General features: G+C 40.7%; 51 protein-coding genes, 1 tRNA gene and 2 riboswitches (2 of these 54 cut by a window edge). Of the genes, 12 read left to right on the forward strand and 40 right to left on the reverse strand.

Going from position 1 to position 57,671, the window contains the following annotated elements; genetic code table 11:
• The 5 genes in view from dapA to lysA are tightly spaced (at most 43 nt apart) and all read right to left on the reverse strand, a layout consistent with a single transcriptional unit that may run on beyond the window.
• On the reverse strand, nucleotides 1-540 hold the 5' portion of the coding sequence (gene dapA, locus QMG11_RS08880) for a 4-hydroxy-tetrahydrodipicolinate synthase (RefSeq protein WP_281835277.1). It extends 348 nt beyond the left edge of the window; only the first 540 of its 888 coding nucleotides appear in the window; it begins with the start codon at nucleotides 538-540; its stop codon lies beyond the left edge, outside the window.
• Between the two features lie 41 nt (nucleotides 541-581).
• Complete coding sequence (locus QMG11_RS08885; RefSeq protein ID WP_281835281.1) at nucleotides 582-1,577, reverse strand: aspartate-semialdehyde dehydrogenase; 996 nt, start codon at nucleotides 1,575-1,577, stop codon at nucleotides 582-584.
• A 43-nt stretch (nucleotides 1,578-1,620) separates the two neighbouring features.
• The gene (gene dapF, locus QMG11_RS08890; protein WP_281835283.1) at nucleotides 1,621-2,436 is read right to left on the reverse strand and encodes a diaminopimelate epimerase; all 816 of its coding nucleotides are present in this window, start codon (nucleotides 2,434-2,436) and stop codon (nucleotides 1,621-1,623) included.
• A gap of 10 nt (nucleotides 2,437-2,446) precedes the next feature.
• Nucleotides 2,447-3,649 (reverse strand): aspartate kinase, encoded by a 1,203-nt coding sequence (locus tag QMG11_RS08895; RefSeq protein ID WP_281835285.1) that lies wholly within the window; start codon nucleotides 3,647-3,649, stop codon nucleotides 2,447-2,449.
• A 35-nt stretch (nucleotides 3,650-3,684) separates the two neighbouring features.
• A complete protein-coding gene (gene lysA / locus QMG11_RS08900; RefSeq protein WP_281835288.1) occupies nucleotides 3,685-4,986 on the reverse strand; it encodes a diaminopimelate decarboxylase in 1,302 nt (433 codons plus the stop codon).
• Between the two features lie 120 nt (nucleotides 4,987-5,106).
• Nucleotides 5,107-5,289: riboswitch (Lysine riboswitch) on the reverse strand.
• A 258-nt stretch (nucleotides 5,290-5,547) separates the two neighbouring features.
• Between lysA and QMG11_RS08905 the strand changes: the two genes are divergently transcribed.
• Nucleotides 5,548-6,678: a M20 metallopeptidase family protein gene (locus QMG11_RS08905; RefSeq protein ID WP_281835290.1), complete on the forward strand. Its 1,131-nt coding sequence runs from the start codon at nucleotides 5,548-5,550 to the stop codon at nucleotides 6,676-6,678.
• 477 nt (nucleotides 6,679-7,155) lie between these two features.
• Here QMG11_RS08905 and argF read toward each other — a convergent pair whose 3' ends face one another.
• From argF to QMG11_RS08965, 12 genes are all read right to left on the reverse strand, one after another.
• Nucleotides 7,156-8,148, reverse strand: coding sequence for an ornithine carbamoyltransferase (argF, locus tag QMG11_RS08910; RefSeq protein WP_281835293.1), 993 nt, complete (start codon nucleotides 8,146-8,148; stop codon nucleotides 7,156-7,158).
• Nucleotides 8,145-9,305, reverse strand: a complete 1,161-nt coding sequence (locus tag QMG11_RS08915; RefSeq protein WP_281835295.1) for an aspartate aminotransferase family protein — start codon at nucleotides 9,303-9,305, stop codon at nucleotides 8,145-8,147. The genes argF and QMG11_RS08915 overlap by 4 nt, the downstream gene beginning before the upstream one ends.
• Nucleotides 9,277-10,179, reverse strand: coding sequence for an acetylglutamate kinase (argB, locus tag QMG11_RS08920; protein ID WP_281835297.1), 903 nt, complete (start codon nucleotides 10,177-10,179; stop codon nucleotides 9,277-9,279). Before argB ends, QMG11_RS08915 begins: the two co-directional genes overlap by 29 nt.
• Nucleotides 10,180-10,187: 8 nt before the next feature.
• Nucleotides 10,188-11,405, reverse strand: coding sequence for a bifunctional glutamate N-acetyltransferase/amino-acid acetyltransferase ArgJ (argJ, locus tag QMG11_RS08925; protein WP_281835299.1), 1,218 nt, complete (start codon nucleotides 11,403-11,405; stop codon nucleotides 10,188-10,190).
• A gap of 272 nt (nucleotides 11,406-11,677) precedes the next feature.
• Nucleotides 11,678-12,715, reverse strand: a complete 1,038-nt coding sequence (gene argC, locus QMG11_RS08930) for an N-acetyl-gamma-glutamyl-phosphate reductase (RefSeq protein ID WP_281835301.1) — start codon at nucleotides 12,713-12,715, stop codon at nucleotides 11,678-11,680.
• A gap of 938 nt (nucleotides 12,716-13,653) precedes the next feature.
• On the reverse strand, nucleotides 13,654-13,962 hold the full coding sequence (locus tag QMG11_RS08935) for a DUF6293 family protein (protein WP_281835303.1): 309 nt from the start codon (nucleotides 13,960-13,962) through the stop codon (nucleotides 13,654-13,656).
• 247 nt (nucleotides 13,963-14,209) lie between these two features.
• Nucleotides 14,210-14,704: a type II secretion system protein gene (locus QMG11_RS08940; protein WP_281835305.1), complete on the reverse strand. Its 495-nt coding sequence runs from the start codon at nucleotides 14,702-14,704 to the stop codon at nucleotides 14,210-14,212.
• A 1,048-nt stretch (nucleotides 14,705-15,752) separates the two neighbouring features.
• On the reverse strand, nucleotides 15,753-16,217 hold the full coding sequence (locus tag QMG11_RS20005) for a type II secretion system protein (RefSeq protein WP_309302089.1): 465 nt from the start codon (nucleotides 16,215-16,217) through the stop codon (nucleotides 15,753-15,755).
• A gap of 220 nt (nucleotides 16,218-16,437) precedes the next feature.
• The gene (locus QMG11_RS08950) at nucleotides 16,438-16,737 is read right to left on the reverse strand and encodes a hypothetical protein (protein WP_281835306.1); all 300 of its coding nucleotides are present in this window, start codon (nucleotides 16,735-16,737) and stop codon (nucleotides 16,438-16,440) included.
• Between the two features lie 35 nt (nucleotides 16,738-16,772).
• Complete coding sequence (locus tag QMG11_RS08955; RefSeq protein ID WP_281835307.1) at nucleotides 16,773-17,009, reverse strand: hypothetical protein; 237 nt, start codon at nucleotides 17,007-17,009, stop codon at nucleotides 16,773-16,775.
• Nucleotides 16,957-17,325: a helix-turn-helix domain-containing protein gene (locus QMG11_RS08960; protein WP_281835309.1), complete on the reverse strand. Its 369-nt coding sequence runs from the start codon at nucleotides 17,323-17,325 to the stop codon at nucleotides 16,957-16,959. Before QMG11_RS08960 ends, QMG11_RS08955 begins: the two co-directional genes overlap by 53 nt.
• 48 nt (nucleotides 17,326-17,373) lie before the next feature.
• Entirely contained in the window at nucleotides 17,374-18,651 is a 1,278-nt protein-coding gene (locus tag QMG11_RS08965) for a YadA-like family protein (RefSeq protein ID WP_281835310.1), read from the reverse strand.
• A 1,188-nt stretch (nucleotides 18,652-19,839) separates the two neighbouring features.
• Between QMG11_RS08965 and QMG11_RS08970 the strand changes: the two genes are divergently transcribed.
• A tRNA-Sec gene (locus QMG11_RS08970) sits at nucleotides 19,840-19,933 on the forward strand.
• Nucleotides 19,934-20,404: 471 nt separating this feature from the next.
• Entirely contained in the window at nucleotides 20,405-20,884 is a 480-nt protein-coding gene (locus QMG11_RS08975; RefSeq protein ID WP_281835312.1) for a YgjP-like metallopeptidase domain-containing protein, read from the forward strand.
• A gap of 197 nt (nucleotides 20,885-21,081) precedes the next feature.
• On the opposite strand, the gene QMG11_RS08980 is transcribed toward QMG11_RS08975, so the two are convergent.
• The 4 genes from QMG11_RS08980 to QMG11_RS08995 all read right to left on the reverse strand — a co-directional run bounded on the left by QMG11_RS08980 (nucleotide 21,082) and on the right by QMG11_RS08995 (nucleotide 25,901).
• Nucleotides 21,082-22,731, reverse strand: coding sequence for an ABC transporter permease (locus tag QMG11_RS08980; protein ID WP_281835314.1), 1,650 nt, complete (start codon nucleotides 22,729-22,731; stop codon nucleotides 21,082-21,084).
• Complete coding sequence (locus tag QMG11_RS08985) at nucleotides 22,731-23,726, reverse strand: ABC transporter ATP-binding protein (RefSeq protein ID WP_281835316.1); 996 nt, start codon at nucleotides 23,724-23,726, stop codon at nucleotides 22,731-22,733. Before QMG11_RS08985 ends, QMG11_RS08980 begins: the two co-directional genes overlap by 1 nt.
• A 9-nt stretch (nucleotides 23,727-23,735) precedes the next feature.
• Nucleotides 23,736-24,770, reverse strand: coding sequence for an ABC transporter substrate-binding protein (locus tag QMG11_RS08990; protein WP_281835317.1), 1,035 nt, complete (start codon nucleotides 24,768-24,770; stop codon nucleotides 23,736-23,738).
• Nucleotides 24,771-24,863: 93 nt separating this feature from the next.
• Complete coding sequence (locus tag QMG11_RS08995; protein ID WP_281835318.1) at nucleotides 24,864-25,901, reverse strand: ABC transporter substrate-binding protein; 1,038 nt, start codon at nucleotides 25,899-25,901, stop codon at nucleotides 24,864-24,866.
• A 248-nt stretch (nucleotides 25,902-26,149) separates the two neighbouring features.
• On the opposite strand from QMG11_RS08995, the gene QMG11_RS09000 reads away from it, so the two are divergent.
• The 8 genes from QMG11_RS09000 (at nucleotide 26,150) to QMG11_RS09035 (ending at nucleotide 37,719) form a co-directional block, all read left to right on the forward strand.
• Nucleotides 26,150-27,091 carry a sugar phosphate nucleotidyltransferase gene (locus QMG11_RS09000; RefSeq protein WP_281835320.1) on the forward strand — a complete coding sequence of 314 codons (942 nt, stop codon included), beginning with the start codon at nucleotides 26,150-26,152 and terminating at the stop codon, nucleotides 27,089-27,091.
• Between the two features lie 179 nt (nucleotides 27,092-27,270).
• Nucleotides 27,271-27,352, forward strand: a riboswitch (ZMP/ZTP riboswitch).
• Between the two features lie 63 nt (nucleotides 27,353-27,415).
• Nucleotides 27,416-29,650 carry a formate C-acetyltransferase gene (gene pflB / locus QMG11_RS09005; protein ID WP_281835322.1) on the forward strand — a complete coding sequence of 745 codons (2,235 nt, stop codon included), beginning with the start codon at nucleotides 27,416-27,418 and terminating at the stop codon, nucleotides 29,648-29,650.
• Nucleotides 29,651-30,147: 497 nt separating this feature from the next.
• Entirely contained in the window at nucleotides 30,148-31,167 is a 1,020-nt protein-coding gene (mglB, locus tag QMG11_RS09010) for a galactose/glucose ABC transporter substrate-binding protein MglB (protein WP_281835324.1), read from the forward strand.
• Nucleotides 31,168-31,229: 62 nt separating this feature from the next.
• A complete protein-coding gene (gene mglA / locus QMG11_RS09015; protein WP_281835329.1) occupies nucleotides 31,230-32,747 on the forward strand; it encodes a galactose/methyl galactoside ABC transporter ATP-binding protein MglA in 1,518 nt (505 codons plus the stop codon).
• 73 nt (nucleotides 32,748-32,820) lie between these two features.
• Complete coding sequence (gene mglC, locus QMG11_RS09020) at nucleotides 32,821-33,795, forward strand: galactose/methyl galactoside ABC transporter permease MglC (RefSeq protein WP_373877223.1); 975 nt, start codon at nucleotides 32,821-32,823, stop codon at nucleotides 33,793-33,795.
• A 109-nt stretch (nucleotides 33,796-33,904) separates the two neighbouring features.
• Nucleotides 33,905-35,869, forward strand: coding sequence for a beta-galactosidase (locus tag QMG11_RS09025; protein ID WP_281835330.1), 1,965 nt, complete (start codon nucleotides 33,905-33,907; stop codon nucleotides 35,867-35,869).
• A gap of 234 nt (nucleotides 35,870-36,103) precedes the next feature.
• Nucleotides 36,104-37,015: a prenyltransferase gene (locus tag QMG11_RS09030; RefSeq protein WP_281835331.1), complete on the forward strand. Its 912-nt coding sequence runs from the start codon at nucleotides 36,104-36,106 to the stop codon at nucleotides 37,013-37,015.
• Nucleotides 37,012-37,719, forward strand: coding sequence for a demethylmenaquinone methyltransferase (locus QMG11_RS09035; protein ID WP_281835332.1), 708 nt, complete (start codon nucleotides 37,012-37,014; stop codon nucleotides 37,717-37,719). The genes QMG11_RS09030 and QMG11_RS09035 overlap by 4 nt, the downstream gene beginning before the upstream one ends.
• 96 nt (nucleotides 37,720-37,815) lie before the next feature.
• On the opposite strand, the gene QMG11_RS09040 is transcribed toward QMG11_RS09035, so the two are convergent.
• The 18 genes from QMG11_RS09040 to QMG11_RS09125 all read right to left on the reverse strand — a co-directional run bounded on the left by QMG11_RS09040 (nucleotide 37,816) and on the right by QMG11_RS09125 (nucleotide 55,662).
• Nucleotides 37,816-38,025 (reverse strand): DUF6471 domain-containing protein, encoded by a 210-nt coding sequence (locus tag QMG11_RS09040; RefSeq protein ID WP_281835333.1) that lies wholly within the window; start codon nucleotides 38,023-38,025, stop codon nucleotides 37,816-37,818.
• 12 nt (nucleotides 38,026-38,037) lie between these two features.
• A complete protein-coding gene (locus QMG11_RS09045) occupies nucleotides 38,038-38,277 on the reverse strand; it encodes a hypothetical protein (protein WP_281835335.1) in 240 nt (79 codons plus the stop codon).
• Nucleotides 38,278-38,293: 16 nt separating this feature from the next.
• Nucleotides 38,294-39,532 (reverse strand): NAD(P)-dependent oxidoreductase, encoded by a 1,239-nt coding sequence (locus tag QMG11_RS09050; protein ID WP_281835338.1) that lies wholly within the window; start codon nucleotides 39,530-39,532, stop codon nucleotides 38,294-38,296.
• 39 nt (nucleotides 39,533-39,571) lie between these two features.
• On the reverse strand, nucleotides 39,572-39,790 hold the full coding sequence (locus tag QMG11_RS09055; protein WP_281835340.1) for a hypothetical protein: 219 nt from the start codon (nucleotides 39,788-39,790) through the stop codon (nucleotides 39,572-39,574).
• A 446-nt stretch (nucleotides 39,791-40,236) separates the two neighbouring features.
• Nucleotides 40,237-41,862, reverse strand: coding sequence for a BCCT family transporter (locus QMG11_RS09060; RefSeq protein ID WP_281835342.1), 1,626 nt, complete (start codon nucleotides 41,860-41,862; stop codon nucleotides 40,237-40,239).
• Nucleotides 41,863-41,893: 31 nt separating this feature from the next.
• Nucleotides 41,894-43,669 (reverse strand): choline/carnitine O-acyltransferase, encoded by a 1,776-nt coding sequence (locus QMG11_RS09065; protein ID WP_281835344.1) that lies wholly within the window; start codon nucleotides 43,667-43,669, stop codon nucleotides 41,894-41,896.
• Nucleotides 43,670-43,691: 22 nt separating this feature from the next.
• A complete protein-coding gene (locus QMG11_RS09070; RefSeq protein WP_281835345.1) occupies nucleotides 43,692-44,867 on the reverse strand; it encodes a UxaA family hydrolase in 1,176 nt (391 codons plus the stop codon).
• Nucleotides 44,867-45,205 carry a UxaA family hydrolase gene (locus tag QMG11_RS09075; RefSeq protein ID WP_281835346.1) on the reverse strand — a complete coding sequence of 113 codons (339 nt, stop codon included), beginning with the start codon at nucleotides 45,203-45,205 and terminating at the stop codon, nucleotides 44,867-44,869. Before QMG11_RS09075 ends, QMG11_RS09070 begins: the two co-directional genes overlap by 1 nt.
• 410 nt (nucleotides 45,206-45,615) lie before the next feature.
• Nucleotides 45,616-46,950, reverse strand: a complete 1,335-nt coding sequence (locus QMG11_RS09080) for a sigma-54 interaction domain-containing protein (protein ID WP_281835348.1) — start codon at nucleotides 46,948-46,950, stop codon at nucleotides 45,616-45,618.
• Nucleotides 46,950-48,077 carry an RNA polymerase factor sigma-54 gene (locus QMG11_RS09085; protein ID WP_281835350.1) on the reverse strand — a complete coding sequence of 376 codons (1,128 nt, stop codon included), beginning with the start codon at nucleotides 48,075-48,077 and terminating at the stop codon, nucleotides 46,950-46,952. Before QMG11_RS09085 ends, QMG11_RS09080 begins: the two co-directional genes overlap by 1 nt.
• A gap of 296 nt (nucleotides 48,078-48,373) precedes the next feature.
• The gene (locus QMG11_RS09090) at nucleotides 48,374-48,676 is read right to left on the reverse strand and encodes a thioredoxin family protein (protein ID WP_281835352.1); all 303 of its coding nucleotides are present in this window, start codon (nucleotides 48,674-48,676) and stop codon (nucleotides 48,374-48,376) included.
• A gap of 147 nt (nucleotides 48,677-48,823) precedes the next feature.
• Complete coding sequence (thrC, locus tag QMG11_RS09095; protein WP_281835355.1) at nucleotides 48,824-50,290, reverse strand: threonine synthase; 1,467 nt, start codon at nucleotides 50,288-50,290, stop codon at nucleotides 48,824-48,826.
• A 10-nt stretch (nucleotides 50,291-50,300) separates the two neighbouring features.
• Complete coding sequence (locus QMG11_RS09100; protein WP_281835357.1) at nucleotides 50,301-51,230, reverse strand: homoserine kinase; 930 nt, start codon at nucleotides 51,228-51,230, stop codon at nucleotides 50,301-50,303.
• Between the two features lie 16 nt (nucleotides 51,231-51,246).
• Nucleotides 51,247-52,452 carry an aspartate kinase gene (locus QMG11_RS09105; protein ID WP_281835359.1) on the reverse strand — a complete coding sequence of 402 codons (1,206 nt, stop codon included), beginning with the start codon at nucleotides 52,450-52,452 and terminating at the stop codon, nucleotides 51,247-51,249.
• Nucleotides 52,453-52,482: 30 nt separating this feature from the next.
• The gene (locus tag QMG11_RS09110) at nucleotides 52,483-53,424 is read right to left on the reverse strand and encodes a homoserine dehydrogenase (protein ID WP_281835360.1); all 942 of its coding nucleotides are present in this window, start codon (nucleotides 53,422-53,424) and stop codon (nucleotides 52,483-52,485) included.
• Nucleotides 53,421-54,395, reverse strand: a complete 975-nt coding sequence (locus QMG11_RS09115; RefSeq protein ID WP_281835362.1) for an aspartate-semialdehyde dehydrogenase — start codon at nucleotides 54,393-54,395, stop codon at nucleotides 53,421-53,423. Before QMG11_RS09115 ends, QMG11_RS09110 begins: the two co-directional genes overlap by 4 nt.
• 749 nt (nucleotides 54,396-55,144) lie before the next feature.
• The gene (locus tag QMG11_RS09120) at nucleotides 55,145-55,393 is read right to left on the reverse strand and encodes a hypothetical protein (protein WP_281835364.1); all 249 of its coding nucleotides are present in this window, start codon (nucleotides 55,391-55,393) and stop codon (nucleotides 55,145-55,147) included.
• A gap of 53 nt (nucleotides 55,394-55,446) precedes the next feature.
• Nucleotides 55,447-55,662 (reverse strand): hypothetical protein, encoded by a 216-nt coding sequence (locus tag QMG11_RS09125; protein ID WP_281835365.1) that lies wholly within the window; start codon nucleotides 55,660-55,662, stop codon nucleotides 55,447-55,449.
• Nucleotides 55,663-56,100: 438 nt separating this feature from the next.
• On the opposite strand from QMG11_RS09125, the gene glyA reads away from it, so the two are divergent.
• The gene (gene glyA, locus QMG11_RS09130; protein WP_281835367.1) at nucleotides 56,101-57,342 is read left to right on the forward strand and encodes a serine hydroxymethyltransferase; all 1,242 of its coding nucleotides are present in this window, start codon (nucleotides 56,101-56,103) and stop codon (nucleotides 57,340-57,342) included.
• Nucleotides 57,343-57,530: 188 nt separating this feature from the next.
• Here glyA and hutI read toward each other — a convergent pair whose 3' ends face one another.
• A protein-coding gene (gene hutI, locus QMG11_RS09135; RefSeq protein WP_281835369.1) for an imidazolonepropionase crosses the window boundary here: on the reverse strand, nucleotides 57,531-57,671 show its 3' portion. It continues 1,122 nt past the right edge of the window; 141 of the gene's 1,263 nt are visible here — the last part of the coding sequence; its start codon lies beyond the right edge, outside the window; it ends in the stop codon at nucleotides 57,531-57,533.

Raw genomic sequence — 57,671 nt, forward strand, 5'->3', positions numbered from 1 at the left:
CGGGCACCTTCTGGCAATCTCAGCTACATAGGAGATATCTCCGCTTGCTTCCTTTATCCCCACTATGTTTTCTACCCTGCTTAGCTCCTCTATGACTTTAACTGAAAGGTTTACTCCTGTTCTCGAAGGCACATTGTAGAGGATAACGGGAACTTCAACACTTCCTGCTATCTCCTTAAAGTGCCTCATAATCCCTTCATTATTCCCCTTGTTGTAGTATGGTGTCACCACAAGAAGGCCATCTGCTCCTGCCTCCTCTGCTCCCTTACTTAATTCTATGGCCTCTGCAGTACAGTTGCTTCCAGAGCCTGCTATTACGGGAATCCTTTTATTGGTATATTCACAACACCTTCTTATAAGTTCTATCTGCTCACCTATACTCATTGTTGAAGCTTCTCCAGTTGTCCCGGCTATTATTATTGCATCTGTTCCATTATCCACATGAAAATCTATCAGTTCATTCAGCTTATTGTAGTTTATAGTATGATCCTCATAAAATGGTGTTACTATAGCTACTCCCGATCCTCTAAATATACTCATCTTGTCCCCCTTGATATTCTTAATTCCTATTAATGACCTCTTTAATTTTTACCTTCTCTAATTAACAGCTCCGCTATCTGCACTGTATTTGTTGCAGCACCCTTTCTTATATTATCCGCCACTATCCACAGGTTCAGTCCGCTGACCAGACTTTCATCCCTTCTCACTCTTCCTACAAAGACCTCATCCTTCCCCTCTACAGAGATTGGCATGGGGTAGATATTGTTAGATGGGTCATCCATCAAAATTATTCCTGGAGTTTCTGAAAGTGCCCTCCTTACCTCCTCTATCTCAAACTCTTTTTCAAGCTCAACATTTACAGAGATAGAGTGTCCGTGTTTCACAGGTACTCTCACACATGTGGCACTTACTGGAAGATTGGGCTTCTCCAGGATCTTTCTCGTTTCTCCTATCATCTTCTCCTCTTCCTTAGTATTTCCATTTTCCATGAATACGTCTATATGGGGAAGGCAGTTGTAAGCTATAGGATGTGGGTAGTTTTTAGGCTCCTCTCCCCTTATTCCATCTTCCAGGTCTCTTATTCCAGCAAGTCCCGATCCCGATACCGCTTGATAGGTTGAGTACACTACTCTCTTTATGCTCCACCTGTCATCCAGGACCTTCAAGGGTACCACTGCCTGAATTGTAGAGCAGTTTGGGTTGGCTATTATATTCTTGTGCTTCATTGCTGCATCTGGATTCACCTCTGGTACAATAAGGGGTACATCCTCATCCATCCTGAATGCGCTGCTGTTATCTATTACTACCACATTGTTCCTTGATGCTATAGGTGAGTACTTTTTGCTGATATCTCCCCCTGCTGAAAATAGTGCATAGTCCATCTCCCTGTCAAAGGATCTTTCCGTCAGCTCCTCTATTGTGTATGTTTTTCCCCTAAACTCCACCTGCTTACCTGCTGACCTTGCAGAGGCAAAAAGGTAGAGCTCATCGATGGGAAAATCTCTTTCCTCAAGCACCTTTAAAAATGTAGTCCCCACAAGTCCTGTTGCTCCTACTATACCTACTTTATATCCCATCTTTCCTCCTCATTAATCATCTTTGGTCTGTCATTCTGTAACTCTATAAGAGGAACTCTCCCTCTGCTATCTTTACACTTGGTCCAGTCATGAAGACATCCTCTTCAACTTCTATATACATCTCTCCCCCAGGTACTACGACCTTGGTATCTTTCTCCAACCTTCCCAGCTTGTTTCCAATGACTGCAGCTGCACAGGCTCCTGTACCGCATGCCAGGGTCATTCCTGCCCCCCTCTCCCAGGTTGTTACATGAACTTCCTGACTGGATTTCACCTCACAGAAGTTTACATTGGTTCCCACTGGATACAGTTCATATTTTTCTATCTTGGGGCCTAGTTTTTCTACATCTACCCCCTTTAAATCATCTACAAATATCACTGTGTGGGTTGTTCCCATAAAGAGGGATGAGACCTTTATTTTTTCTCCATCTACCTCTATTTCCTTTTCTATATATTCCTGGGCTTCCTCTCTTATGGGTATAGCGCTTCCTTCAAAAATAGGTCTTCCCATATTGACCCTCACCATAAACTCGGTGCCCTCTGTTATAGTGACCCTCATCTCTCCAGCACCAGTCTGTATACTCACACTATCTCCTGAAAACAAGCCATTATTCTTCATATAATGGGTAAAACACCTTATCCCGTTGCCGCACATGGGAGCTGTTGTACCGTCTGCATTGTAGAAGTTCATCACTATTCCTCTGTCATTCCTTTCAAAGACTATCATCCCATCTGCACCGATTCCAAAGTTTCTGTGGCAAACTTTTTTTCCAAGCTCCGAAAGGTTTCTTCCCCTTACATCCTCTATATTTAATATAATGAAGTCGTTCCCTAGACCATGGTATTTTTCAAATCTCATCTTTCACCCCTTATAGATTAAATGCTTCTGCCAGAGCGTGTACAGCTCTTTCCTTGTCCTTTGGATCTATTGCATAGGAGATGCTTATCTCAGATGTGGTTACCTGATAAAATCTTATTCCTTCCCTTGCAAATACTTTAAACACCTTTCCTGCTACACCAGGATGGCTCATCATCCCTATTCCCACAAGAGATATCTTGGTAAAGTGATTGTGCTCCTCTACCTGAACCTCTCCCAGTTCTCTCCTTATTCTGTCCAAAGCTTCCTCAAGGAGATTAAGCTCATTATCTGGACATGTAAAGGACAGGTTCAGTCCGCCCCCTTCCACCAGGGTCTGGCTTATCATGTCTATATTGACCCCTGCCTCCCCCAGCGCCTCAAAAATATCCGATATATTTTCCGGAGTGTTCTCAAGAGATTTTAGAGTAGTAAGTATTATATTGTCTGTTATCCCAAGCCCTGTAATAACCTTCTCCTCCATATCCAAATTCCTTTCCACGATCATTGTCCCCCTTTTATCTGAAAGTGTTCTCCCAACATAGATTGGTACACCATATTTTTTTCCTAGCTCCACTGCTCTTACTTCCATTACTCCTGCTCCTAAACTGGACATCTCCATCATCTCTTCATAACTTATCTCATCTATCTTTTTAGCTTTAGAATAAGCTCTTGGATCCACTCCATATATTCCATCTACATCTGTGTATATCTCACACTCACAGTTAAGACTTGCTGCTAGAGCCACTGCACTGGTGTCGGATCCTCCTCTTCCCAGGGTTGTTATATCTCCAGCTTCATTTATCCCCTGGAATCCCGCCACAATTACAATCTTCCCTTCAGCCAGATACTTCTCAACCTTTTTAGAGTCGATACTCTTAATCTTACTCTTAGTATGTATCCCAGTGGTTTCTATCCCTGCCTGATAACCTGTAAGAGATATGGCACCTACTCCAAATTCATTTAGTGCCATGGTAAGGAGAGCTATGGTTTCCTGCTCCCCCACAGAAAGTAATCTGTCCAGCTCTCTTTTATTTGGTTTGGAAGTTATAGAACCTGCCTTGGCAAGAAGGGCATCTGTTGTCTTTCCCATGGCTGATACCACAACTACCAGTTCCCTTCCTTGTTTTTTTTGCTCCACCAGACTTTCGGCTATATTTTTAATCTTTTCAATGGTCCCTACCGATGTTCCCCCGTATTTTTGTACTATCCTCATACCTTCCTCCCTAGCTCAATATTAAATGACCCTATCTAATATAACTTAATATCATTTTTTATCAGGTCCATATAAGTTTCCCTCTTTACCACCAGCTTACTCTCTCCAGAACCTACAAATACAACTGCTGGTTTGGTTATCCTGTTGTAGTTACTTGCCATACTGTAGTTATAGGCCCCGGTAGAACCTACCGCTAAGATGTCCCCTACCTGGCATTTTTGTAGCAGGGTGTCCTTCATTATCACATCCCCCGATTCACAACACTTCCCCGCAACTGTTACCAGCTCCGTCGTGGGATCGGTCATCCTATTTGCTATACTTCCCTCATACTCTGCCTGATAGAGTGCCGGCCTTATGTTATCTGTCATTCCTCCATCTATAAATACATATTTTTTTCCGCTGTAGGTAGTCTTTAGTCCCCCTACCCTGTAAAGAGTGGTCCCTGCATTTGCCACAATACTTCTACCTGGTTCTATCATTACCCTTTCAATCTCCACTTGATATTCATCTATCTTCCTCTCCAGGTGCTCTATCATCTTAGAGGTGATATCTTCTATATCCAGGGCATCATCTCCCTTAGAGTAGTAGACTCCAAATCCCCCTCCCATATTTAAAACTTTTGCGCTATACCCTGTTTTCCTTTTAATTTTTGCTGCAAACTCCACCATTGTTTCTATGGCTACCAGATATGGAGCTTCATCAAATATTTGAGAGCCTATATGACAATGAAAGCCATCTAAGCTTATATATTGACTTTTGGAAGCTCTTTCTATGAACCCTTCTATTGTTTCGTCAAAAATTGATTCTCCAAATTTAGAGCAATATTTTGAGGTTTGGATGTACTCATGGGTATGAGCTTCTATACCTGGATTCACCCTCAAAAGTATTCTAACTTTCGAGTTACCTTTTCTGCATAATTCCTCCAATAATTCCAGCTCTCCCGGGTTATCCACAATAATTGTTCCCACTTTAGATTCTAAAGCCAGCTCTATTTCCTCTGCTCCCTTATTATTTCCGTGGAAGTATATCTTCTCCATGGGAAATCCAGCTTCCCTTGCTGTAAATACCTCTCCCCCTGATACTGCATCCATACTCAGACCCTCTCTGGCCACCAACTGACACATGGCCATAGTTAGAAAAGCCTTGGATGCGTAGATTATTTCAGTCTGGAATTTATTGGATTGAAATCCCCTTTTAAACTTATTCATATTCTCCTCTATCAGACACTGATCCATCACATAGAGGGGAGAACCATATTCTTCCACTAATTTCTCGGTACTTATCCCCCCTATATGCAATAGATTTTCCTTCACTTCCATCGTTCCAAATCTTCTCATGACTCCCCCCTAATTTTTAACCTCAACTAGTAAAGCCTATCCAAATTTTAAACTCTTTAATAAAAAAAAGTCGCTAGGATATATTCCTACCGACTTATAATCACAAAAAAATTATAGTTAAGTATGAATAGCACCCCATTATTTCTAAAAAATAATGACAGTTCTGCAGCTCTTAACTACAGCCCCAGCAGCATCCCTCGGCATTAGGATACAACTTCGGCAGATCTCCCTTTCAATATACTGCATTGGACTTGCCTGTCCTTCATATATCTACTGATAATCTCTGCGACCTCTATTACTAATTTCGTATTAGTTTTTAATTTCATTCATTCTATTTGATTATTGCTCCAAAGTAAAATATACTCTATATATGATTTTGTTTTAAAATTTATATAATTTGTGTGAAATCGACTTCATTCCTCAGTTTTTCTCTCCTTTTCACTAAAAATAACTTGGTTCTAAAATTAAAATAAAACAAAACTTGTTTTTTCCAATTTTGAACACTATAATCTCTATAAACTACGATATTATTAGGAATTAGCTGTTTAAGGAGGAAAGGTAATGAATATAGATAATTTATTGGAAGAGGTCACAAGGTATAGAAGGGAGCTTCACCAGATTCCAGAGATAGGGTATAGCGAAGTAAAAACACAGGAGTACCTTATAGAGGTTCTTACAAAAATGGGCTATAAGCCTGAAATAATTTGTGGTACAGGAGTATATGTATATATTGAGGGAGAGGGCTCCGATACTGTAGCTTTCAGGGCAGATATAGATGCTCTCCCCATCACAGAGGAGACCAACTGCTCATTTAAGTCCCTCCATAAAGGACACATGCATGCATGCGGTCACGACGGCCATATGTCTATGCTTTTAGGTTTTGCCCATCACCTTAAATCCTATAAAAAATTTAATAAAAATATTCTCCTTATATTCCAGCCTGCTGAGGAGGGACCAGGAGGAGCAAAGGATATTGTTAGTGAGGGACTCCTTGAAAAATACAATGTAAAGGGTATATTTGGAGCTCACCTCTTTCCTGGGCTAGAGGAAGGAGTTGTTGCATCTAAAAAGGGAGCTATGATGGCTCAGTCCACAGAGATAGATATAGATATTATAGGAAAAAGTGGTCACGGAGCCATGCCCCAGACAGCAGTAGATTCTATATTAGTCACTGCAAAACTTCTAGAGGCATATCAGTCCATAGTTTCAAGAAGTCTTTCACCTCTTTCCCAATCTGTTATCACCTTTGGAAGGATAGAGGGGGGAACAGTAAGAAATATTATTGCTGAAAATACAAGGATAGAGGGTACAATACGTACTTTTTCCAGAAAGATTTTAGACGATATCTTAAGGAGGATAGGTGAGATAAATGAAGGTTTTGAAAGGTCCTACGGTGTCAGGATAAATTGCCACATAAACATCCTGTATCCTCCTGTAATAAACGATGCTCACCTCTTTAGTCAGATAGAGGAGTTGGTTGACCTCTCCGATATAGAGCCTTTGATGCTTGCTGAGGATTTCTCCTACTACCAGGAAGCTGTTCCAGGTATCTTCTTCTTCCTGGGAACTAAAAACGAAGAAAGGGGATTTACCGCCCCCCTTCATAACTCCAAGTTTAATTTCGATGAGAAAGTTCTTCTAAAGGGAATTGAGTTGTATACCCTCCTATCCAAGAAAATAAAATTAATCTAACATTCATTTTTTTCTTTGGATAATTACTCCTATATAATATTAGCTATCTTGAAGGTGCCTCATTTTCTGTATTCTTGAATTAATCCTTTTTATTCTTAGGAATTGGAAGATCATAATGCACCCTTGGAAATACTGCTACATACCTCAATTTTTTAATGCATTAATATATTGTTTTCTAAAACACCCTTACCTAAAGAAAATTTCCCTGCAATTTTCAGAGGGAAAATAACCTAAATGAGGAGTATATAAACCCTTCCTAGGATTTATATACTCCTTTAATTTAAAAAATCTATTGATCAGTTTTTGAATTAAAAAAACAATACTTAAAACCAACCCCTCAGAAGTTTTTTGTGTATTTACAGGCACACAATCACAAGGACACCCATTGCCCTTACACTGGAAATTGGAAAGCTTTATAATTTCCTTTTAAAGTCACTATGCCTTCGAGAGTTAAGCTCGATAAAAATCAGGTCAACATTATTCCCCCCCTGCAAGGGTTGCAACCATAAGTGCCTTTATAGTATGCAATCTATTCTCTGCCTGATCAAATACCATAGACTGCTCTCCTTCAAAAACTTCTTCTGTTACCTCCATCTCTTTAATCCCAAATTTTTCATAAATTTCTCTGCCTATTAATGTTTCTTGGTTGTGAAAAGCCGGAAGACAATGAAGAAAGATCGCTTTCTCTCCTGTCATCTTCATTACACCACTATTTACCTGATAGGGAAGAAGCTTTTCTATCCTCTCCTTCCAAACCTCGTCTTTTTCTCCCATAGATACCCATACGTCAGTATACACTACATCTACATCTGCAACCCCTTCCTTTAGGGAGGGGGTAAAAGTTAGTTTTCCACCTGTTGTTTCTGCAATTTTTTCAGCTTTTTTTCTCAGGGATTCCTCTGGGTAAAGATCCTCTGGAGCCACAATTCTAAAATCCAACCCCAACATGGCGGACCCTATCATAAGAGAGTTCCCCATATTATTTCGACCGTCCCCCAGATAGGCCATCTTTATCCCCTCCAGTTTGCCAAGCTTCTCCTTAATGGTAAGAAAATCTGCCAAGATCTGAGTTGGGTGAAACTCATCTGTGAGCCCATTCCATACTGGTACACCTGCAAACTCTCCCAACACCTCCACAGCTTCCTGACTGTGTCCTCTAAATTCTATCCCCTCATATAAACGCCCCAATACCCTCGCTGTATCCTTTATAGATTCCTTCTTCCCTATCTGGCTTCCTGAAGATCCTAAATATGTCACTGTAGCTCCCTGATCCTTGGCTCCCGCCTCAAAAGCACATCTGGTTCTTGTGGAATCCTTTTCAAAGATGAGAGCAATATTTTTTCCACAAAGATATTTCTTTTCATTCCCTTCCTTTTTTTCCTTTTTTAGCTTAGCTGAAAGTTCCAAAAGAAAATTAAGTTCCTCTGAAGTATAGTCTAAAAGCTTTAAAAAATTTCTTCCCTTTATCATCTTTCTCCCCCCTTAAATCCCTGAAGTATTTCCTTTAGCTTAATGTAAACTTTATCTAACTCCTCCATGCTTATATTTAAAGGAGGTATTATTCTCACTACATTATCACCTGCTCCAACTAAAAGAACCTTTTTCTCAAGAGCATACTTTATAAAGTCTCCAGGATCTTTTTTGAACTTTATCCCCTGTAGAAGTCCAATTCCCCTCACTTCTTCTATAATGTCAAACTCCTCCTCTAGAAGTTCCAGTTTTTTTCTCAAACTTTCCGCTTTTTTATCTACCTCTGCCATTACTCCCTTGTCTATTAACTCTGTTAAAACTGTTTTCCCAACAGCACAGGCAAATGGATTTCCACCAAAGGTAGTCCCGTGGTCTCCAGGAGCAAAGACATCTGCTTTTTCATTGACAAGAACTGCCCCTATGGGAATCCCTCCTCCAAGTCCCTTCGCCATACACACCACATCGGGTATAACTCCAAACTTATCATAGGCAAAGAAGCTTCCGCTTCTTCCTACACCACACTGAATTTCATCAAAAATCAAGAGACAATTCCATTTATCACAAAACTCCCTTAATTTTTTTAAAAATTCCACCTCTGCCTTCACCAGGCCCCCCTCCCCTTGAATAGGCTCTACTATTATTGCACAGGCTCCAGAGATCTTTTTGTAGATATCCTCGATACTATTGAGTTCACACTGTTCTGTTCCACCTATGAGAGGCTTAAATTCCTTTTGATACTTGGGCTGCCCAGTCACAGAAAGAGCTCCCATAGTTCTTCCATGGAAAGAATTCTTCATATAAAGGATCTTACTCTTGCCATGACCCCTTTGTTTTCCATACTTTCTAGCTATTTTAAGGGCTGCTTCCACAGCCTCTGCTCCGCTGTTGCAAAAAAATACCCTACTGTGATCACTTAAATCCACCAGCTTTTCAGCCAGTTCATGCTGCTCTGTAGTATGATAAAGATTTGAGATGTGGAGTAACTTTTCACTTTGCTTTTTTATAGTCTTTACTATCTCAGGATGACAATGCCCCAGTGCATTTACAGCTATTCCCGCTACAAGGTCCATATACTCGGTCCCTACATCATCATATATTTTCATTCCTATACCCGATACAAAATTATTATCAGGTCTGGTATAAGTATTTATTAGCATTTTTAACCTCCCCGTTGCCTACAATCATCGTTCCAATACCACTTTCAGTGAATAATTCTCTTAAGATACTGTGCTCCCTTTCACCATTTAAAATGTGCACCTTTTCCACTCCATTTTTTAGAGAAGATATGCATGCTTCTACCTTGGGTATCATTCCCCCACAGATTATTCCCTCTTCAATAAGCTTGGCTGCTTCCTCCACTCCCAACTCTTTTATCAATGTTCCCTTATCATCTATGTCCTCATAGATCCCATCTGTATCCGTAATGAGAATAAGCTTAGCTGCTTTAAGGGTCCCAGCTACTTCGCCAGCCACATAATCAGCATTTATATTATATGTGTTTCCTTTCTTGTCTGTTCCCAAAGGTGCTATTACAGGTATTATCCCTGCTTCCAAAAGATTCTCTATGATCTCGGCATCTATACCTTCTACCTGTCCCACATAACCTATATCTATCCTCTCTTCATTACTTCCTATGTATTTTTTTTCTGCCATTATCATATTGCTGTCTTTACCTGTGATTCCCACAGCTCTGGTGCCATTTTTATTCAAAAGGGATACTATCTCCTTATTTACCTTGCCGCCGAGAACCATCTCTACTATTTCTATAGTTTCCCTGTCTGTTACCCTGTTTCCCCTTTTAAACTCAGATGTTTTCCCTAGTTTATGAAGCATATTATTTATTGCAGGTCCCCCTCCGTGTACAACGACTGGAAACATTCCTACATATTTTAATAGAGCTATATCTCTTATAACCTTTTCCTTTATCTCCTCATCCCTCATGGCATTTCCACCGTACTTTATGACTACTGTTTTACCGTGAAACTCCCTTATATAAGCAAGTGCCTGAGACAAGATTTTTACGTCTTCCATTCTCCCCCCTAAGTTCTGTATGCCCCGTTAATTTTTACATAGTCATAGCTCAAATCACATCCCCAAGCAGTAGCTGAATACTGCCCCTCTTTTAAATCAATATCAACTTTAACTTCTTCCTTTAAAAGAATTTCCTTAGCTTTTTTTTCGTCAAAATCAACTCCCATGCCATCCTTGGCTATCTGGATTTTATCTCCTTCACCATAAAATGAAATGTCTACTTTATCTGGGTCAAGTTCAGCCTCAGAGTATCCTAGTGCACAGAGAATTCTCCCCCAGTTTGCATCGGCTCCAAAGAAAGCACACTTAGTAAGATTAGATCTTATTACAGCCTTTGCACACATTCTTGCCCCTTCAAGATCTTTTGCATTTTTTACTTCTACCTCTATAAGCTTAGTTGCCCCTTCACCATCCTTGGCAATAAGTTTAGCCAGCTCTGTATTCATATATGCCAGTGCTTCCTTAAACTTTTCATAGTCTTCACCGGGAGACTCAATTTTGATGTTTTCTGCCAGGCCATTTGCCAGGATCATAGCCATGTCATTGGTACTTGTGTCTCCATCTACAGATATCATGTTATAGGATGCCCCTACGCTCTCTTTAAAAGCTGCATCTAGCATCCTCTTACTGATATTTAGATCTGTTACAAGAAAGGAGAGCATTGTTGCCATATCTGGGTGAACCATTCCAGATCCTTTAGCTATTCCGGCTAAGGTTATCTCCTTCCCTCCAGCTTCAAATGATACTGTCAGCTTTTTTTCAAAGGTATCCGTTGTTTTAATAGCTATTGCAGCATCGGTTCCTCCTTCATCTGAGAGTTTTGAACACCCCTTCTTTATTGCTGGGATCACCTTCTCCATATCCAGCTGGACTCCTATAATCCCAGTGGATTGAACAATAACCTCCTCCCTTTTTACTTCCAGTGCATCTGCCACTGTTTGAGCCATTATATTTACATTTTTTAATCCTTCCTTCCCCGTACAGGAGTTAGCATTTCCGCTGTTTACCACGATTGCTTTAGTGGTAGGATACTTGATATGCTCCATATTCATCAGTATTGGTGCTGCCTTTACCTTGTTTCTTGTAAATACAGCTGAAGCCACAGGATTACCCTCCGAAGAGATAACACAAAGATCTTTTTTCCCGCTTTTTTTGAGACCTCCTGATATCCCACTGGCTTTTATTCCCTTTACATCTGTTATGGTTTTCTCCTTCAATATCTTCATCTTTTCTTTTCCCCCCTAGATGGTTTGCTATTCACCACTATTACTTTAGTGGTGGGATTCTTGATATACTCTATATTCATTGGTATTGGTGTAGCTTTTACCTTATTTGTTCGAGAAACCACCAAAGCCAATTCTTCCCCCTTCCAACTGGTCACACCCATGTCTCCCTTCTCTCTTTTTTTTGGCTCTCTGCCCCCTTATTGCCTTATATTCCATTTAAATCTGCTAAAGTAGTTTTTTCAACTAATTTCATGCTCTTCCCCTGAATAAACCTAAGGAAAAATAGAGATAAAATCTATTGCTGTAGCTTCCTCAAATCCAAACATCAAATTCATATTCTGCACTGCCTGTCCTGCCGCTCCCTTTACAAGGTTATCTATTGCAGATACAACAATTACTCGTCCCGTTCGTTTATCCACCTTCACCGAAATATCACAGTAGTTACCTCCCTTTACCCACCTGGTTTCAGGAAGTTCCTCCTTGATACGTATAAACTTTTCCCCACTGTATTCCTTTTCATACAGCTTCCTCAAAGATTCATCATCGATTTCTCTCTTGAGGTCTCCGTAGATTACAGATAGTATCCCCCTGTTCATGGGGACAAGATGTGGTGTAAAAGTTAACTTTACCTCTTCATTGGCAACCTTGGAAGCCTCCTGTTCTATCTCTGGAGTATGTCTGTGGGTTGTTACTGCATAAGCTTTTATAGTTTCACTGCATTCACACATGAGAGTTTGAGTTACACTACCCCTTCCGGCACCGCTTACTCCTGATTTTGCATCTATTATTATGGAGTTGCTTTGAATGAGTCCTCTCTTTAAAAGAGGGATTAAGGCCAGTAAGCTGGCAGTTGGATAACAACCAGGGTTGGCAACCAGTCTGCTTTCTCTTATCTTTTCTCTGTTTAATTCAGTGAGCCCATATACAGCTTCAGATAAGTTCTTCTTCCCATCGCAAGTTTTTCCATACCACTCTTCATACTTCTCTGAATCATCAAGGCGGAAATCCGCTCCCAGATCGACTACCCTTACTCCCCTGTCCAGAGCCATTTGAGTAATCTCAAAAGCCTTTCCATGGGGAAGTGCTATAAAAAGGAGGTCTATATCGCCAAGCCTCTCCTTCACATCTGTATTAGGGATACATACCTTAGTAAATTCACCAAAGTAATTCCCATATATTCTGGAAAAATCCTGTCCTCCGTGACTATAGGATGCTATAAACTCTATCTCTACATTGGGATGATTCCTCAGCAGCCACAGAAGCTGTTGACCTGCATAACCTGTAGCTCCTAATATTCCTACCTTTTTCACCTTTATATCCACTCCCTTCTTCTTTATATTTTCTTTTATCAACCTCTTTCAGGAAATTTGCCCAGCTCCTCGGTACCTCTCTTTTTAATTTTTTTCTCCATACAACTTCCCTCCTTCACTCCAATCTCTGTTTTTTGTATAAAAAAGGAGCCTGCCGGATTATCAGCAGACTCCTGGAGATATACATCTCCAAAAAAATTCTTAGCTCCGTCAGTACTGAATATTATATTTTGATCTGATCCTCCTGTATCTCCTCATTCTAAGCCTCCTTTTATACTTCTTCTCTTTTTTAATGAAATTTTGTAAACAAAAAACCTGGTATCAGCTTTTTAAACTAGCTCCTACCAGGTTCTTCTCAAAACAAAAGCCAGCAATATTTACTGCTGGCTTTTTAATACAATTTTTGTATACTCATTGGGAGTATCTCTTCCCAAATCTTTGCACAAGAATTTATTAGGTCAATCAAGCCATTTTAAAGTGATAGGATTTATTGGTTTTTATTCTTCTCCTCATCCTACTTCTCCTGATTAACATAACAGATCCCCCTACGAAATTTTCTTTTACATAAATGTTTCTTTATTTGAGATTGATACTATCAGATATCATTTAACCTTGTCAACAACTTTTTTTGAGACATATCAACATTTTAAAAACCATACTAAAAAATAAGTACTTTTCATTATCGATTACTTCTTTAAGAAGTTCATTTACTAAATAAATATAAAAGATTTAGAAAGAAGATGATTTAATGATAAGTGATGCATTTACATGGCACACTATCTATCAAGGGAGTGTAAGAGATTTTTGTATTTTATTAAAAAATGCTATATCCCCTTGTTTTAAGAGTGCCTTATATGGACTTGCCTGATTTATCTAGATGATTTGACATTTTTTATTTCATGCTACAATTAAATCCATTCTAAAATAAATATCACTCTCTAACCTAGCATCCCTAAAATATTAATACTTTCTATAAACCTGATCACTTCCTCTGACTTATCAGTTAGCTCTATAATCTTAGCCTTCCCAACCTTATTTCTCTTAATGAATCCTTTGGCCTCCAGCACCTTTATCCTTCTTATAGTTAATGCTCTATCTAGATTATGCCTGTTTTCCAGGGTATACAGCGATTCTTTAGACCCCTTACAGGCACTTATTATCTTTAAATCATGTCTAGCTACTCCAAATTTTTCCATGGTAGCTGAAAATATAACCTTTTCAATCTCAAACAGCTCCTCTATCGACATATCTTTGACCTCCTAAAACTTCACGAGTTTTCATCATATCATATTTTTCTAATACAAAACATGGTTAAATTAGTTAACTATAAGTACTACTAGGAAGATATAGCGGGGTAGGAAAAAGCTTCTTGGAAAAACAAAAAGCCCCGAAGGGCTTATAAGTATTAGTTGCTTTTCTCAGTTTTATATATGACAGCCAGTATTGCAACCAGTATCATTCCACCTACGTATATATTCATTCTATCAACTCCTTTTAAAATTCATCATATCTCATATCATACACTTTTTCAGATATCACAGGGTAAACATTTCCTCTGTCTGTAAAAATCCATGCTGCTCGTCCCTCATTGTTTTCAGTGTTGTAACCACCGAAATCATGAATACTCACTTCTTTCTCTGGAAGATACGCAGCCTTATATCTCTTTGTCTTAGGAAGCTTTGGAAGTTTTGACTTTTCATAATATTTAAAGAATGGAGCAAACTCCTCTTCTAATATCTTTTCCATTTCATCTCCAACTATACCATTTGTAAGTTTTCCACCTTCATCGAATAAGCTCACTACGGGCTTATCCTCCTTTACCATATACATTGATAATGAAGTCTGTAGATTATACCTATTAGATTGTATCTGAGCTATTTCTGCATCCTTCGTTATATTTGTAAATCTCGGTAGTGCTATCGCTGCAAGTATACCTATTACTGCTATCACCACCATTAATTCAATCAGTGTAAATCCTTGACGTTTCAAATTCCATCCTCCTAAATTAATCTCGCTTACATTTTATTATATAACTCGATATACATCGGTATATTTGCTCTAAATAACTTTATTTATGTATAAAGCATGCATATTTATGCCTTATTATTTTCCACAAGAGATCCCCAAGTCTCTTTAGGGCAGTTACTTCTTCTATAAGTTCTTTTTCCTATCCCCTTCCATATCTTGATATCTCTCGATTTAGCCTTTCCTCTCTTTCTATTACTTCCCCTTGTTACTGCACACTCTAGTAAAACTGTAAGCGTCAACAAAATGAAGACTTTCTTCACACACATCATTCCTCGCTTCCATAATAATTTTCATTACTTCATGGCTACAAGCATTTATCACCACAATACGTTCCTTCTTCTTCAGAAGGCTCTCTCTCACTTCCTTTCAAACGTTCATTATATAGGTTTACGTTACGTCTTTTCAATTCATCGGTTGAATTTTAAGGCTATATTAAGTTTTTTCAGTTTTAGTTGATATGGTACAGACTTGAATGGTTCGCCCCCTAAAATTTTAAAAAAAAGACCCCGGAGGGTCACATACCAAACGTAGAAATTATCTCTAACTAGAAGGGTGTCCAACTGAGTGAAAGTAACATAAAATTCTAAATTCAGCTCCAACTTTAATACTCTATCTTTCTCACTTAAATATATATCATCTTGTTCATCAAAAGGTACAAATAATAACTATAATAATCCCAACAACAGCTTTTTATAAAACTTTTTCGTCAAGTTAAATCTCAGTTAAGTTAAATTGTGTTAAACTTGAAAAAAATTCAATTATAACAAGAAAATAGCATTCATCAAATAGTTAAATTAGTTAACTATAAGCACTTTTATTCCTCAGTAGTTTACAAGTAAAATTCCCTCTATGTTTTTTCATGATTCCACCATTCAATTAAAAAAGGAGCCTTTCAGCCCCTTCTAATATTTATATTATTGCAGATTTTCTTAACTCTTTTTCATCTATAAAATTATCAATTGTAAAATCTTTAAATATCTTTCCTAGAATATAAACCATCAATATCTCCTTAAAATTTATCAAATCTTATACCAAGATCTTCTTCTCTTATCACAGGATACACTCTACCTTCATTAGTTACAGCCCATCCAGCATTATCACTAAAAGTAAAATCATCATATCCATAATCTCTGAAATCTTCATATATCAAATCATTATTAGTAACTAAGATTATATTGTTATATCCAGTTGTTGGTATAGATGGGATCTTACCATTCATATAATTATTTTTTAAATTATTAAATTCATTTTCTTTTATTGAATATTTTCCGTTTTCAAATAAATCTTTAATTTCTCTATCCTCTTTTATCGTCAACATACTAAATGCCGTTTCTAGATTCCTTTTATTAGCTTGGATCTGGGCTATCTTAGCATCTTTCGTGATATTCATAAATCTCGGTATAGCTATTGCTGATAAAATTCCTATTATTGATATAACTACCATTAATTCAATTAGTGTGAACCCTTTTTTCATTATTTTTCTCCTATATAACTTTTTTTATTTCAACTGCGAATATAACTATTACCATGATCCAAATTATTTTCTCTATCATTTTGACACCTCTAATTTTTTTATGCTTCCAATGTTTTTTCTTGTGCTTTTTATACTTACCTTCACTTCTATCCAAACACCAACGCTTCACCTACACAATACAGGCTAGCCACCATTAAAAATGCTTTCATAAATTTCTTCATTATATATCTCCTTTTAACTCTCTTTTTAATTCTTCTTTTCTGATATCCCAGATTAATCCGTTTTCTTCGATTTCCAATATATGATCTTCTTCTAATTGGACTCCTTTATCTCTGGCTTCCCTAAGCAATCTGAGCTTCTCCCTCAAATAATCTTCTCTGCTGTCAAAATCAATTATCCTTAACTTCTCCTCCTGTCTTCTAAACTTTCTATAAGCTCTTGAATTTATATTGTAGAGAAGAAGTAATACTACTAGCATAAACAAGACAAAAGCTTTAATTATAAATTTCATAATACTCATTTATTTTAAATCCTTTCTCCATTCCAGTATCTCTTTTAGTTGTATTTCCTGTGTTTTTTGTGACCTTTCTTCTTGCCTCTTCCTTTACCTTTGCTCTTTTTAACCTTCTTCTTTTCCTTCTTGCACTCTTCCTTCTTTTCCCTTTGCCTCTCTTCACACTTCTGATCAAACTCTTTTCTTGTTAGTGCTTCACCTTCAACGATATAAACTTCAGTGTATTTACATCCAGTCAAAGCAGTAACCATTGCCATTATTAACAGTATTTTCTTCATGTATCCTCCTCGGTGTTTTTGTTAATAAAACTTCCTTAGCTGTTTCTATAACTTTATTGCATTTAGCTGTTGGCATTATTATCTTTTTATCTGTAAGGTCTATCCTATTTACGTATCCTTCTATTTCAAGGTAGGTTAATCTTCTACTTATTCCCGCTCTATCTAAAGGTAACTCCTGACTTAGACTATATAAAGTTCTGCTGCCGTCACGGTATAAAGCCAATATTATAAGTATATCTGTTCTTGAGAGTTTATATTCCTTTTTTAAAAACCCGTATAAATTTGATTCTAAGTTAATTATCATACCTAATAACATACACAACTCCTATTCATAAAAAAAGCCCCGAAGGGCTATTAGAAAAAACTAGTTAAATAAGTTAAACTTATATCCCATACCTGCACCATACATAACATCTTGACCATCTGAAGTAGATACATTGGCGTTTACTCTAAATGCTTCACTTGGTTGCATAGCTAGACCGATTGCCACAGCTTGAGAGTTTCCATATCCGCCGATTCCAGCACCGACTCCAAGATCTCCTTCATCTAGCTCTGGATATACTATTGAGCTTGTAGCAGCTGACATGGCAAAGCCTCTGTTCATTTCACTCTCTAGACTCTGAATTCTATTATCTATTCTATCAATCCTATCTGAATTTCTCTGAATTCCATTAGTATTATCTTCAATTTTACTCGCATTATTTTCAATTCTTTTAGTATTACTTTCTATCCTTGTGGTATTCTTTTCAATTTTCTCTTTATTCTCTTCAGTTGATTTAATATTTGTAGCTATAGCTTCACCTTGAGCATTTACTTTATCATTCGTCCCTTCAATCATAGCTCTATTCACATCTGACTTTAATACCTTTTTTCTTGTTAAACCGTGCTCATAAAGCTTCTCATCTATTTCAGCTACTCTGCCTTCTGCATCATCAACTCTCTCTGTTAACTCCTTATGATTTTTATCCACTACAGCTTCTACCCCATCAACTCTATCATTAATTTCATTGTGATTTTTCTCTACTCTCTCATCCGTCTGATTGATTAGTCTTTCATGGTGGTTAGCAACGTTGTCTATCTTAGCGTCTATTCTTTTATTTTCCTTAACCCTTGCTTCATTCTCTGATTGGATCTTAGAACTATTTTCTACAGCCAGGTCTCTATTCCCCTTAATATCTTCAGACATTTCACTAACCAATTTAATGGTATCATTTGCAACGCTTTCGATCTTAGCTTCTATTCTCTTATTTTCACTTATATTGTTATCTCTTACCTCATTTATTTTAATAGTGTTATCAGAAATAGACTTTTTATTTTCTTCAATATTCCCTTCATTGACCATAGATCTAATCGTTGTATCCGTGATAATCTTTGACGATTTCTCCATTTCGTTATTAATTCTGTTTACTTCTACTTGAGCATATACATGATTATTTGATAATGATTTGCTGATATTAGACAGTGTTTCTAAATGATTATCTAGCCTGCCAGAATTTTTATCTATACCCTCCCACGCATTTTTGTTTCTTGAGACTGCATCACTTTCTACTCTAGTTATTTCTGCCTTAACTTCTGGGTCTATTTCTCCAAAAGCTATAACTCCTGCTAAGACTGTTATAATCAATATTAATTTCTTTCTCATATTAAAATCTCCTTAAAATTTGTTTAAAACCGTCTAACACAATACATCAATCAATTGAATTAGTCAACAATAGAATTCTTGCTTTTTTTAACCTGAACTTAACAAAAATTTACATCTTGGATACTTTTTAAAGTATCAGTTCACATTTTGTATTGGGATGGATAAAATCTATACAGTTTTTGTTTCATATTTGCATATATTAAAAAAGACTTTTGAAAACATTTTTTAATTTTTAAATTATTGTTATTTGGAAATAAACGACTAACCACATTAAGAATATAAACTGTCATATTTAACCTTACGTAAAGTTTTATTGTTTTATCGTGGTGGTATACTCTCTTATCTGTTTGATCTATCACTCTTGTAGTGTGCTCTGCAACGTTGTCGATCTTGGCTCCTATTCTCTTATTTTCACTTATATGCTGTTCTTTAATTCCCCTATTTTCTTTAATCCCTCCTTCATTAACTTTTCAACTCTGGTTATTTCCCTTTGAATTTCTTCATCGATTTCACCATAAGTCAAAGGTCCTGCCAGTACAGTCATGATTAACGTTAAACTTTTTTCATATTTTTTAATCTTATTTTAATAACCACTGGTAACACTATGTCATTTTTATAATTATTTAAAGCAATTCATTCAATATATCGCCTCATTAAAAAAAGACAGTCAAAAGACTGCCTTTCACTAATTAAATCATTATTATTCTTCCAAAGGACCAGCCAACTATAATTGCATAAACAATAAAAGCTGTTGTCTTTGTCCTAACGTCACTCTTCATTCCCTATTCCTTTCAATTAAAATTTATTAAAGTTTTCAACAAAACAATCTTCTGCTATTTCAAAATCCTTCCCTCTCCCCTGGTAAATACAAACAGACTTACTAGAGTTCTCAAATACACCATTTATCTAAGCATAGCTCATAATAACCGCTGAATAAATTTCGCAGCAGATCTTTCCGATTGAGATTATACACCATTAACTTTATGGTAAGCCTAGTATTTTTCATAGAGGGGTTTATGCAAAGGAATTTCTTACCATTAGCTATATGATCTTATATTCGTTGGAACATAAAAAAAATATTTACGTTTTCAATTGACAAAATATCTTAGAAAGGATATAATCACATTGTAAACAAATAATAGTTCAGTATTTTAGGGGGCTTCAGCCATCCTAATATATACTAGCAATGGAAGTGGATGAGTAACTGGTGTTCTCCCCGGTCTTCAAAACCGTGTGGGCGGCGTGAGTCGTCGGTAGGTTCGATTCCTACACATTTCCGCCAAATAGAAGTAAACGAGTTATTGTTAATAGAACAATAACTCTTTTTTTATACACCGATATATCATCTTTCAAGTTTTTCTTAGTTTAAGGAAGTTTTACTGTAATCTACAGGGCAAAAAACACTTAAATAAGGGCTCTATAAACCCTACAAAGGGTTTATAGAGCCCTTTCACTAAAATAATCTATCGATCGGTTTTTATCATCTATTTAACAAAAGACAGGGCCAAGCTCTCAGGAGGGTTTTAAGAGTTGAGAGGTACAATCACAAAGACACCTCCTCTACTGGCCCTTACAATGGAAATGACGAGGCATTATAAGACCCTTTAAAAATATTGCTATTCAAGGTATAATGTTCTAGTAGCGTAATCAAAATTCTTAACAGGATGCTACCAACTATTAAACCTTAAAGACCTATTGGGTCTTTTTTTATGCAGATAAAAACTTATTGAAGTAGACGGAGTGTGAGAAAAAGATGGTAAGAAAACTAAAGAGAGCAGAATCTCTGAAAAGAAGGTATTTTGGAGAGCTTCTAAGCGAGAAGGAGATAAAGAAGCATGCAATGAAAAGTAGCTTTGGAACACAAGATCTGGAGGAGATCTATCAAAAAGAGCTTGCTGGTCATATAGTAAACTCCTTTATAAAGTGGAGTGCTAAGCTGGATATCCCTGAGGATAAGATGCAGAATCTTAGCATCATTAAGGGTGAGGGAAAGGATTTCTGGGCAAAGTATTATCCACAAAATGAATCATGGCAGTTCAGAGTGGCCATGGGAAGTCTGCCAATAGACATCATCGACTACCTGGTACTAAAGGAGCTCTGCCACTACCATATCCAGGAAGAGGGGGAGGAGTTCCAGGCTCTTATGTTAAAGCATATGTCAGATTATCCTGAAAAAGCCCAGAGACTTAGGGAGATCGAGGAGCTAGGGGAGAAGTGGCTTAGCAACAGATAACTTTTATCAAAGGTTACAGCTTCAATCCTTATATCCCTAGAGACATATAAATATAAACAAACAACATAAATAAGGAGTGTATAAACCTTTATAGGGTTTATACACTCCTTTTTTTTAATTCTTATAAAAATAAATGAACCCTTAATTGAGTATCCACCTATTAGTTAATACACAGCTTCCATATTCAGGGACTCTACCTAGATATTTACCTTCTTTCCTCTGGATAAAAACTTAAACACCAGAAGGGAAAGAACAGACATAACTGTCAGTATAGTTGAAAGGGCAGCAGCACTTCCAAAGCTGTCCCTGATTACCTCTGTATATATGGCAACAGCAATAGTTCCAGTTCTTCCAGTATACAGTATGATAGTGGAGCTCAGCTCATTTATAGTTGAGATCCAGCTGAGTATAAGCCCGGAAAATATCCCCGGTCCCATCATAATAGCAGTGACCTTGAAGAAGGTCTTCATTGGAGAAACTCCCAGGTTTATAGAAGCCTCCTCTATACTGGGATCTATCTGGTGGAGGATAGCTGTTCCCGATCTCACTGTATATGCCAGCTTCCTGATAACATAGGAAACTATAAGTATAAACCCTGTTCCACTTAGAAGGAGAGGTCTCTTATTAAAGCATACCAGAAGTCCTATTCCCAGCACAGATCCCGGGATAACATATGGGAACATAATCAGAATATCCAGGATAGGAGCCAGCCTGTTCTTCCTCTTAAAGATAATATAGGATAGTATAAGTCCCATGAGCAGCATAACCACTATAGATATAATGGAATATAGGAATGTATTATAGATATTTGATGAAAGCTTATTCATAATATCATAGTAGCTGTCTAAACTAAATCCAGAAACAAATAGTGGTCCATTGGTTTTCAGGAATGAAGTGTAGATAACAACTAACTGAGGCAGGAATGCTATGAAGGATATAACTCCTACAAAGAGTGTTGCTAAAACTCTTCTGTTACCTTTAAGTGCCGTTTCCTTAGGGGGTCTGAGAGCATTCATCTTATAGCTCTTCCTGGAGATAAGATACTTCTGAAGGAAGAGTACGATGGTAGAGCATGCTACAACTACAACACTTATGGTACTTGCTACAGTGGCATCTCCCCCCATTTCACTCATGAACTCATCGTAGATCATAACAGGTAAAACCTTGTACCCCTCACCTATAAGCATAGGCGTTCCAAAATCAGCCAGGGAGGTCATAAATACCATAAGAGCCCCAGCAGTGATGGAAGGCATAACCAGAGGGAAGGTCACTGTAAAGAGCCTCTGTAGCCTGTTCATTCCAAGGTTTTCAGCAGCCTCCTCCAGGGAGGCGTCGATGCTGTTTAATGCCCCTGAAGTATAGATATATACATAGGGAAAGAACTTCAGGGTAAATACAATTACTATCCCTGTAAACCCGTATATAGTTGGCATAACTATCCCAAGGGGACTCAGAAGGTTAGTGATCCACCCGTTTCTTCCCAGAAGCAGTATCCAAGAATATGCTCCGATAAATGGAGGTGAGAGAAGGGAGATCATAATTATAAGATCCAAAAATCCCTTGAAGTATATATTTGTCCTGCTCATGAAGTAAGCCACAGGAACCCCTATCAGGGTAGCAAAAAGTGTAGCAGCAAAACACACTGCTAAACTGTGCTTCAATGCATTGAAGTAATAGGGAAGTGAAAAGAAGTCTACATAGTTTTCCAGGGTTACCCTTCCCGTTGTAGAACTTATAAAACTCTCACTTACCAGTGAAAATGATGGATAGATCAGAAATAAAAATATAAGCACCAGAGATGCCAGAGAAACCATATTCCAGAAGTTTAAATGTTTATTTATCTTCATTAACTTTCCTCACTTCTGTCAAAATATTTCCTCTTATCTTCAGGGAAGATAATTCCAACCTTCTCTCCTATACCCTTGATCCCCATATCCTTAGAAAACACCTTTACCTCTATGTTTTCCTCATTTTCTAACTTAACCTCATAGGACACGCACTCCCCTAGGAATGTAGTCAGGGTAATCTCTCCATTGATATTTCCGGAATCTGCCTCTACAATCAGGGTGTCTTCAGGCCTTACAGAAAGAAGCCTTGAAGAATCTCCTGTAAGAGCTGTATCATAGATGAAGTTTGACGTTCCTATAAAGTTGGCAACAAAGGCATTGGCAGGGGAGGAGTATATCTCCTCTGGAGTTCCAATCTGCTGGATTACTCCCCTGTTCATAACTGCAATCCTGTCGGAAACAGCCAGCGCCTCCTCCTGGTCATGGGTTACATAGATAGTTGTAATGTCCAGAGAGGACTGAAGCTTTTTAATGGTAGTCCTCATCTTAACCCTAAGCTTGGCATCAAGGTTGGATAGAGGCTCATCCATGAGCAGGATCTCAGGGTGGATAACGATGGCTCTTGCAAGAGCCACCCTCTGCTGCTGTCCTCCAGAAAGCTCTGAGGGCTCCTTTTCCGCCTGATCCCTCATCTCTACCATATCAAGGGCATTTAAAACTCTTTCCCTTATCTCATCCTTGGAAATTTTTCTGGCCTTTAATCCGTAAGCTACATTTTCAAATACGCTTATATGGGGGAAGATAGCATAGTTCTGGAAAACCATTCCTATATTTCTCTTATGAGCCGGAATATTATTTATCTTATTCCTACTTATAAAGATGTCTCCAGAGGTGATATCGTTAAATCCAGCTATCATCCTTAAAAGTGTAGTCTTTCCGCAGCCAGATGGCCCCAGGAGGGTAAAAAACTCCCCCCTCTTTATATCTAAATCAGCTCTGTGAACAGCTGTGAAATCATCATATTTCTTGGTTATATCTTTAATGTTAACTCCCATTTTTTAACCTTATTCCTTTCCTGAAACTATATTTTTCCATCTATTTACTATTGTTTTTTTGCTTTCTGAAGCCCATTCAAAATCATAGTCAACTAACTTAATCTCTGAGAGAGGAAGTAAGCCCTCTGGAGCAGCAACATCATCTCTTACTCCTCTGATCTTAAATTCGCTAGCTAAAGTCTTTTGAACTTCTTCACTTACGATATAGTCTAGGAATAATTTAGCGTTTTCTTCATTGACAGCACCCTTGATTAGGGCAGCAGCATCTGGAACAGCTGATGTACCTTCAGAGGGGTATACTATTCCAATGTGCCCACCGGCATTTCTATATTTAATAGCCCCTTTTTCATGAGCCAGTCCAATGGAATATTCCTTATCTACAACACCTTTAGGAACACCAGAAGAACTTCCCAGGATCTTACCATCCAGATTAGCTATAAATTTCTTGATAAAATCAAATCCACCTTCGTTGTCCTTTCCATAGGCAGTTAAAAGAGTGGCAGTGATGGTGTAAGATGATCCGGATTTAACAGGGGAAGCCATAGCAACCTGTCCTTTCCACTTAGGATCAGCTGCATCAGCCCAAGAAGTAGGGATGTCGTCTCCAGTTACAATATCAGTATTATAGATGATAACCATAGGCAGAAGGGCAAAACCAAACCACTTATCCTCAGTATCTCTAAATAGAGGATCTATCCTATCGTGACTTGCAGTTTTATATGGTGCAAAGTATTCTTTAAAGGAGTTAAGGGATTCAGCTCCTCCCCCCCAGATAACATCTCCCAGTGGGTTTGTACTTTCAGCCTGGATTCTTTTAAGGATTTCTCCTGTTCCAGCTGCAACGATATTAACCTTTATTCCTGTTTCTTCAGTAAAACTATTTGTAATAGTATTTAGAAGTTGAGATGGGTGCGATGAATACACAGTCACCTCGTTACTTTTTACAGGTGCTTCGGAAGTTTTAGCCTCCTCCTTTCCACAACCTACAAGTAACATAAGCGATACCGCCAACAGTAGATTTAAAATATTTTTCAACTTTTTCATATTGTTCCTCCCCGTACTGTTTTTTTATCAGTCTAATAGTAAACATTTTAGACAGTTCATTTAATAATATCAAATTTAATTGACCATTGCAATTTAAATAGTGTTATCCTGTTCTCTCCCTGAAACTATATCCTTCCACCTCTTAACTATCCTTTCCTTACTCTGAGAAGCCCAGTCAAAATCATAGTCCAGTAGTTTGATCTCTGAGATTGGTCCCAGCCCCTTGGGAAGGGCAACATCATCTCTGACTCCCCTGATGTTAAACTTAGTAGCCAGAGTAGACTGTACCTCCTCACTGGTTATATAATCCAGGAACAGTTTAGCATTTTCCTCGTTGACAGCCCCCTTTATCAGAGCAGCCCCATCGGGAACAACTGAAGTACCCTCGGAAGGATATACTATTCCTATATGTCCACCGGCATTTTTATACTTGATGGCTGAGCTCTCCAGGGTCAGCCCGATGGCATATTCCCCGTCTACAACCCCCTTGGGAACAGCAGAGGAACCTCCTAAAACCTTACCATCCAGGTTAGCTACAAACTCCTTAATAAAATCAAAGCCTTCCTCGTTATCCTTTCCAAAGGCAGTTAAAAGGGTAGCTGTAATTGTATAGGCAGAACCGGACTTAACCGGGGATGCCATGGCAATCCTTCCCCTCCACTTAGGGTCGGTAAGGTCCCTCCAAGATGTAGGAGCCTCCTCCTCTGTTACAAGGTCTGTATTATAGATCATAACCATAGGCAGAAGGGCAAAACCAAACCACCTATCCTCAGTATCTCTAAATTGGGGATCTATCTTATGGTTATTTTTAGTTTTATAGGGTTCGAAGTACTCCTTATAAGAATTTAAAGATTCAGCTCCACCGCCAAAGATAAGATCTCCCAGGGGATTGGCACTCTCTGCCTGGATCTTCTTTAGGAGCTCCCCAGTTCCGGCTACAACAAGGTTGACCTTTATTCCTGTTTCCTCTGTGAACCCCTTGGTTACACTATTGATAGCATCGGGAAAGAGGGGGGAGTACACCGTTACCTCATTACTTTTATGAGGAACCTTGTCCTCCTCTCTACCACAGCCTGCTACCAGGAGTGACAGCGTCACTATTAAACTTAAAAACTTTGTTAACTTCTTCATGTGATTCCTCCTGAAATTGTATTATAATTAATCTAAAAGAACTACTTTTAAACAACAGTATAAATAGTATCAGGTTTAGATATCTATTGCAATTAAAAGAGAAAAAATAAAAAACATTAGTTAAATTTTTAAAACTATTTTATTGTATAAAAAAGTTAAAAAAGTAATTCCAACGAAAATGTTGACTATTAATAGGGATTATTTTTATGCTATACTTTTCTACAGAATCAGGATAAAGGAGATATGAGATGAATAAAAAACCTACACTAGTTATTATGGCTGCAGGAATGGGAAGCAGATATGGCGGCTTAAAACAGATCGACTCCATTGGCCTCAATGGTGAGATTATAATGGATTACTCTATCTATGATGCCAGGTTAGCGGGTTTCGGAAAGATAGTTTTTGTTATAAAGGAGGAGTTTTACCAGGTATTTAAGGAGAAGATCGGGGATAGGATCTCAAAGTTAGAGGATATAGAGGTTAGATATGTATTCCAGGATATAAATTCGATCCCTGATGGCTATAGAGTTCCTGAGGAGAGGGTCAAGCCCTGGGGGACGGGACACGCTGTTTTATCCTGCAAAGATGTTATAGATGAGCCCTTTGCAGTTATAAATGCCGATGATTTCTACGGCTCAACAACCTTTAAGCTGATCCACGATGAACTTGTAAATCAAAAAAATGAATACGGGTACTCAATGGTTGGCTTTCAGCTGGATAAAACGATCAGTGAAAACGGAAGTGTAGCCAGGGGAATATGTACACTGGACACCGAGGGAAACCTGGTTTCAGTAGAGGAGAAAACCAAAATAGAGGAGATTTCTGGAAGGATCTACTCCCTTGAGGAGAAATGTAGTTCAAAGGAGGACAGGGCGGACCTTGTGAAAGTAGAGCTGGAGGGAAGTACTCCTGTATCTATGAATATCTGGGGATTCATGCCATCTATATTCAGAGAGCTGGAGTCTGGATTTGAAAAGTTCCTAGAGGAAAATATAGAAGATCTAAAAGCTGAATTTTATATTCCCAGCCTTGTAGATGACCTGATCAAATCAGGTAAGGCAGTTGTTAGGGTATTGGAAACCCAGGAAAAGTGGCATGGGGTGACCTATCAGAAGGATAAGGTGGGAGTTGCTGAAGCACTGAAAAATATGACCCCTGATATCTACCCAGACAGATATATAAACAGTTAGAGGAAAAGTCCATTTATGATATAGCTTTGAATTTTAAAAAAAATTTATTTTCTGACCCTGCCTCCAGGAGTCACTATACTTGACTTTTTTAAGTTTTAAGATTTTGTGAACTAATTAATTAGACCCACAGTACTTGTTTTATAATCCAAATAGGGGTAAAATCAGATTAAATTAAAGAGAAAACTTTGCATGACCGGCGGATAGTGGGACCGACTCACAGGGATTGCAATAGTATAGAAGCCGACCGCCTGGGCGAATAGATTGATTGTTTCAGTCTGTTTGTCCAGGCGGTTTTTTTATAAAAAAATTTGGGGGATGATGGGAATGAAAGGTTTTGAAGTGTGGAATGAGTTTATAGGTGGCAGATGGCAGGAAGAGATCCATGTGAGGGATTTTATTCAGAGGAACTACACTCCCTACTATGGGGATGAATCCTTTTTGGCGGGAGCTACAGAGAGGACCAGGGAACTCTTTGAAAAGCTGGAGGACCTCAGGAGGGTGGAGCTGGAAAGAAAGGGTGTGGTAGATATCGATACCCATACTGTATCCTCCCTTCTTACCTATGGGGCAGGGTACCTGGATAAAGAAAGGGAGATAATAGTGGGGCTCCAGACGGACAGCCCCCTGAAAAGAGGGGTAAATCCCTTTGGAGGGATAAAGATGACCAGGCGGGCAGTGGAAGCTTACGGGTATGAACTGGATGACAGGATCGAGGACTACTTTGCCTATAAAACAACCCACAATGACGGGGTTTTCAGGGTATACAACCAGGCTATGAAGACAGCCAGGAGCACAGGGATAATCACAGGGCTCCCCGATGCCTACGGCAGGGGGCGTATTATCGGAGACTACAGAAGGGTAGCCCTCTATGGAGTAGATCGCCTTATAGAGGATAAGAAAAGGGACAGGAGCCTCTACGGTATGAAAAGGATGAACGAGGAAAATATAAGGCTTATGGAGGAGATCTACAAGCAGATCGATTTCCTGGAAAAATTAAAGAAGATGGCAGAAATTTATGGATGCGATATCTCCATGCCTGCCAAGGATGCCAGAGAAGCCGTGCAGTGGCTCTACTTTGCCTATCTGGGAGCAATCAAGGAGCAAAATGGAGCTGCAATGTCCCTTGGAAGGGTCAGTACATTCTTGGATATATATTTTCAGAGGGATATCCAGAGGGGAGCCCTGGATGAAGGGGGAGCCCAGGAGATAATAGATGATTTTGTTCTCAAGCTTAGGATGGTAAGGCAGCTGAGAACCCCTGAATACAATGAACTTTTTGCAGGGGATCCCAACTGGATTACAGAGGTTATAGGGGGAGTGGGAGTAGACGGCCGTTCTATGGTTACAAAGACATCCTACAGAGTTCTGAACACCCTCTATACCCTAGCACCTGCACCTGAGCCAAACCTCACTGTATTGTGGTCTGAAAACCTTCCCGTGGAGTTTAAGAGGTTTTGTGCAAAGGTTTCAATGGATACAGACTCCATTCAGTATGAGAATGATGACCTTATGAGGCCTCGGTATGGAGATGACTACGGGATAGCCTGCTGTGTATCTGCCATGAAGATAGGGGAGCAGATGCAGTATTTCGGGGCCAGGTGCAATATGCCTAAGATACTTCTCATGGCATTGAATGGTGGAAGGGATGAGATCTCTGGAGTGCAGATAGGACCTGAGATGGAAAGTGTAGGGGATACTCCCCTGGATTATGACAAGGTAGTAGAGAGACTTGCCATTTACCGTGAGTGGCTCTGCGAGCTCTATGTAAATACCATGAATGTCATACACTTTATGCACGACAAGTATGCCTATGAAAAAACCCAGATGGCCCTTCACAATACCGAGGTGGAAAGGTTTATGGCCTTTGGGATGGCCGGCTTATCAGTTGTAGCAGACTCCCTGAGTGCCATAAAGTACGCTAAGGTGACTCCTGTAAAGGATGAGAGGGGAATCATAATAGATTTCAAAGTAGAGGGAAGCTTCCCTAAGTTTGGAAATAACGATGACAGGGTGGATACAATAGCCTCCCAGATCACCGAGGATTTTATAGCTGATCTCAGAAAGCACGAAACTTACAGGGATTCTATCCACACCCTCTCCATCCTTACAATAACCTCCAATGTAGTTTACGGAAAGAAGACGGGAGCTACTCCAGATGGAAGAAGGAGGGGGGAACCCTTTGCCCCAGGGGCAAACCCTATGCACAACAGGGAGGAGAGGGGAGCACTGGCTTCCCTGAGCTCTGTAACAAAGATTCCCTATGATGCATGCCGTGACGGTATCTCCTGTACCTTTAGCATCCCTCCTAAAACTCTGGGGAAAACAGAGGAGGAAAGAAAGATTATCCTGGAATCCATCTTAGACGGTTACTTTATACAAAATGGACACCACCTCAATGTAAATGTTCTGGACAGGGAGAAACTGGAGGATGCTATGGCACATCCCGAGAACTATCCAAACCTCACCATAAGGGTCTCGGGATACGCTGTAAACTTTAATTCCCTGAGCAGGGAGCAGCAGAGAGAGGTAATAAGCAGGACCTTCCACAGCAATATATAGATAGGTTATTAAAATGCTGATTTTATTTGAGCTCTCTAGAGGATCAACTCTGAGGGCTCTTTTTTATTAGAAAAGTTAAATCTCTTAACTCTTTAAAAGTAAACTTGAACTTTTCTCCAGTTCTTTTTTAACCTCCTAAGCAAGGCAGCTTTATCTCCCAGGTGACCTCCAGAGATTTCCAGATAACCGCTACTTTAGGAGAGTAGGAAAACCATCTAGCTGCTACCTTTATTTACTCTTATCTCCCCTTAACTTCTCCCAGTTAAGCTCTCTATTTAAGGAAACTCCAAGGGGAATCATTAAAAAATCATTGTAGTTTTTTAACTAAGTTAATAAAGTTGTCTCCATCAAACCCCATAATATAAAGGAAAGTTTAAATAGCTCATTTTTTGTGAAAAAAGAACCTAAAAATAAACGTATCGATCGATTGACAGACACTATTTCTGATAGTAATCTTATATCAGAAAAGGGGCATTAAAATAACAGGAGGGGAAGAGATGAAAAAATTAGGATTATTTCTTGCATCGTTAACACTTATGGCGGGACTCACAGGTTGTGGAGGAGAAAAACCAGCCGATACAAAAACAGATTTTAAAACAATAGGATTTACAATCTATAAGTATGATGACAACTTTATGGCTCTTGTTAGACAGGCTATTGAGGGAGCTGGAAACACTGCTGGAGACAGTGTAAAGATCCTCATGAATGATTCGCAGAACGACCAGTCCAAGCAAAACGATCAGATCGACGTTATGCTTTCAAAGGGAGTTGATGCTCTGGCAATTAACCTAGTTGACCCTGCAGCAGCTCAGACTATTATCGATAAAGTTAAGAAGGAAAATATACCAGTGGTATTTTACAATAAGGAGCCATTCAAGGAGGCTATGGACAGCTATGACCTGGCTTACTATGTAGGTACTGAATCAAAGGAATCTGGAATTATTCAAGGAGACCTTATTGCAAAACACTGGGCAGCTAACCCAGAGTGGGACCTAAACGGAGACGGAAAGATACAGTATGTGCTCCTAAAGGGAGAGCCTGGACATCCAGATGCCGAAGCCAGAACAACTTACGTTATCAAAACTCTAAATGAGGAGCACGGTATCACTACAGAGGAACTTCACATGGATACAGCTATGTGGGATACAGCCCAGGCCAAGGACAAGGTGGAAGCATGGCTTTCTGGACCTAATGCAGATAAGATTGAGATGGTTATCTGTAACAACGACGGAATGGCAATGGGTGCTGTGGAGGCTCTTAAAGCCAACAACAGATCGGACCTTCCTGTATTTGGTGTAGATGCTCTTTCAGAGGCTCTCGTGATGGTGGAAAATGGAGAGATGGCAGGGACTGTACTAAATGATGCACCAAACCAGGGACAGGCTACCTTTGATCTGGCTCTAAACCTTGCTGAGGGGAAGGCTGCTACAGAAGGAACTGCTTGGGAGCTTCAAGGAAAGGCTGTTCGTGTACCGTATGTAGGTGTGGACAAGGATAACCTGGAAGATTTTAAATAAAAAGAGTTCTTTAGAGAGGGTGCCCAGCACTCTCTCTTACATTTAGAGAAGGAGTATTTTATATGGAGAGAAGTTTAGAAAATCACGGAGAATACCTCCTTGAAATGATAGATATATCCAAGGAGTTCCCTGGAGTCAAGGCTCTGGACGGAGTCACCTTAAAGATAAGACCCCACAGCGTACACGCCCTTATGGGGGAAAACGGGGCTGGAAAATCCACCCTTATGAAGTGCCTCTTTGGTATCTACAGTAAAAACTCAGGGGAGATATACTTCGAGGGAAAACCCATAGATTTCAAGTCCTCCAAGGAAGCCCTGGATAACGGGGTATCCATGGTTCACCAGGAGCTGAATCAGGTACTTCAGACCAGTGTTATGGATAATATCTGGCTGGGAAGGTACCCTAAAAAAGGACTCTTTGTAGATGAGAACAAGATGTATGAGGATACAAAGAGGATATTTGAGGAGCTGGATATAGATATCGATCCCAGAACCAAGGTTAAAACCCTCTCTGTATCTCAGATGCAGATGGTGGAGATAGCCAAGGCTGTTTCCTACAACTCCAAGATAATAGTTATGGATGAGCCTACCTCCTCCCTTACAGAGAAGGAGGTAAACCACCTCTTTAAGATTATAGATAAGCTGAGGGAGAGGGGATGCGGGATAATCTATATCTCCCACAAGATGGAGGAGATCTCCGAGATATCAGACGACATAACTATCCTGAGGGATGGCCAGTGGATAGCCACAGAGAAGGTAGCCGGCCTTACTACAGATCAGATTATAAATATGATGGTAGGACGGGACCTCACCCACCGTTTCCCGGAGAAGGACAATAAACCAGAGGAGGTTATTCTGGAAGTAAAAGAGCTCACAGCTAAGTATCAGCCCTCTATCCAGGATGTGTCCTTTAAGCTCCACAAGGGAGAGATCCTGGGAGTAGCGGGACTGGTGGGAGCCAAGAGAACCGATATAGTGGAGACCCTCTTTGGTATGAGACATAAGGAAAAGGGAGAGATCCTTCTCCACGGAAGGAAGATAGAAAATCAGGATACCCATGAGGCGATCAGACACGGATTTGCCCTGGTAACTGAGGAGAGGCGTGCCACAGGGATATACAGCATGCTGGATATAAACTTTAACTCGGTGATTGCAAATATCGACAGGTATACCAGTAAGTTTGGTCTACTCAATGAAAGGAAGATGAAGGATGATACCAACTGGGTAATCGACAGTATGAGGGTAAAGACCCCACATCAGAAAACCAATATAGGTTCCCTTTCAGGGGGAAATCAGCAGAAGGTAATAATCGGCCGTTGGCTTCTTACTGAGCCTGAGATTCTCATGCTGGATGAACCTACAAGGGGAATAGATGTGGGAGCCAAATTTGAGATATACCAGCTGATGATAGAGCTGGCTAAGAGGGATAAGGGAATAATAATGATATCTTCAGAGATGCCGGAGCTCCTTGGAGTTACCGACAGGATCCTTGTAATGAGTAACGGAAGGGTAGCAGGGATTGTCAACACCAAGGAAACAAGCCAGGAGGAGATCCTGAAACTGACGGCAAAGTATCTGTAGAGGAGGAGTAACGGTGGAAATTTCGATAGAAAATAAGAAGAAAAAGTTGAACGCAAAGGATATAAAGAGATGGATGATGGACAGGGGGATCTACCTTGTTTTGATACTACTCCTGGCAGTGATAGTGGCAAAGGAGCCTACCTTCCTGAGCATCAGAAACTTTAAGAACATCCTTACCCAGTCATCGGTAAGGATAATAATAGCTCTGGGAGTGGCGGGACTCATCGTGACCCAGGGAACCGACCTTTCAGCTGGAAGACAGGTAGGGCTTACAGCAGTAGTTTCAGCTACCCTGCTTCAGGCTACAACAAATGTGAATAAGGTATTTCCAAACCTAGGAGAGGTTCCTATCCCCATTGTAATACTTGCAGTTTTAGGTATAGGGGCTCTCGTGGGGATAATAAACGGAATAGTTATAGCCAAACTTCATGTAACACCATTTATTGCAACTCTGGGAACTATGATAATAATCTACGGGGCAAACTCCCTCTACTACGACTTTGTGGGAGCATCCCCCATAGCAGGCTTTGACAAGAGGTATTCATCCTTTGCCCAGGGATCCTTGAACCTGGGGAACTTTGAGCTTCCCTACCTTATAGTCTATGCAGTGATCGCCACAGGATTTATGTGGATCCTCTGGAATAAGACAAGGTTTGGAAAGAATATCTTTGCCATAGGGGGAAATCCTGAAGCTGCAACTGTATCGGGAGTAAATGTAACTAAAAATCTCATGAAGGTATATGCTCTTTCTGGGATGTTCTATGCCTTTGCAGGGTTCTTGGAAGCAGGACGTATAGGTAGTGCCACAAACAACCTTGGAAATATGTATGAGCTGGATGCCATTGCTGCCTGCGTAGTGGGAGGAGTTTCCTTCAGCGGAGGAGTGGGATCCGTTCCGGGAGTTGTTACAGGGGTAATCATCTTTACGGTAATCAACTACGGTCTGACATATATAGGGGTAAGCCCATACTGGCAGTTTATAATTAAGGGGCTCATCATTATAATTGCTGTTGCTCTGGATACCCTTAAGTATCTGAAGAAAAAATAAAGGTGATTTTTAATCACCTTTTTCTTTTCCCTCTTTTCTAATAAAGGGAAAGGGAAGAATAAAGGCTTAGAAATATAAAGATGTTACAGATGAATCAGAAGGAGGAAGGATGTACTTTGGTGTAGATTACTATCCCGAGCACTGGGATGTATCCATGATAGATGAAGACATAAGAAGAATGAAGGAGATGGGGGTAAATATAGTCAGGATGGGAGAGTTTGCCTGGCATCTCATGGAGAGGGAGGAAGGAAAGTTTGATTTCACCTTCTTTGACGAGGTAATAGAGAAGCTGAAAAAAGCTGAGATCAAGGTGATGTTTGGGACCCCAACAGCTACCTTCCCAGCATGGCTTGCCAAGAAACACCCCTCCATCCTCTCAGAGGATGAAAACGGGATTAAGAGGGTTTTCGGAGGAAGGCGTCAGTACTGCTTTAACTCTTCTATCTACTATGAGTATACTGAGAGGATAGTCAGAAAGCTGGTGGAAAACTACAGGAAGGAGGAGGCTATTATAGCCTGGCAGATCGACAATGAGTTTGGCCATGAGGGGAGTGACTTCTGCTTCTGCAGCCAGTGCCACGATAAGTTCCAGGAGTTCTTAGAGAAAAGATATAAGGATATAGATGAGCTGAATAAAAGGTATGGAACGATCTTCTGGGGGCAGACCTACAACGACTTTACCGAAATCCCCATCCCGGTGAAGACCATAACAACCCACAATCCTACCCTGCAGCTGGACTGGGCCAGGTTCAGATCGGAGTCCATTAACAAGTATGGTGATTTCCAGGTGAAGCTGGTAAAGGAACTAAGAGGAGAACACCAGGAGGTTACCCACAACCTCTACGGAGGATTCTTCGACAAGTGCTTCGATCAGGTGGAGCACACTGAGGAACTGGATTTTGTCTCCTACGACAACTATCCCGTATGGGGAGGCCTCAAGGAACCCCTTACACCTGCCCACATAGCCATGACCCACGACTATATAAGGGGACTCAAAGGGAAAAACTACTGGATTGTGGAGCAGCTCATGGGAGCCCAGGGGCACACAGTTATAGGATACCTTCCAAGACCCAACCAGGCCAAGATGTGGGCTTATCAGGCCTTTGCCCACGGATGCGAGAATATGCTCTGGTTCAGATGGAGAGGGATGACAAAGGGAGCTGAGCAGTTCTGCTTCGGAATAATCGAACACGACAACAAAGACGGAAGAAAGTACAGGGAGGTCCAGTCCTTTATAGGAGAGATGCATGGGAGGGTGGAGATAGTCAAGTCCTCCATAGAGTCTCAGGTGGCTCTCCTCTACGACTTTGACAATATCTGGTCGTGGCACTACCAGCCTCAGAGTATGGAGTTCGACTTTACCAGGGAATTTGTAAGGATGTATACCCCATTCTACAACCACAATATCAATATAGATGTGATGAGTAGCAGGGGAGACCTTTCAAAATACAGGGTAGTTGTGGTGCCTGTTATGCAGATCATAGATGAGGAGCTTCAGAGGAGACTGGATACCTTTGTTAGAGGGGGAGGGACGGTTCTCTTCTCCTTCAGAGCTGGGATCAAGAACAGGGACAACAACATAAACTTCGGAGAGACAATTCCTTGCAGGGTCAGAGAGATGGCAGGGATCGAAGTTGTGGAGATAGAGGCTCTTCAAAGGGGACAGGAAGTGAAGATAGAGGGAAGTGGAGTTTATTCTGGAAGAAGAGGAGAGTGCTCCGTATGGAGGGATATAGTTCAACCTACAACAGGAACCCCTCTCTTCACCTATAGAGATAACTTCTTTGGAGAGATGGCCTGCATAACTGAAAACTCCCATGGAAAGGGAAAAGTTTACTATGTCGGGGGAGGAGTAGATGAAGAAACTCTGACTCTTATTGCAGAGAGGATACTCAGGGAGCAGGAGATCCAATTTATAGAGGGAGTAGAGGGAGTAGAAATCTATCCGAGAACAACTGAAGAGGGAACCTTCTACTTTCTTATGAACCATACAGAAGAAGAAAAAAAATTAAAAGGGGTAACCTTAAAGCCCTATGAGGGAAGGATAGTAAATAGCACAGACCTCTCCCTCTAAAAAAGCATGGTAAAGAGAAGGTATTGATAACCTTAACTTAAATATATTTATTGTTGAGCTCTCCAGAGTAATTTGGAGAGCTTTTTCATCTTTGACTCTATCTTGTGGTAGAAGGTTTAATTATCTTGAAATGAGTCTTATCCTTATTGTCATTTAAATGATAAAAAGGTTTTTTCCCATCCCTGCATATATTATTTCTAGATACAGAATAAACTACTCTTCAGGGAGGAACCTATGACTAAAAAACAAGTAATTGCAATCCTTGCTCCAAATACATGGTCTGCATCTATTATTCCAGTACTTATGGGAACTATCTACTCTCTATACAGGGGAGCATCCCTGCAAATAGACCTCTTCCTGGCAATTCTCCTTTCAGCAGTGGGAGTTCAGTGCTTTGCCAATATTACCAACGACTACTTTGACTTTATTGAGGGAGTGGATACCTCGGAAACTATCTATGACCGGGAGGGATCTATCCTTGTTTCAGATGGAGTTCCCCTGCCTGAAATAAAAAAACTCATGCTTACTACCCTTATCCTGACCTCTATTCCTGCAGCCTACCTACTCCTTCAAAGAGGAGCTATCGTGGCTGTCATAGGGTCAGTCGGCTTTCTTGTGGCACTCCTCTACTCAGCGGGACCCCTGCCCATCTCAAAAACCTTTTTAGGGGAATTTTTCTCTGGATTCACCATGGGAGGCCTCATTACCTGGCTTGCCTATCGCATTCAAAGGGAGGTTCTGGACATGGATATTGTCCTTATCTCCATCCCCATCATGATTTATATAGGGTCTATCCTCCTTACAAATGGCCTATGCGATATAGAAAAAGACAGGGGTACTAGGGTTACCCTTCCCATACTCTTGGGAAGAGGTCGATCCATACTTCTTCTTAAGCTTTCCTATGTACTTATGTATCTTCTGGTTTTTTCAGCTGCCCTTGGAGGTCTCCTCCCTACCTCTATATTTCTTCTGCTTCTGTCTATTCCCACTATATGGAGGAAGCTGACTGTTATCAGAGTGGAAAACATCTCCCTTGAAACCAGGTCTTCTATTATGAAGAATTCCGTTCTTTCAGGGATCATTTTCTTTACCCTCTATATCCTGATCCTTCTAGGGGAGATCTTATGGAGGGGGTGGCTTATATGATAGAAGAAAAAGAAAAGGAGAGGAAGGTATATGATATCTTTCAGAAGATCTCTTCCTGCTACGACCCTATGAATGACCTTATTACCCTGGGGGTCCACAGACTTTGGAAGAAAAAACTCATTGAGAGTATTCCAAGGGAGAGCAGGAATATCCTGGATATTTGCTGCGGTACAGGAGATATTGCAATGGGCATAGGAGCCTCCCTAAGAAATTCAAGGGTAACAGCCCTGGATTTCAGCAGTTCCATGCTTCAGATAGCTGAGGAAAAAGCCCAGGAAGCTAATCTTAAAAATATAGAGTTTGTTCTGGGAGACGCTTTAAACCTTCCCTTCCGGGACAACACCTTCGACACTATAACCATTTCCTTTGGCCTCAGAAATACCTCAGACTATGGGAGAGTTCTTGAGGAGATTCGTCGTGTTTTAAAGCCTAGAGGACACTTCTTCTGCATGGAGGCTTCCTATCCAGATTCCAGGCTTCTGCATGGAATCCTCTCCTCCTACTGTAGATATATAGTCCCTCTTTTAGGGAAGTTCCTAGTTAAATCATATAGGGAGTACTCCTGGCTCAATGAATCTGTGACAGACTTTTTATCCAAGGAGGAGCTCACAAAACTCATAGAGGAGAGTGGATTTATAGAGGTAAAGCTCAGGACCTTTCTTTTTGGAAGCTGTACCCTCCATTCAGGTATAAAGGGTGGTTAACTTGTCTATTTGCTTGGAAAGCAAGAGTTATCTTCAAATAAAAAAAGAAGCAGGAATCAAGCTCCTGCTTCTTTTTTAAGAATCTATTTAAAACTTCTACTTCTTTTCGATCTTAACTTCATATCCCATAGCTGCCAGGATCTTAGCAACCTCTTTTCCAGTAAGAGTTCCCCTGCTAAACTTATTTGCTAAGCTGTGGGCAGTTAGATTACACTCGTACTTATCCTTTAAAAGAGAAGCTAACTCATCATATGTCAACCCTTCCTTAGCCTTCAATCCCTTTAGTTCCTGTAGAAAATCCTTCAAAGTTACCCCTCCCTATTGATTCTTTACTTCAAATCCATAAGATCTCGACAGTTCATCTGTCTCCCTACTGTGCTTAAGGTCATCGTCTACATAGATAATCCTCTCCTCGGGACAAAATCTTATCCTGTCAGCCTCATAGGTACCATGAAGGTATTCAGCTGAAAAATCAAGCATCTTCAGGAAGCATACCAGAGTTTCCTCATCTGATTTTTCCAGGTCCTTTCCCTTTAATTTAATCTTATAATCAAACATCTTCACTCCTCCTCTTTTAAGATCTAAGATATTCTTCAATAGCTGCTGCTACCTTTTTTGTGTTGGCCACAGCTTCCACTACAGTTCTGGCTCCTGTTACCACATCTCCTGAGGCAAAAACCCCTCTCCTTGTAGTATGCCCTGCATCATCAGTTAAAACAAGGCCCCAACTGTCTACCTCTATATTCTCCTCTGTATTTGAAACTATGTTGTCTGCAGGGCTCTGGCTTACAGCTACAACCACTGAATCACAGTGAAAGAGGGATTCCGATCCGTCAACTACTATGAGCTTTTCTTTTCCGCCATCATCCACAACGGTCATCGTCTCACTTACAACAATTCCTCTGTCCACTACCTCTACTGGAGCTGTATTTAGTGCAAACTTTACACCGTCCTCCCTAGCTTCCCTTATCTCAACTTTAGTGGCCTTCATATCCTCCAAACCTCTTCTGTAGAGGATAAATACATCCTCAGCTCCCTTTCTCTTCGCTGTTCTAGCTGCATCCATAGCTACATTTCCAGCACCTATTACCGCTACTCTTCTTCCTAGCCTGAATGACTCAGGGGATTTAAGGTAGTTTATTGCATAGTGTACATGGCCTAAGGTCTCTCCCTTCACGCCCATAGGCTTTGGATTCCATACTCCCGTTCCTATGAAGACAGCATTGTATCCGTCCTCTAAGATCTTTTCCACATTGTTTACTGGCCCTATAAGGTCATTATACCTTATCTTTACTCCAAGGTCCAAGAGTCTTCCCTCCATGGTATCCAGTATCTCTTTTGGTAGCCTGAATTCAGGAATTCCGTATCTCAGTACTCCACCTAGCTTAGAGTGTTTTTCAAATATGGTAACCCTATACCCTCTTCTTGCAAGGATAAAAGCCAGAGTTATTCCAGAGGGACCAGACCCTATTATTGCCACTCTCCCATCTTGGTTCTTCTCCTGTTCAAAGGCTCCCTCCTTCAGATACTTTAAAGATATCTCCCTCTCTATAGCTGGAAAATCTATTGGCTCTCCCTTTATCCCAAGGATACAGTTTCCCACACAGTTATTTTCATGGGGACATACCATGGAACATATGAGGGAAAGGGGATTGTTCTCAAAAAGAACTCTCCCGGCCTCATCTAACTTTCCCTGACGATATAGCTCCACTACCTGGGGGATCGCCGTAGATACTGGACATCCCTGACTACACCTTGCATTATTTTTACAGGTTAAACATTTATTTGATTCATTTATCATATTTCTCTCCATCTGTTCCTCCTAAAACCTTATCCTTATCTTGTGCTCACTCTATCTGCCTTCATGGCCTCTATATTGAGTCTCCAATTCCCTTTGGAAATCTGAATAGTTCTCCTCCTCCAAATCCCATATATTCAGGGCATATCTTCCGACTCTTTCTATCTCTTCATCCATTCCTACCTTTACATCTCTCTTCTCGTTGAACTCAAAATCTCTGGTGTAGGATAGTGTTCCCATTAATATAATTAAAAGTATTATTAATCTTTTCATCTCTTCCTCCATAAATAAACTTTCAACAAGACCTCTCAACAACCTGACTATTATAATACACATTCCAGAAAAAGTCAACCTTTTGTGTTCTGTTTAGATACATTCGACATAGTGTTTCTTGTCGGATTTGGTAATATCTTGTCATATCCGATAAGGTCATCCCACATATGATAAAAAACTTGTTTTAAAAAATAAAAAAGAAATTCAAATTTCATGGAGTTTATGAGAAACTACCTTATGCACAGAGATCTCTTTTTACTGAAAGCAGCTGGTTTATTTCAGCTGCTTTTTAGTTTGTACAAACCACGTAAAAACCCTATACACTAGATATCTTCATAGGCCCCTTTTTAAGTAATGATTTACTGCAACCATATATAAAAAGAGGACTTCCCTTAAGGAAGCCCTCCACTAAACTATCAATTTTTCTGTAACTCAATTAACCTTATCTACGACTGAGACATCTCTACACTTAATTCCTTTTCCTCTAACTTATCCGATGCATTTACCTCTTCAAGTACATCTGAAAATTCCCTCAATACTGATTTCTGATCTAACTTCCCCTCTCTTATATCTGCCTTTACCATCTTTATAAAGGAAAAACCAGCCATTACTACAACAATACAAACAGGAATACCAAATACCAAAGAAGCGGTCTGTAGCGTTTTCAGTGGACTTCCCAATAGGATGAATCCAACTGGGATAAGAGCTAAACTAAAGGCCCATACTAATCTTAGCCATCTAATAGGCTCTCCTCCGTCAGCTACTTTAGTTTGAGAGTTAGCCGCCAGTATATATGAAGCTGAGTCATAGGATGTAGCCATAAATGTAACACTAAGAACTACCACTAAAAATATCACTAATTTCCCCATAGGTAGGGTCTCTAATATGGATATAATAGTCTGTGGTCCTCCTAATTTATCCAGTACAGCTACTACATCCATCCTTCCAGAAAGTTGAAGATCCAGTCCATAGTTACCTAAGATGGCAAAGAAAAGAAAGCATCCAGATGAACCATAAAGGAGTGACCCCATTACCATTTGTTTAATTGTTCTTCCCTTGGAGATACGGGCAATGAACATTCCTAAAAACGGTGCATAGGCTGCCCACCATGCCCAGTAAAAAACTGTCCAATACTGAGGAAACATCGATTTCCCTGCAGGATCAAGCCATGTACTCATCCTTAAAAAATTAGTAGCCATAAGTCCAACTGAAGTAGTTCCCATCTCAATCATAAATGCAGTGTTTCCAACAAGGAAAACGAATGAAATAATCCCTAAAGCCAGTACCACATTCAGGTCGCTGAGGACCTTTATTCCCTTCTTAAGTCCAGAGTATGCACTGATTCCAAAGATAAGTGTCACTAGAAGAAGTATCCCTATTTGGAGCCCTGGAGTTTCCTGAATTCCAAATACTCTAGATAAGCCTGCAGTTACCAGTGGCGATCCCAGCCCCAAGCTTGTGGCAACCCCTCCAACAATACCAAATACAAAGGAGATATCGATTAACTTTCCAAGGATCCCATCAACTTTATTCCCTAATAATCCACGGCAAGCTTCACTTAATTTTAATACATTTCCCTTCCTTACGAAGATAATATATCCAACAGCACAACTTGTTACTGAGTAAATAGCCCATGCCATAGGTCCCCAGTGAAATAGTCCGTATGCTGCAGCCATCTCTGCAGCCTGCCAAGAACCCTTTTCTATCCCAAGAGGTGGAGCCTTATAGTAATATACCCATTCAATTACACCCCAGTATACAACCCCAGCTCCAACTCCAGCACAAAACAACATCGCTGCCCAAGAGAAGTTACTAAACTCAGGCTTTTCTCCCTCATCTCCCAATACAACCCTTCCATACCTGCTGAAGGAAATCCAGAAACAAAATACCAGACAAAATAACCCAAAGAGAATAAAGAAACTTCCAAATTTTGTTATTACTGCATTGTTGATAGCATTAAGAACCTCTCCGCTTTTTTCCGGCATCATAATAATAGGTAGAGCTACTGCCAGCAGAGCAAGTATCGCTCCAAAAAAGACCGTCTTATCTATCTTAACCTGTTTTACATCCACTTAATAATCCTCCTAATAATCCTCTATTATCCTAACTCTTTAACTCCAACATCATATTGATACTTAACTTTAGATTTTCTATCATCTTTTCCATAACCTCTAAATCTTCATTATAGGCTGTGATTATCATAAATGATTTTTCACCTACGAAGTAGTATATTCCGAAACCGTGCTCCTGAACTGGAGGGAAGTAGAGATACTTCATGTCCGGATGACCAAATGAAGTCGTTGATAGGTGGTTATCCCCTATTGCCTTAAAGGCATTTGTTTTAAAGAGTTCAGGTTTCTCAGTAATTCCCATCTCCCTGCCAAAATCCTTATACAGGGATTCCAGAACATATAGATATCTATTTACTCCCTCTCCTACCTGACACAACTTCACACGCCTGTGGTGTTCATCCAGTGCATCCTTCATAAGCTCATAGAGCTCTTCCTTTGATCTTTCCTTTTTTACTAGCTCCCTGGCAAAATTCACACTTTCCCTAGATACAGGCCTATTACTCTCAGTTCTTCCTCTAAAGAACCTTCGGGCATCCACCGATATATAGGTATTATTAATCCGTTCATATGTCATATATTGTGCCACTTGAAATGCCAGATGAATAAAGCCGTCTCCTGAAAGTATCCCCTTCTCCCTGAGCACTTCTCTGGTAAGCCCTTCAAAATCCACATACTGAGCTTTAAAGCCGTCCATACACCGATCAAACTCTTCCTTTAGGTCCAAAAGAGATTCTTTTATTTCCTCTGTAAGGTTAAAATTAATTTCCTCTACTGCACAACCATCAGCTGCTCCCTCAAATGAAAAACTGCTATTCTCAATACACTCCTTAACTCTGTCTATGAAGTACACCTCTGTTCCTCCGTCAACAAAGCTGTGATCTGCAATAAATGAAAATACTCCATTCTTTGTACAGGAGAACTGAAAGCCCTTTCCATGCCACCTGTTCACAAACTCCCTGTTATATGAAGCGTTATCCAGCTCCTCATATACTCCCTTAACCTCTGTATCATCGTAGTTCATTACCAGGATGGCATCCTTGATCAGCTGATATGACCTTTGGTTCCCTTCATCTCCTAAGATTTTTTCCAGTACCTCTGCTGCGTCATCCCTCTCTACCCCGATTGTTGCATAGTTGGCATTTGGTACAAGGGGCTCTATCTCCCTGGAGGTAATATCTTTTAGATTCTTCAAGATTTCACCTACTGAAACCAGCTCTCCTTCCTTTATAACCTGAACATTATAGAGGTGGTTCCTATAGGAAAATACAATAAACTCTGAACAATTATCGTTGATATAGTATTCATCCATTCCCTTTTTTATATGGTTTATAGATGCCAGTAATCCATGAAACTCATCCGCTGAGTAGAGTTTATTCTTAATTGTATATGCTCCAGCTCCATTTTCCTTAAAATTCTTATATACTGCTGCAGCAGAGTGCATCAATATTGCGATCCTCTCAATCACCTCATACTGTAAAAGGGTTTTATTTTCATATATTATAGGAACATTGGTATGAGGTGTAAGAGGAGCTCTTACCAATAGGTGACACTTAACCCAGTAGTCATAGATCCAGCTGTCCTCCTCCCTGCTTCCCAGCTCCTTTATTTTTTCCTCTAACTTCACAGAGTCTTCTGTTTCTAGAAACTCTCCAACACTTCTTTTTGCCTCTTCTAGCTCCTCCTTTGTTACAAGGGGTTCCACCCAGTCAAGGTATCTCTCTAAGGTCCCCTTCAATTCAGGAATAGGATAGGAAGGTAGGTTATCGATATTTCTAATTGGTACGTTGTATTTAATAAAGTCTTTCATCTCTTCTGATCTCCTTTTTCTTTTATTTACTACACCCTTTAAACATAAGCTTTTCCAGCCTCTGATCTTTCTGATAGAGGGTGCAGTAGGAATATCCTATCCCCTCTATTACTGTCCCTTCTCCATTGGCAACCCCTTCTACTTTATCCAGTATCTTCTGAGCTACCGAGTCAACACTCTCCTCGCCCCTCATTATTCCAGTAGCATCTACATCTATATCCTCATTTATGCAGCTTTCATTTCCACTGACTCTAATTACCGGTACTATGGCATTATTGAATCCTGCACTTCCTGTTGTCCAAAGAATCAAGTGAGCTCCCAGAGCTGCAAAGTGCATCCCGGCTCCACCGCATAGGTGAGTAACTTCAGAAAGATAGAATCCTCTATCCCTAGGTTTTTCCATACCACTATTATCTATAGTTAGGACTCCCTGGATCGGGGCAGTTCCAGTCTTATACAGCGCCCCCAGAGATTTTTCCTCCAGAGTTGTAAGTCCTCCCACTGAGTTTCCTATACTCATGGTTTCTACATCTGTTCCCTCTATATGCCACCTGTCGGATTCTTCCTTTATCAGTTTAAGTATCTTCTCTCCAACTTCATCATTGACAGCTCTCTCTCTTAGTATATCTTCACAGGTGATAAGCTCTATAAGTTCCCCTGCTACAGCTGTAGCTCCTCCTTCCACTAAGATATCCGCTGCTCTTCCAACACTTGGATTGGAAGCTAATCCCGAACTTGTATCCGATCCTCCACACTTTATTCCAATAATGAGCTCCTCTATCCTTCCTTCAGATAATTCACAGGCATCGGCTTTTTTTCTTAAGGATTTAGCAAGAGAAATTCCAGTATTAATACTGTTTTGAGTTCCCTTCATATCCCTTACAACAAAACTTTCTACATCTCTGCCCCTTTCTCTTATCGGTGCAGCAAGGACTTCATTATCTATACTTCCACATCCCATGGATATTATTAAAGCTCCTGATACATTTGGATTTATTGCACTCCCTATCATAGTGTTTACCAACTCTTCATTTCCAGCATACATACACGTGTAGTGGTTAGTCAAAACTATACTCCCCTCTACCTCATGGGAGATCTTTCTTGCTATCCCCTCACAGCATTCATCTACAGCTATAATCAAGATGTGATTTCTAATTCCTATACCCCCATCCTTTCTTCTATACCCCTTAAACTTCATTAGATCTCCTCCCTGATGTCCATCTGCTTAATAATCTCACCTATAATTCCCTCTGGAATATCTATATGAGAACTTCTTACATTCTGAACATGGACGAGGTCCCCTGCTTTTATATTTTTAACTACATATCCGATTGGATATCCCCCCTTATATAGAGTGATATCCTTTTCTATATCCTCCAGAGCTACTTTATTTCCAAAGGGAATCTTCTGAAGAGCTTTAACTTCAGTTAATTTCTCCATATCCTGTGAATAAACTTTTATATCTTCTCCAGAAGTTGCATCTCCTAAAACAGTAGCAACTTGATCTCTTACATTAAGCCTGATTGCTTTTACCATAATTTGTTCTCCCTGTACTTCCTCTAAAATTCGAGGCTGATTCATTTTATTCCACTACACTTCTCTAATCTCATTTTCAGAAATACCTTTATCCATTCCTGATTAACTTTTTTATCCAAATATATAACATCTTCTGTTGCCTCCGCCTGCTAATTAACCCTGTTTCTAATCCTCCTCCCTGTTCCTATATTTCTCAACTCACCTCCTAATTTTTTATTCTTACCCCTATTATTAGCAAAAACCGTGCCACACCTTAATTTTATAGGTATAGAGAACAGCGAAAACATATTGGGAGTTACTATACAAGAAAAACGAGTCAAATTAGACTCGTTTTCTTTCAGTAATTTATCTACAGTTCTAGGTTTTATAAGTTGATTAGCAGGCGAACCAAAAAAGACTCACTGAGTTTTTTATGACTCACAGTACTTCTTTATAAGCCTCACAGCTTTGGACTGACTCACCTTTAGCTGCTTGGCCAGCTTTCTGGAACTAGGGTATAACTCGTAATATTTTTTTACTATATCCCTCTCGTGCCTCTCTACCTCACTTTCCAGAGAAAAATCTTCCTCCATAACTCCCGAAAGGGAGCTGTCATTTATCAGAAAAAAGCCTGTTGGAAGAAGCTTCGGAGATAGGGTTTCTGTATCTGAAGTTATCACCAGCCTCTCCACAATAGAGGCTAACTCCCTTACATTTCCAGGCCACTCATATTCCAGTAGAAGCTCCAGCACCTCCTCTGTAAAGTATCTTCCCAGGGAATACTTCTTATTGTATTCATTTAAGAAGAAGTTAGCCAGGGGGATTATATCTTTCCTCCTCTTTCTCAGGGCAGGTATGGTTAGTTCAAAGTTATTTAGCCTGTAGTAGAGGTCCTGTCTGAACTTCTGTGTCTTAACCAGGGATTTCAGGTCTCTGTTGGTGGCAGTTATTATCTTGATATCAACCTTTCTCTTATCCACTCCCCCTACAGGAAGGATCTCCCTCTCCTGTATAACGTGTAGTAACTTTGCCTGAAGTTTTGGGGACAACTCTCCCACCTCATCTAGAAAGAGGGTCCCTCTATGGGCTGCTTCTATAAGCCCCTTCTTTCCCTCACTTGCTGCGCCAGTAAATGCCCCCTTTACATATCCAAAGAGCTCCGACTCCAAGAGTCCCTCATTTATAGAGGCACAGTTTATAGAGATAAACTTCCCCTTTCTCTGACTGTTTTCATGCATATATTTAGCCAGTAAGCTCTTACCGCTTCCGCTCTCTCCCTGGATGGACACTGGAGAGTCTATATTAGTCAGCCTGTCAGCCAGTCTCAGAACCTCCTCCATCTCCTTGCTTCTATAGATAATCTCCCTGCTCAGGTCCGTCTCCTCTAACTCAACTGTTTCCTCCAGATTCATTTCCCCTTCGGTCCAGTCCTTTGCATTCATTACCACAAACTCCAGCTGCCCGTCCCTTCCTAAGATAGGCACAGCTGTGGTCTTCAGCTTAGCTCCCAAGTAAGTTTTTTGTATAACACTGAGAACCCTCTTCTCCTTGTAAACTAATGGCAGTACAGAGGGAGACCAGAACTCCTTTTTTACAAGATCATGAAACTTCTTCCCTATCATATCCTCTGGAGACATCCCATAGTGCCTGTATGAAGCCTTGTTGATATAAACTAGTGTATAGTTATCATCCCATACAACCACTTCATCATAGAGGTTATCCATTAAATTCTTAAATATACCAAAGTCAATGTTTAAATCTACCATTAATACCTTCTCCTTCTCTTCATTGAGGGGATCTCCATTTGATTCCTGTATTTTCCCACAGTTCTCCTGGAGATTTCCATTCCCTTCTCGATCATCTTCTGTCTTATCTCCTCATCGGAAAGGGGATTACTCTTGTCCTCAGAATCAACTATCTCCTGCACTACTCTCTTTACAGTATAGCTGGTCGTCTCACCAACCTGATTGGTGAATAAGTCCTTAAGGTTGTACCTAGTCCCCTGATGATTTAACCTTTTATCCCTTATGGTACGGCTTACAGTTGATATGGATACTCCCAAAGCCTCTGCTACATCCTCCAGCTTAAGGGACTTCATCTCTCCCCCTGTTAAAAAACTTCTCTGGTGTTCAACTATAAACTTTGCTACCTTGAAAAGGGTTGCCTCCCTCATAGCCAGGGCTGTATTTATCTTTTCAGCTGTCCTTACACTCCCTCCCTGAACATCCTCCTCCGATACCCTGTATCCATAGCTGCTATTTAAGGTCACTTCCAGATCTTCTCCTAGGAAGATATCATCCTCCCTTATCTCAACTGGAGCATAGTATGCGAAGTTTTTTCTGGGATAGGAGATAAAATACCTCATGGGTTCTATCTCATTCTTTATCTCCTCCATAGAGATTCCCAGTCTCTTGGATATCTTGGGAAAGTTTATATCCATAAGTTCCCTATACATATCCTCCAGTATCCCTCTCAGGATACTTTTTTTTTCACTTTGAAGTATGAGAACCTCCCTCATATCCCTTCCCCCTATACCTTTAGGATCCAGTTCTTTAAAGGTCTCATAGCACTCCCTGATATATAATATGCTTCTTCTCTTCTTTTTGGCTAAGTCTGTTAATGACAACTTCAGGTACCCCTTCTCATCCAGGTTCCAGATAAACTCCTCCAAAATTTCATACCTTTCCCTGGAAATCTTTAGTAAACCTACCTGCTCTAAAAGAAACTCCTCCAGACTCCTCTCCTTCCTGGATAGGTAGGAGAGTTCCCTCTCCTCTACCCCGTAATTTACCTTCAGGTAGTTTTTCAGATGAAATGTATTCAGCTCCAGTATCTTTAGAGATTCTATCTTTTTTTTCGTTATCTTCTGGGATATCTTTAATTCTAATTTCACGTTATTCCCCTAATAATTATTTTCAAAATTTTATTCTTATATAAAATTATATTAAATTTAGTGATATAAGAGAAGGTTTTTTATTTACACCCCACAAAATAACGAACAAAATCGACTTTTATCACGCTTTTAATTTAAATATACTTCGTTTACTTTTATAAAAAATCGTAAAGATCACTGTCATACCTACTTCACTTCTGTGAAATTCTAAAAAAGAACAAGGTTCTACCTTCCTCCTATAAATAAAAAAAGCAGCTCCCCTGGGAAACTGCTCTCACTTCACTTTTTTTTTACTTTTAGTCAAATATAGCACTGTAATACCTGTCCAGTTTTCCCTCCAGTTCACCCATATTAAAGAAACGGGCTCCCCTATAGAGCTCCTTTCCCTCTGAATAAACTATGAGGGCAGGTATGGAAAATACTGAAAACTCCCCTGCTGCCTGAGGAACAACCTCCAGGTCTATCCCTATAAAATCAGCCTTGGGGTATCTTTCAGATAGTTTTTTTAACTTGGGCAGGAGTACATGACAAACTGAACAGTCATCCCTGGATATATACACAAAGGAAAACTTCCCCTTTTTTACTTCCTTTAGCTCCATCGTTGCTTCCTCCTTAAATTCTAAAGAAACTTAATCGCTATTCTTCCCTGCCCCTATTCTATAGATTTTTTTCTCCATATTCAAACCTTTTCTCATACCTTCAATTACCTCTTCTATTCAAAGCTTAAGAAGCAATAAAAAAACCTTCTACTTTTTTGCAAGTTTCTCTATATACTCCCTCATTCCCTCTCTATCTATACACTCCCCATGAACAACAGGAAGTTTTTCTATTCCCTCCACTGCCCTGTGAAGTTCAAGCCCGGTAATCCTCCTCAGTGTCTCTATCTCCTGAAACTCATCTCCTGCCTCTCCCCCAAGGCCTTTAACTACACTTGAAGGAAACTTATATATACTTGCAGTGGAAAGAACAACCACCTTTCTCTCCCTCCTCTCCATGGCCACCTTCATAGCCACAGCAGTGTGGGTATCTATAGAGTAGTTATACCTTCTTTTAACCTCCTCTATGATTTTTAAACACTCCTCCTCCCCTGTATATCCAGAGTCCATTACTTCCCTTATCCTCTCCACTACCTCTTCCTTTACACTAAATATACCCTCTCTGGCAAATCTATCATAGATTTGCCCTACCCTCTCTGAATCCTTGAGGATGTGGTAGAGAAACCTCTCTAAGTTTGAGGATACCAGGATATCCATAGAGGGGCTCATTGTTTTATGAAACTCTCTCCTCCTATCGTAGACTCCATCCTTGAAAAAATCTGTAAGAACGTTGTTTTTATTTGATGCGCATATGAGCTTCCCTACAGGGAGGCCCATCTCCATTGCATAGTATCCTGCCAGGATATTTCCGAAGTTTCCTGTGGGAACGGAGAAGTCCACCCTCTCTCCCAGCTCTATCTCCCCGTCTCTCAGGAGCTGAGCATAGGCTTTAAAATAGTATATTATCTGGGGAAGAAGTCTTCCTAAGTTAATAGAGTTTGCCGAAGAGAGCTCTACTCCCTTCAGGGAATCCTTGAATTCATCATCTGAAAAGATCCCCTTTACTCCTCCCTGACAGTCATCAAAGTTCCCCTTCACTGCTGCTACACTTAGATTTTCTCCCTGGGTAGTAGTCATCTGAAGCTTTTGTACCTGGCTGACCCCATCCTCTGGATAGAATACCGCTACTTCTATCCCAGAGAGATCCTTAAATCCCTCTAGAGCTGCCTTTCCTGTATCCCCCGAGGTAGCCACAAGGATCAGGTTCTTCTCAACTGCCCCAGTCTTCTCTCTGGCTTTCACAAACAGTCGTGGCATAAGCTGAAGGGCCATATCTTTAAATGCCGCTGTAGGTCCGTGCCACAGCTCCATCACATAAAGATCCCCTTCCAACCTCACTACAGGTGTCCTATCTTCATGGGAAAAACTTCCATCGTTATAGGCTCCCTCTACACACTCCCTTATCTCATCCTCCGAGTAGTCGGAAAGATACTTCTTCAGTATTCTCAGGGAGATCTCCTCATACCTTAGCTCCTTTAACTCCTCTATATCCTTCAGACTTAGTCTTGGAAAGCTCTCTGGAACAAAAAGACCTCCTCCAGGAACCATTCCCTCCCTTATGGCCTCTGCTGCAGAGTACCCTCTCTCTAATCCACCCCTTGTACCTATATACCTCATGACTCCCTCCTTAAAAGTAACTCAGCAGAGGAAGGAGGTCCCGATAATCCTTAAACTCCATATTTACACTGCTGGTGTCTTCCACGTGAAATTTATTTACCCTTAAAAATATAAATGTAAGAGCTACCCTTATTATAGCTTCATCCATAAGCGCCCTCTCCTCTGGAAGGAGCTTTCTCTCCTCCTCATAGGCCTTTAAAAGCTCCTGGGTGAGTCTCTCCTCCTCCTCCCTGGAAAATCCCCTGTTCCTTATCCAGAAGTTAATAACAATTGCCAGATCCATAATAAGGGGACCCCTGAGGCAGTCATTGAAATCTATCACCCCGGATATCTCTCCCTCCCTCATAAATACATTGTCTGGGAAGATATCGTTGTGGATGATCCCCTGGGGAAGGCTGGAGTAATCTGCTGCTATAGCCCTCCTGTAAAACTTCATGATCACCTCATAGTCCTCTCCCAGGATCTTCTTAAGGTCCACCTTGGAGAGGAGGTCGTAGAAGTAGTCCATATCTATCTTCCTGCTTCTTCTTATCTCCCGGGTTCTCAGAAGGTTGTGCATGATACCCAGCTTTCTTCCAATCTCTCCTACACTGTTTCCGTCTATCCTTCCTACCTTCTCCCCCTCTATAAAGGTGAAGACCGAGGCCATCTTTCCCTCCACAAAGATATAGTTTTCTCCCCTACTATTATCTATTGCCACCGGACAGGGAAACCCCTTGGAGTTTATATAGTTTAGGAGCTCCAGTTCCTTGATCTCCTCCCTGTAATCCCTCTCTCCCTCCAGTATTCTGAAGATATACTTCCTGTTATCACCCTCTACCAGGTAGTTGGTATTCAGTATCCCCTCAGGGATCTCGACTATCCTCTCTATCTTATTCAAGGAGTAATCCATAAATATTTCCTCTATCCTCTCATTGCTCAACTTTGTATATACAGCCACTTCTTCTCCACCCCCATTATGCAGAAAGGCTCTTCTCTATAAGTTCATAGTGCATAAGTTTTTTTAGCCTGTCCACCTGGGCCCCTTCCACCACATAGGAAAGACTTGTCTCAGAGGATGAGATCATCTCCACCCTCATCTCCTCATTATTTACTACCCTTGCTACCCTTCCTTGAAGCCTGTTTGAACGGATCCCTATACCTACTGCCGATACCATTCCAAGGCTCGGTTTCAGACTAAGGTTTCCTCCTCCCAGTCTCTCCCTGAGAAGCTCAGCAACTCTTACTGCCTCCTCCTCCTTTAGAAGAAGGGAGATCTCAAACTGTCCCTCTCTAGTAAGTCCCTGGTTTATCAGAAGGATATCTGATCCCCTGGCCTCTATGACATCCATTACATCTCCAAGGGATCCGTTGGATTCCAACTGGTCCACTGTAATCTTTGCCACTCCCTTTACATGTGTTATCCCTCTTACCGCTGCTTTTTCCATCTTCTCACTCCCCCTTATCCAAGTTCCTTCCTCCCATGAAAATGCCGACCTCAAATGAATATCGATCCCGTACTTTGCTGCCAGCTCCACACTCCTACAATGGAGTACCTTTGCTCCCTTTCCTGCCATCTCTATCATCTCTATAAAGGACAGGGATGATAGCTTCCTTGCATCCTCCACTATCCTGGGATCTGCAGTATATACTCCGTCTACATCTGTATAGATCTCCACCTGATCAGCTGATATAGCTGCTCCCACAGCTACTGCTGTAGTATCTGAGCCTCCCCTTCCCAGGGTAGTGATGCTTCCATCCTCATCTATTCCCTGAAATCCAGTGACTATAACTATATAACCAGCTTCCAGCCTCTCCACTATCTTTTCTGAGGAGATTCCCAGTATCTTTGCATTGTTAAACTCATTTGTAGTTTTTATCTCAAGCTGAGGCCCTGTTAGGGACACAGCCTTATATCCCAGCTCACCAATAGCCATTGCCAGAAGGGAGGCAGATATCTGTTCCCCCACCGATAGGAGCCGGTCCAGCTCCCTTCCAGATGGAGTCTTATGTACCTCCTCTGCTCTCTTTATGAGGGAATCTGTCATTCCTCCCGGGGCAGAGACCACTACCACCATCTGATTCCCCTCTGCCTTATTTTTCACTACCCACTTAGCAACCTCTCTCAGCCGGTCGCTGTCCTTTACACTTGTTCCCCCATATTTTTGTACTATCAACGCCATTGCTCTACCCCCTGTAGATCACCTGTTGGATTACCCTGCTATAACCTTGTATATATCCGATACCACTGCTGAAGCTGTGGCATCCATCCCTGCTCCCTCTCCATAGAATATTGTTTTACCAGTGTAGGATCCCTCTACCTCCACAGCATTGTATACTCCACCAACACTATACAGGAGCTCATCTGTGTCTACCAGCTGGGGAGCCACCCTTACAACAAGATCCTCTCCCTCTTTAAAGGCTTCCCCGAGAAGCTTATACCTCTTCCCCTCACTTCTTGCCCTTGCAACGTCCTCCACTGTAAGCTTGTCTATCCCAGTGATAGATATGGAGGAGAAGTCCACCAGCTCTCCCCAAGCCAGGTAGCTCAGAACACTTATCTTATGTCCCGTATCTATCCCCGCCACGTCAAATGTAGGATCAGCTTCAGCATATCCCCTCTCCTGGGCATCCCTTAGGGCTTCCCCATAGGTCATCCCCTCCTCCATCTTTGAAAGCATATAGTTGCAGGTACCGTTGAGCACTCCTCTTATCCTCTCAAACCTGTTTGGAAAGAGCCCCTCTGCAAGGGGAGTAAGTACAGGTATCCCTCCTCCCACTGCAGCTTCAAAGTAAAACTTCACCCTATTTTTTTCAGCCAGCTCAAAGAGCTCCTTCCCGTGAAGGGCCAGAAGGTGTTTATTAGCTGATACAAGGTTTCTTCCCGAACCAAGGACCTCCCTTGCCACCTCAAGGGCCACTCCCACTCCTCCGATAAGCTCCACCACAGTATCGATCTCCCCGTCCTCAAGGATCTTCCTGTAGTTATCTGTAAAGTTGTACTCTCCAAAGGAAAAACTCTTCTCCTCTATATCACAGACCCTTACAACTTCAATTTTCTCACCAAACATAGCTTCCAGCCTGCTTCCCTCTGCAGCAAGGATCTTTAATACCCCCTCACCCACTGTTCCAAGTCCTATAACTCCTAGTTTCATAACCTTCCTCCCTCTATTAGTAGTTCTGCTATCTGTACTGTATTGGTCGCTGCACCCTTTCTCAGATTATCAGCTACCACCCACATATTAAGACCATTTTCCACACTGAGATCCCTTCTCAGCCTTCCCACAAAGACCTCATCCCTCTCACTTGCCTCCCTGGCAAGGGGATAGATATTGCTCTTTGGGTCATCCTCTACCACTATCCCTGAAAATTCCTCCAGGGCACCTCTGAGCTTTTCCAGATCCACCTCTTCCCTGGTTTCAATATTTATCGACACCCCATGGGAGTTTAATACAGGCACCCTTACACATGTTGCTGTCACAGGAAGTTCTGGTTGATTTAGGATCTTTCTTGTCTCATCCACCATCTTCCTCTCCTCCTTTGTGCTACCATCCTCTAGAAATTCATCTATGTGGGGCAGACAGTTTCCCCTCACTGGGTGGGGATAGTATCTCTCTCCCTCCTCCAGTTCCTGAATTCCTCCCCTTCCCGATCCAGACACAGCCTGGTAGGTACTGTAGACTACCCTTTTAAGACCGAAGAGTTCGTCCACTACCTTTAGGGGCAGTACACACTGTGTAGTTGAGCAGTTGGGGTTTGCTATGATATCAGCCCCTCCCACTGCCTCTGGATTTACCTCTGGTACCACAAGGGGAATCTCAGGGGCCATCCTCCATGCACTTGAATTATCCACTACCACTGCTCCCCTCCTTGCTGCCTCTGGGGCAAACCTCTTGCTTACCCCTCCTCCTGCTGAAAACAGTGCCAGATCCACTCCGTGAAAGCTCTCAGGAACAAGCTCCTCTACTACCCTCTCCTCACCTCTGAAACCTATCCTTTCCCCTGCTGACCTTGCTGAAGCCAGAAGCTTTATCTCCCCCACTGGAAACTCCCTCTCCTCAAGGACCTCAAGCATCTTTCTTCCTACCATTCCAGTTGCTCCCACTACTGCAACAACATAACCCATTTAATCCCCTCCTAGTAATTTAATTTAATATATAAAAAGCAACGTGACGTTGCATCCTAATAATCATTTGGATAGCTTATTGTCCTATATAATTTTTTTATAAATTCTCTACTTTACCTCTGACAATAAAAAAACCGCCTAGAACTGAATGTTCTAAGCGGCTCATAGTTATACTACACCCTGGACTTCCACCCCACTTAGACACACCCACTTTTTAATTACTCAAAACGGGTCTGAATCAGTGGTCACTCTGATTACAAACCCTAGATCATAATTATGGTGGTTGTGGTGGATATAAGTCTTAGCATAGTTTTTTTCTCCCTCAATTTAAATTAATTTACAACCCTTCCCTCTTGGGACAATCATTTCCGAAGATAATCGGTCCCTTCCCCAGAGGAATAGTTTTGTGGATTGTAACAGAACAGCTCTACACTGTCAAACATTTTTTTATGAATTTTTTTAATATTCACTCCAGCTACACTCTCCTAACCCCTTTCTATCCGTAGTTTCCCTGGGATGCATAAAGTTTCATATTCTGTAAAAATAACATACACCTTCTCTATAGATTCTTATTACCGCACACCTAGCTCCTTCTCTGGAAATAAAAAGCACCGTGACCTTGCATCCTGACAATAAATTGGAGCACTAATTACTTCATGTAAAGCTTTTGCAACTTCTATACTTTCCTTAACAATGAAAAAGAGCCTCTAAAGGGGCTCTCTCGCAGATAAAACTACCTTTCATAAAAATCAACTCTTGACCTTTTCCTCCCTGTGCACTATCCCGTGAGCTTCCCTTATCATCTTGATCAGCTCATCCTGATCCATCTCCACAACTTCATCTACCTCAAGACACTCTATCTCGGGGCTAGTCACCTTCAGCAGGACCTTGTATAAAATAGTCGGTATCCTGGCTATATGCCCCCTGGTGTTTGCCAGTGAATCTATCTGTCCATAAACTTCATCGATCACTCCCACATACTCCCTGCACCATCCCATACTCTACCACCTATCTCAATCATCTTAAGTACGTCTAATCCACCCAGGGAAGTTTACCCTAACTCCTTTTCATCCCCAGATCCCCCATTTAACTTAACCTCTATCTCCTTTCTTTTTCTAACAAGGACCTCCAATTCCTTTTTTAAACTTTCCCTGTCCATATCTATATTGGAACTTTCAAGTATTTCAAGGGTCCCCCTCAGGTCCCTGATTGCTCTTTCCAATGTCTTCAACTGGGATTCCTGTATCTCCCTCTGACTTCTCTTCATCCTTCTTCTCCTCACTCTGCCACCTAGAACTCCATAGATGACCTATAATCTAATTCTTCAAACTAATAGGCTCCCTTGTAATATACCAGCCCCCCTCCCAGGTGTCAATTCCCCCTTATCCTCCATCACCTGTCTATTATTAACCTCTAAATACCACCCAACTAAATAACTGATATTTCATAACTTTTTAAGTTTTTTTCTTGACATCTGGCAAATCTAGTAGTATCCTCTAGCAATATCAAATTTAAAGGAGAGAAGAGTTATGAATAGAAGATCTACATCCTCACAAAATTCTAGTTGCCATAAAACAAATCCATATGTGCCCTTAGAATTTTTGATGTAGAACCATATCTTTACCACTTTAATTTCCGTGAATTTAAAGCCGTAGATGAAGTACATCTATGGCTTTTTTTTATTTATAAAAAGGGGGAAACAACTATGAATGATTTAAAGGTAAGGGATAGAAAACTTTGGGAAGCTATCCACATGGAGAAGGAGCGTCAAGAGTATGGATTGGAGCTCATAGCCTCTGAAAACTTTGTATCTAAGGCTGTGATGGAAGCAGCTGGAAGTGTTATGACCAATAAGTATGCAGAGGGCTATCCCAAGAAGAGATATTACGGCGGGTGCGGATTTGTTGATGTAGCAGAGGAACTGGCTATAGAAAGGGCTTCCCTCCTCTTTGGAGCGAAGTATATCAATGTTCAGCCCCACTCTGGTTCCCAGGCAAATATGGCTGTATACAGGGGGCTCATCGAGCCAAGAGATACTATCCTGGGAATGAAGCTAGACCACGGGGGACACCTAACCCATGGTAAAAATGTCAACTTCTCTGGACAGGACTACCTGGTATACTCCTATGGAGTGGAGGAGGACACAGAGGTAATAGATTATGGGAGGGTGGAGGAGATGGCTCTCCAGGTAAAACCAAAGATAATCGTTGCAGGGGCAAGCGCCTACTCTCGTACAATTGACTTTAAGAGATTCAGGGAGATTGCAGATCTGGTTGGTGCCTACCTAATGGTGGATATGGCCCACATTGCAGGCCTTGTAGCTGTAGGAGAGCACCCATCTCCCATTCCCCATGCTCATGTAGTTACTACCACTACCCACAAAACCCTCAGGGGACCCAGAGGGGGAATGATCCTCACCAACCACGAGGATATTATTAAAAAGGTCAACAAGGTTATCTTTCCTGGAATTCAGGGAGGACCACTCATGCACATCATCGCTGCTAAGGCTGCAGCTTTCAATGAGGCCCTCCAGCCTGAATTTAAACACTATCAGAAACAGGTAGTAAAAAATGCCCATGCCCTGGCTGAAGAGCTTCAAAGGGGAGGTCTCAGAATCGTCAGTGGAGGTACAGATAACCACATGCTCCTTGTAGATCTTACCCAGAAAGGCCTTACTGGAAAGGAAGCTGAAGCTATCCTGGAGGCTGCTGATATTACAGTAAATAAAAATGGTATCCCCTACGATACCAAGAGTCCCTTTATTACCAGCGGTATCCGTATAGGAACTCCAGCCCTTACAACCAGGGGGATGAAGGAGGGAGAGATGACAGAGGTGGCAGCTCTCATTCTCAAGGCTCTTGAAAACCATGGGGCTCCAGAAGGTATTCAGGAGGTAAAAGACGGAGTAAGAGATCTGTGTAAGAGGTTTCCCCTCTACAGGGATTAGATAATAGGAGCTCACTCTAGCTGCATCCCTGAGCTCCCTATTAACTATATTTTGTAAAAAGCAACGTGACGTTGCATCCAAATAATCAGTAGGAGGATTAATTACTCCACATAATATTTTATAGATTGTATGCTTGCCTTAACAATAAAAAATTGAGAGGACTTCCCGTAAGAAGTCCTCTCTTTATATTAGTAGCATACTCTCCCCTGAGAGTATACCAGCCTTCCGTCCTTATATACATCCCTTGTGTGGTTGATCCCAAAGTGGTAGATAACATAGTCTATATTTGGCGCATCAAAGACCACAAAATCTGCCTTCTTTCCAGCCTC

This window comes from Propionigenium maris DSM 9537, from assembly GCF_027925155.1.
GTDB lineage: Bacteria > Fusobacteriota > Fusobacteriia > Fusobacteriales > Fusobacteriaceae > Propionigenium > Propionigenium maris.

Coding starts and splice junctions, on each gene's coding strand:
- QMG11_RS08885 (WP_281835281.1), bottom strand. CDS start 1,577: ATGGGATATAAAGTAGGTATAGTAGGAGCAACAGGACTTGTGGGGACT.
- dapF (WP_281835283.1), bottom strand. CDS start 2,436: ATGAGATTTGAAAAATACCATGGTCTAGGGAACGACTTCATTATATTA.
- QMG11_RS08895 (WP_281835285.1), bottom strand. CDS start 3,649: ATGAGGATAGTACAAAAATACGGGGGAACATCGGTAGGGACCATTGAA.
- lysA (WP_281835288.1), bottom strand. CDS start 4,986: ATGAGAAGATTTGGAACGATGGAAGTGAAGGAAAATCTATTGCATATA.
- QMG11_RS08905 (WP_281835290.1), top strand. CDS start 5,548: ATGAATATAGATAATTTATTGGAAGAGGTCACAAGGTATAGAAGGGAG.
- argF (WP_281835293.1), bottom strand. CDS start 8,148: ATGATAAAGGGAAGAAATTTTTTAAAGCTTTTAGACTATACTTCAGAG.
- QMG11_RS08915 (WP_281835295.1), bottom strand. CDS start 9,305: ATGCTAATAAATACTTATACCAGACCTGATAATAATTTTGTATCGGGT.
- argB (WP_281835297.1), bottom strand. CDS start 10,179: ATGGAAGACGTAAAAATCTTGTCTCAGGCACTTGCTTATATAAGGGAG.
- argJ (WP_281835299.1), bottom strand. CDS start 11,405: ATGAAGATATTGAAGGAGAAAACCATAACAGATGTAAAGGGAATAAAA.
- QMG11_RS08935 (WP_281835303.1), bottom strand. CDS start 13,962: ATGTCGATAGAGGAGCTGTTTGAGATTGAAAAGGTTATATTTTCAGCT.
- QMG11_RS20005 (WP_309302089.1), bottom strand. CDS start 16,217: ATGAAAAAAGGGTTCACACTAATTGAATTAATGGTAGTTATATCAATA.
- QMG11_RS08950 (WP_281835306.1), bottom strand. CDS start 16,737: ATGAGTATTATGAAATTTATAATTAAAGCTTTTGTCTTGTTTATGCTA.
- QMG11_RS08955 (WP_281835307.1), bottom strand. CDS start 17,009: ATGAAGAAAATACTGTTAATAATGGCAATGGTTACTGCTTTGACTGGA.
- QMG11_RS08960 (WP_281835309.1), bottom strand. CDS start 17,325: ATGTTATTAGGTATGATAATTAACTTAGAATCAAATTTATACGGGTTT.
- QMG11_RS08965 (WP_281835310.1), bottom strand. CDS start 18,651: ATGAGAAAGAAATTAATATTGATTATAACAGTCTTAGCAGGAGTTATA.
- QMG11_RS08975 (WP_281835312.1), top strand. CDS start 20,405: ATGGTAAGAAAACTAAAGAGAGCAGAATCTCTGAAAAGAAGGTATTTT.
- QMG11_RS08980 (WP_281835314.1), bottom strand. CDS start 22,731: ATGAAGATAAATAAACATTTAAACTTCTGGAATATGGTTTCTCTGGCA.
- QMG11_RS08985 (WP_281835316.1), bottom strand. CDS start 23,726: ATGGGAGTTAACATTAAAGATATAACCAAGAAATATGATGATTTCACA.
- QMG11_RS08990 (WP_281835317.1), bottom strand. CDS start 24,770: ATGAAAAAGTTGAAAAATATTTTAAATCTACTGTTGGCGGTATCGCTT.
- QMG11_RS08995 (WP_281835318.1), bottom strand. CDS start 25,901: ATGAAGAAGTTAACAAAGTTTTTAAGTTTAATAGTGACGCTGTCACTC.
- QMG11_RS09000 (WP_281835320.1), top strand. CDS start 26,150: ATGAATAAAAAACCTACACTAGTTATTATGGCTGCAGGAATGGGAAGC.
- pflB (WP_281835322.1), top strand. CDS start 27,416: ATGAAAGGTTTTGAAGTGTGGAATGAGTTTATAGGTGGCAGATGGCAG.
- mglB (WP_281835324.1), top strand. CDS start 30,148: ATGAAAAAATTAGGATTATTTCTTGCATCGTTAACACTTATGGCGGGA.
- mglA (WP_281835329.1), top strand. CDS start 31,230: ATGGAGAGAAGTTTAGAAAATCACGGAGAATACCTCCTTGAAATGATA.
- mglC (WP_373877223.1), top strand. CDS start 32,821: ATGATGGACAGGGGGATCTACCTTGTTTTGATACTACTCCTGGCAGTG.
- QMG11_RS09025 (WP_281835330.1), top strand. CDS start 33,905: ATGTACTTTGGTGTAGATTACTATCCCGAGCACTGGGATGTATCCATG.
- QMG11_RS09030 (WP_281835331.1), top strand. CDS start 36,104: ATGACTAAAAAACAAGTAATTGCAATCCTTGCTCCAAATACATGGTCT.
- QMG11_RS09035 (WP_281835332.1), top strand. CDS start 37,012: ATGATAGAAGAAAAAGAAAAGGAGAGGAAGGTATATGATATCTTTCAG.
- QMG11_RS09045 (WP_281835335.1), bottom strand. CDS start 38,277: ATGTTTGATTATAAGATTAAATTAAAGGGAAAGGACCTGGAAAAATCA.
- QMG11_RS09050 (WP_281835338.1), bottom strand. CDS start 39,532: ATGGAGAGAAATATGATAAATGAATCAAATAAATGTTTAACCTGTAAA.
- QMG11_RS09055 (WP_281835340.1), bottom strand. CDS start 39,790: ATGAAAAGATTAATAATACTTTTAATTATATTAATGGGAACACTATCC.
- QMG11_RS09065 (WP_281835344.1), bottom strand. CDS start 43,669: ATGAAAGACTTTATTAAATACAACGTACCAATTAGAAATATCGATAAC.
- QMG11_RS09070 (WP_281835345.1), bottom strand. CDS start 44,867: ATGAAGTTTAAGGGGTATAGAAGAAAGGATGGGGGTATAGGAATTAGA.
- QMG11_RS09075 (WP_281835346.1), bottom strand. CDS start 45,205: ATGGTAAAAGCAATCAGGCTTAATGTAAGAGATCAAGTTGCTACTGTT.
- QMG11_RS09080 (WP_281835348.1), bottom strand. CDS start 46,950: ATGGTAGATTTAAACATTGACTTTGGTATATTTAAGAATTTAATGGAT.
- QMG11_RS09090 (WP_281835352.1), bottom strand. CDS start 48,676: ATGGAGCTAAAGGAAGTAAAAAAGGGGAAGTTTTCCTTTGTGTATATA.
- thrC (WP_281835355.1), bottom strand. CDS start 50,290: ATGAGGTATATAGGTACAAGGGGTGGATTAGAGAGAGGGTACTCTGCA.
- QMG11_RS09105 (WP_281835359.1), bottom strand. CDS start 52,452: ATGGCGTTGATAGTACAAAAATATGGGGGAACAAGTGTAAAGGACAGC.
- QMG11_RS09110 (WP_281835360.1), bottom strand. CDS start 53,424: ATGAAACTAGGAGTTATAGGACTTGGAACAGTGGGTGAGGGGGTATTA.
- QMG11_RS09115 (WP_281835362.1), bottom strand. CDS start 54,395: ATGGGTTATGTTGTTGCAGTAGTGGGAGCAACTGGAATGGTAGGAAGA.
- QMG11_RS09120 (WP_281835364.1), bottom strand. CDS start 55,393: ATGGGATGGTGCAGGGAGTATGTGGGAGTGATCGATGAAGTTTATGGA.
- QMG11_RS09125 (WP_281835365.1), bottom strand. CDS start 55,662: ATGAAGAGAAGTCAGAGGGAGATACAGGAATCCCAGTTGAAGACATTG.
- glyA (WP_281835367.1), top strand. CDS start 56,101: ATGAATGATTTAAAGGTAAGGGATAGAAAACTTTGGGAAGCTATCCAC.